The organism is Candidatus Poriferisodalis sp. (assembly GCF_965198245.1).
Lineage (GTDB): Bacteria > Actinomycetota > Acidimicrobiia > Acidimicrobiales > Poriferisodalaceae > Poriferisodalis.
The window spans coordinates 2,986,997-3,035,000 of record NZ_OZ240249.1 but is presented as its reverse complement, the minus strand read 5'-3'; the positions used below and the strand labels follow the sequence as shown (position 1 = coordinate 3,035,000).

36 protein-coding genes, 1 tRNA gene, 2 rRNA genes and 1 pseudogene (2 of these 40 cut by a window edge) are annotated in these 48,004 nt (G+C 66.5%); 33 read left to right on the top strand and 7 right to left on the bottom strand.

Annotation, left to right across the window (positions count from 1 at the left end; all coding sequences use genetic code 11):
* From ACOCMM_RS13665 to ACOCMM_RS13605, 13 genes are all read left to right on the top strand, one after another.
* Positions 1 to 1,518: ribosomal RNA gene (locus tag ACOCMM_RS13665) — 23S ribosomal RNA — on the top strand (it extends 1,565 nt beyond the left edge of the window).
* A 128-nt stretch (positions 1,519 to 1,646) separates the two neighbouring features.
* Positions 1,647 to 1,763, top strand: a 5S ribosomal RNA gene (gene rrf, locus ACOCMM_RS13660).
* 490 nt (positions 1,764 to 2,253) lie between these two features.
* Entirely contained in the window at positions 2,254 to 2,886 is a 633-nt protein-coding gene (locus ACOCMM_RS13655) for a tetratricopeptide repeat protein (protein ID WP_419553686.1), read from the top strand.
* 148 nt (positions 2,887 to 3,034) lie between these two features.
* Positions 3,035 to 4,105, top strand: coding sequence for a class I fructose-bisphosphate aldolase (locus ACOCMM_RS13650; protein WP_419553685.1), 1,071 nt, complete (start codon positions 3,035 to 3,037; stop codon positions 4,103 to 4,105).
* A gap of 115 nt (positions 4,106 to 4,220) precedes the next feature.
* Positions 4,221 to 6,101 (top strand): 2-oxoacid:acceptor oxidoreductase subunit alpha, encoded by a 1,881-nt coding sequence (locus ACOCMM_RS13645; protein ID WP_419553684.1) that lies wholly within the window; start codon positions 4,221 to 4,223, stop codon positions 6,099 to 6,101.
* A 113-nt stretch (positions 6,102 to 6,214) separates the two neighbouring features.
* Positions 6,215 to 7,234, top strand: coding sequence for a 2-oxoacid:ferredoxin oxidoreductase subunit beta (locus tag ACOCMM_RS13640; protein ID WP_419553683.1), 1,020 nt, complete (start codon positions 6,215 to 6,217; stop codon positions 7,232 to 7,234).
* Between the two features lie 100 nt (positions 7,235 to 7,334).
* Positions 7,335 to 8,201 (top strand): TlyA family RNA methyltransferase, encoded by an 867-nt coding sequence (locus ACOCMM_RS13635; protein ID WP_419553682.1) that lies wholly within the window; start codon positions 7,335 to 7,337, stop codon positions 8,199 to 8,201.
* Positions 8,198 to 9,076, top strand: coding sequence for an NAD(+)/NADH kinase (locus tag ACOCMM_RS13630; RefSeq protein WP_419553681.1), 879 nt, complete (start codon positions 8,198 to 8,200; stop codon positions 9,074 to 9,076). The genes ACOCMM_RS13635 and ACOCMM_RS13630 overlap by 4 nt, the downstream gene beginning before the upstream one ends.
* A gap of 87 nt (positions 9,077 to 9,163) precedes the next feature.
* Positions 9,164 to 10,858 (top strand): DNA repair protein RecN, encoded by a 1,695-nt coding sequence (gene recN / locus ACOCMM_RS13625; RefSeq protein ID WP_419553680.1) that lies wholly within the window; start codon positions 9,164 to 9,166, stop codon positions 10,856 to 10,858.
* A complete protein-coding gene (gene steA / locus ACOCMM_RS13620) occupies positions 10,855 to 12,039 on the top strand; it encodes a putative cytokinetic ring protein SteA (protein ID WP_419553679.1) in 1,185 nt (394 codons plus the stop codon). The genes recN and steA overlap by 4 nt, the downstream gene beginning before the upstream one ends.
* Complete coding sequence (locus tag ACOCMM_RS13615) at positions 12,040 to 13,101, top strand: copper transporter (protein ID WP_419553678.1); 1,062 nt, start codon at positions 12,040 to 12,042, stop codon at positions 13,099 to 13,101. It begins immediately after the preceding gene.
* On the top strand, positions 13,098 to 14,048 hold the full coding sequence (locus ACOCMM_RS13610; RefSeq protein WP_419553677.1) for a glycosyltransferase: 951 nt from the start codon (positions 13,098 to 13,100) through the stop codon (positions 14,046 to 14,048). The genes ACOCMM_RS13615 and ACOCMM_RS13610 overlap by 4 nt, the downstream gene beginning before the upstream one ends.
* 37 nt (positions 14,049 to 14,085) lie before the next feature.
* Complete coding sequence (locus ACOCMM_RS13605) at positions 14,086 to 15,240, top strand: hypothetical protein (protein WP_419553676.1); 1,155 nt, start codon at positions 14,086 to 14,088, stop codon at positions 15,238 to 15,240.
* A gap of 196 nt (positions 15,241 to 15,436) precedes the next feature.
* On the opposite strand, the gene ACOCMM_RS13600 is transcribed toward ACOCMM_RS13605, so the two are convergent.
* Positions 15,437 to 16,927, bottom strand: a complete 1,491-nt coding sequence (locus tag ACOCMM_RS13600) for an amidohydrolase family protein (protein ID WP_419553675.1) — start codon at positions 16,925 to 16,927, stop codon at positions 15,437 to 15,439.
* Positions 16,928 to 17,168: 241 nt separating this feature from the next.
* On the opposite strand from ACOCMM_RS13600, the gene ACOCMM_RS13595 reads away from it, so the two are divergent.
* From ACOCMM_RS13595 to ACOCMM_RS13585, 3 genes are all read left to right on the top strand, one after another.
* On the top strand, positions 17,169 to 18,833 hold the full coding sequence (locus ACOCMM_RS13595) for a CTP synthase (RefSeq protein ID WP_419553674.1): 1,665 nt from the start codon (positions 17,169 to 17,171) through the stop codon (positions 18,831 to 18,833).
* 2 nt (positions 18,834 to 18,835) lie between these two features.
* Positions 18,836 to 19,762 (top strand): site-specific tyrosine recombinase, encoded by a 927-nt coding sequence (locus tag ACOCMM_RS13590; protein WP_419553673.1) that lies wholly within the window; start codon positions 18,836 to 18,838, stop codon positions 19,760 to 19,762.
* 157 nt (positions 19,763 to 19,919) lie between these two features.
* Complete coding sequence (locus ACOCMM_RS13585) at positions 19,920 to 20,378, top strand: DUF4143 domain-containing protein (protein ID WP_419553672.1); 459 nt, start codon at positions 19,920 to 19,922, stop codon at positions 20,376 to 20,378.
* Between the two features lie 10 nt (positions 20,379 to 20,388).
* Here the strand turns inward: ACOCMM_RS13585 and trpS are convergent, their stop codons facing one another.
* Positions 20,389 to 21,390: a tryptophan--tRNA ligase gene (gene trpS, locus ACOCMM_RS13580; protein WP_419553671.1), complete on the bottom strand. Its 1,002-nt coding sequence runs from the start codon at positions 21,388 to 21,390 to the stop codon at positions 20,389 to 20,391.
* A gap of 138 nt (positions 21,391 to 21,528) precedes the next feature.
* Here trpS and ACOCMM_RS13575 point away from each other — a divergent pair, with 138 nt between their 5' ends.
* The 7 genes from ACOCMM_RS13575 to ACOCMM_RS13545 all read left to right on the top strand — a co-directional run bounded on the left by ACOCMM_RS13575 (position 21,529) and on the right by ACOCMM_RS13545 (position 31,668).
* Positions 21,529 to 22,365 carry a segregation and condensation protein A gene (locus tag ACOCMM_RS13575; protein WP_419553670.1) on the top strand — a complete coding sequence of 279 codons (837 nt, stop codon included), beginning with the start codon at positions 21,529 to 21,531 and terminating at the stop codon, positions 22,363 to 22,365.
* Positions 22,362 to 23,183 carry an SMC-Scp complex subunit ScpB gene (gene scpB, locus ACOCMM_RS13570; RefSeq protein ID WP_419553669.1) on the top strand — a complete coding sequence of 274 codons (822 nt, stop codon included), beginning with the start codon at positions 22,362 to 22,364 and terminating at the stop codon, positions 23,181 to 23,183. Before ACOCMM_RS13575 ends, scpB begins: the two co-directional genes overlap by 4 nt.
* Before the next feature lie 5 nt (positions 23,184 to 23,188).
* Positions 23,189 to 23,923: a pseudouridine synthase gene (locus ACOCMM_RS13565; RefSeq protein ID WP_419553668.1), complete on the top strand. Its 735-nt coding sequence runs from the start codon at positions 23,189 to 23,191 to the stop codon at positions 23,921 to 23,923.
* Positions 23,924 to 24,104: 181 nt separating this feature from the next.
* A complete protein-coding gene (locus ACOCMM_RS13560) occupies positions 24,105 to 27,716 on the top strand; it encodes an indolepyruvate ferredoxin oxidoreductase family protein (RefSeq protein WP_419553667.1) in 3,612 nt (1,203 codons plus the stop codon).
* A gap of 73 nt (positions 27,717 to 27,789) precedes the next feature.
* Complete coding sequence (locus tag ACOCMM_RS13555; RefSeq protein ID WP_419553666.1) at positions 27,790 to 28,908, top strand: prephenate dehydrogenase/arogenate dehydrogenase family protein; 1,119 nt, start codon at positions 27,790 to 27,792, stop codon at positions 28,906 to 28,908.
* On the top strand, positions 28,905 to 30,980 hold the full coding sequence (gene aroA / locus ACOCMM_RS13550; RefSeq protein ID WP_419553665.1) for a 3-phosphoshikimate 1-carboxyvinyltransferase: 2,076 nt from the start codon (positions 28,905 to 28,907) through the stop codon (positions 30,978 to 30,980). The genes ACOCMM_RS13555 and aroA overlap by 4 nt, the downstream gene beginning before the upstream one ends.
* Entirely contained in the window at positions 30,973 to 31,668 is a 696-nt protein-coding gene (locus ACOCMM_RS13545) for a lysophospholipid acyltransferase family protein (protein ID WP_419553664.1), read from the top strand. The genes aroA and ACOCMM_RS13545 overlap by 8 nt, the downstream gene beginning before the upstream one ends.
* Before the next feature lie 15 nt (positions 31,669 to 31,683).
* Here the strand turns inward: ACOCMM_RS13545 and ispH are convergent, their stop codons facing one another.
* Entirely contained in the window at positions 31,684 to 32,727 is a 1,044-nt protein-coding gene (gene ispH / locus ACOCMM_RS13540; protein WP_419553663.1) for a 4-hydroxy-3-methylbut-2-enyl diphosphate reductase, read from the bottom strand.
* 105 nt (positions 32,728 to 32,832) lie between these two features.
* Between ispH and ACOCMM_RS13535 the strand changes: the two genes are divergently transcribed.
* The 7 genes and pseudogenes from ACOCMM_RS13535 (at position 32,833) to ACOCMM_RS13505 (ending at position 38,009) form a co-directional block, all read left to right on the top strand.
* Positions 32,833 to 34,407 carry a DUF512 domain-containing protein gene (locus ACOCMM_RS13535; protein WP_419553662.1) on the top strand — a complete coding sequence of 525 codons (1,575 nt, stop codon included), beginning with the start codon at positions 32,833 to 32,835 and terminating at the stop codon, positions 34,405 to 34,407.
* Entirely contained in the window at positions 34,404 to 35,795 is a 1,392-nt protein-coding gene (der, locus tag ACOCMM_RS13530; protein WP_419553661.1) for a ribosome biogenesis GTPase Der, read from the top strand. Before ACOCMM_RS13535 ends, der begins: the two co-directional genes overlap by 4 nt.
* Entirely contained in the window at positions 35,792 to 36,025 is a 234-nt protein-coding gene (locus tag ACOCMM_RS13525) for a hypothetical protein (RefSeq protein ID WP_419553660.1), read from the top strand. The genes der and ACOCMM_RS13525 overlap by 4 nt, the downstream gene beginning before the upstream one ends.
* A 75-nt stretch (positions 36,026 to 36,100) precedes the next feature.
* A tRNA-Pro gene (locus ACOCMM_RS13520) sits at positions 36,101 to 36,178 on the top strand.
* Between the two features lie 24 nt (positions 36,179 to 36,202).
* Complete coding sequence (locus ACOCMM_RS13515; protein ID WP_419553659.1) at positions 36,203 to 36,817, top strand: DUF6642 family protein; 615 nt, start codon at positions 36,203 to 36,205, stop codon at positions 36,815 to 36,817.
* 65 nt (positions 36,818 to 36,882) lie between these two features.
* The gene (locus ACOCMM_RS13510) at positions 36,883 to 37,500 is read left to right on the top strand and encodes a hypothetical protein (RefSeq protein ID WP_419553658.1); all 618 of its coding nucleotides are present in this window, start codon (positions 36,883 to 36,885) and stop codon (positions 37,498 to 37,500) included.
* Positions 37,452 to 38,009: pseudogene (locus ACOCMM_RS13505) on the top strand (DUF427 domain-containing protein). The gene ACOCMM_RS13510 and the pseudogene ACOCMM_RS13505 overlap by 49 nt, the downstream one beginning before the upstream one ends.
* 19 nt (positions 38,010 to 38,028) lie before the next feature.
* Here the strand turns inward: ACOCMM_RS13505 and ACOCMM_RS13500 are convergent.
* Positions 38,029 to 39,297, bottom strand: coding sequence for an NAD(P)/FAD-dependent oxidoreductase (locus tag ACOCMM_RS13500; RefSeq protein WP_419553657.1), 1,269 nt, complete (start codon positions 39,295 to 39,297; stop codon positions 38,029 to 38,031).
* 265 nt (positions 39,298 to 39,562) lie between these two features.
* On the opposite strand from ACOCMM_RS13500, the gene ACOCMM_RS13495 reads away from it, so the two are divergent.
* Together ACOCMM_RS13495 and ACOCMM_RS13490 are read left to right on the top strand one after the other, a co-directional pair.
* Positions 39,563 to 41,977 carry a ribonucleoside-diphosphate reductase subunit alpha gene (locus ACOCMM_RS13495; RefSeq protein ID WP_419553656.1) on the top strand — a complete coding sequence of 805 codons (2,415 nt, stop codon included), beginning with the start codon at positions 39,563 to 39,565 and terminating at the stop codon, positions 41,975 to 41,977.
* A 48-nt stretch (positions 41,978 to 42,025) separates the two neighbouring features.
* Entirely contained in the window at positions 42,026 to 43,117 is a 1,092-nt protein-coding gene (locus ACOCMM_RS13490) for a ribonucleotide-diphosphate reductase subunit beta (protein WP_419553655.1), read from the top strand.
* Between the two features lie 31 nt (positions 43,118 to 43,148).
* Here ACOCMM_RS13490 and meaB read toward each other — a convergent pair whose 3' ends face one another.
* Positions 43,149 to 44,138 (bottom strand): methylmalonyl Co-A mutase-associated GTPase MeaB, encoded by a 990-nt coding sequence (gene meaB / locus ACOCMM_RS13485; protein ID WP_419553654.1) that lies wholly within the window; start codon positions 44,136 to 44,138, stop codon positions 43,149 to 43,151.
* Between the two features lie 114 nt (positions 44,139 to 44,252).
* On the opposite strand from meaB, the gene ACOCMM_RS13480 reads away from it, so the two are divergent.
* Positions 44,253 to 44,807 carry a hypothetical protein gene (locus tag ACOCMM_RS13480; RefSeq protein ID WP_419553653.1) on the top strand — a complete coding sequence of 185 codons (555 nt, stop codon included), beginning with the start codon at positions 44,253 to 44,255 and terminating at the stop codon, positions 44,805 to 44,807.
* A gap of 49 nt (positions 44,808 to 44,856) precedes the next feature.
* Here ACOCMM_RS13480 and scpA read toward each other — a convergent pair whose 3' ends face one another.
* Together scpA and ACOCMM_RS13470 are read right to left on the bottom strand one after the other, a co-directional pair.
* A complete protein-coding gene (scpA, locus tag ACOCMM_RS13475) occupies positions 44,857 to 47,109 on the bottom strand; it encodes a methylmalonyl-CoA mutase (protein ID WP_419553652.1) in 2,253 nt (750 codons plus the stop codon).
* Positions 47,106 to 48,004, bottom strand: the 3' portion of a protein-coding gene (locus tag ACOCMM_RS13470) for a methylmalonyl-CoA mutase family protein (protein ID WP_419553651.1). Its footprint extends 619 nt past the window's final position; the window shows 899 of its 1,518 coding nt (coding positions 620-1,518); its start codon lies beyond the right edge, outside the window; its stop codon occupies positions 47,106 to 47,108. The genes scpA and ACOCMM_RS13470 overlap by 4 nt, the downstream gene beginning before the upstream one ends.

The following is a 48,004-nucleotide window of genomic DNA, read 5'->3' as shown; positions in this document are numbered from 1 at the left end:
GGAAAGACGAACCGACCCACCGCACCGAGGACAGCAATGAGGGGACGCAGGAGGATAGGTGAACCCAGGCGATGGTAGACCTGGGGTAAGCGTGTAGGACGGGGACTAGGTAAATCCGGGCCCCATGAAGTCTGAGACGCGATGCCGAGCCGCTACAGGCGAAGTCACTGATTCCATGCTGTCTAGAAAAGCCTCTAGCGAGTTCACGCGGTGCCCGTACCTAAACCGACACAGGTAGGCAGGTAGAGCATACTCAGGCGAACGGGAGAACTGTGGTTAAGGAACTCGGCAAATTACATCCGTAACTTCGGGAGAAGGATGACCCCATGATGGTGACGGCACTAGCTGCCTGAGCCGGAAGGGGTGTCACAAAATAGGGGAAAGCGACTGTTTACTAAAAACACAGCAGCGTGCGAAGTCGTAAGACCATGTATACGCTGTGACGCCTGCCCGGTGCCGGAAGGTTACGGGGAACGGTTAGCTCTTCGGAGCGAAGCTGTGAACCTAAGCCCCGGTAAACGGCGGCCGTAACTATAACGGTCCTAAGGTAGCGAAATTCCTTGTCGGGTAAGTTCCGACCTGCACGAATGGCGTAACGACTTTCCCACTGTCTCAACCACAGACCCGGCGAAATTGAAGTACGAGTAAAGATGCTCGTTAGCTACAGAAGGACGGAAAGACCCCGTGGACCTTTACTATAACCTGGTATTGGGTTGTGGCACGTGTTGTGTAGGATAGGTCGGAGACGAGGAAGCGTACGCGCCAGCGTGCGTGGAGTCAACCTTGAAATACGACCCTGCTCATGTCGGAACTCTAACCTAGGACCCTCAACGGGTTCGGGAACAGTGCCAGGCGGGTAGTTTGACTGGGGCGGTCGCCTCCCAAATGGTAACGGAGGCGCCCAAAGGTTCCCTCAGACTGGTTGGCAATCAGTCGTCGAGTGCAATGGCACAAGGGAGCTTGACTGTGAGACATACAGGTCGAGCAGGTGCGAAAGCAGGGCATAGTGATCCAGCGATTGCGTGTGGAAGCGTCGTTGCTCAACGGATAAAAGGTACCCCGGGGATAACAGGCTCATCTTCCCCAAGAGTCCATATCGACGGGAAGGTTTGGCACCTCGATGTCGGCTCATCGCATCCTGGGGCTGAAGCAGGTCCCAAGGGTTGGGCTGTTCGCCCATTAAAGCGGTACGCGAGCTGGGTTTAGAACGTCGTGAGACAGTTCGGTCCCTATCCTCTGTGGCCGTAGGAGATTTGAGGAAAGCTGTCCGTAGTACGAGAGGACCCGGATGGACGCAGCTCTCGTGTGCCAGTTGTTCCGCCAGGAGCACGGCTGGTTGGCGACCTGCGGAAGGGATAAGCGCTGAAAGCATCTAAGCGCGAAGCCTGTTCCAAGATGAGATCTCCCACTGGTACAACCAGGTAAGGCCCGTGGAAGATAACCACGTTGATAGGCCGGATGTGTAAGCACAGCAATGTGTTCAGCAGACCGGTACTAATCGGCCGAGGGCTTGGTATCGATACTCAGCCTCGAGGAAGCGCACCACGCAGTGTGCTGAGCGTGCATCGCTTTGCAGGAGTCGCCGTGCGAGTTATCTCGCACGCGAACTGGAACTGTGCATACGGCACGACCGTACGCACTGGATCTCCGGTGGTTATGGCGGCAGGGCCACACCCGTTCCCATTCCGAACACGGAAGTTAAGCCTGCCAGCGCCGATGGTACTTGGGGGCAATTCCCCTGGGAGAGTAGGTCGCTGCCGGAACCCTGAACCCCCGTCGTGTTAGCGGCGGGGGTTCTTCGCGTTCGGGGCCTAGTCTCGAGGAGTGACGCAGAACCGGCGCCCGCCTCGCAGAGGCCCGCAGCGACGCCCTGATCGCGACCGCGATCGACGGCAGGGTCCCGGTCGTCGAGGCGAGTCCGGTCGCGGTCGAAATGACCGATCTGGGAGAGATCGCCGCCCTGTCGGCCAACGCGAGCAGCGTCGGTCTGGACCTCCTCGTCGAGGTGACAAGCCTGTCGACGAGGTGGCAGAGCGAGCGGCTCGGCGGACCGATTGGGGCGGGGTTGCACGCAAGGGTGCTTCTGTGCTGCGGCCGATCCCGGGGGCCGACCGGGGGGACGCGTATGCCGCTGGGGTGCCGGTCCGCCAAGATCCGCGACCTTCGGTGCCTCAGGACCCGGAGCCCGTCCAGCGTGCAGCGACGAAGACGACGAAGACACAGACACGGCGTCGGCCCAGAGTACGGCTGGATGTGCCCCAGCTGGACCCAGCATCGGTGCGAGATGTGCCGGCATCCGAACGAGAGCGACTCGCTCATCGCCTGCGCGATGCAGGAGAGGACTTTCTGGCGGAACGGTTCGGCGACGCGGTCAGCACGCTGCGACCGCTGGCGTCGAGATATGCGGCCGTCGCGGAGGTGCAGGAGCTCTACGGCCTCACGCTCTACCGCCTCGGTCGCTGGACTGCGGCGTCACACCGGCTCGAGCAATATGAGGCGCTTACCAGGGCCATCGACCAGCTGCCAGTGCTCGCTGACTGTTACCGGGCACTGGGCCGGCTCAACGACGTGCATGACGTCTGGGACCGCCTGAGACACGCCGATCCTGACGCTGAGACGATCACCGAGGGGCGCATCGTGGCTGCGGGTGCGCTGACGGACGAAGGCCGCCCGCGCGACGCCATTCGTTTGCTTGAGGCGGGTCCGCTGCGCCCTAGGCGCCCTCAGGAGCACCACCTCAGGCTGTGGTACGCGCTCGCAGATCTGTACGACCGGGTCGGGGACTTGCAGCGGGCCCGGCGCGGCTTTGCCCGGATTGCCGATGTCGAGCCCGAATTCGTTGATGTGCAGGACCGGCTGGCAGCGCTCGGCACGCACGACGCCTAGCGACAGCGCACAACTTCAAGAAATCCCTGCAGGATCAGCCTTCCGCCGCGAGCGCGCGGATAGAATGATCCCGTCATTCGGCGAGCGCCGCCCCCAGTACCGGCCCTCAGTACCGGCGCCGCCTGATCGCGCGAGGCAAGCGACCAACATGACTACCGACATCGAGCGCCTGCTGGGCGAGCAGGCCTCCTACTTGCTGGACCACAAGTGTGAAGGCATCGGGCGGGATCTGCTCACCCTGCCCGGGCCGGACTTCGTGACCGACATCGTAGCCGACACCGACCGTTCACCGCAGGTCATGCGGAGCCTCCAGTCGCTGTTCGACCACGGCCGCCTCGCCGACACCGGCTATGTCTCGATCTTGCCGGTGGACCAGGGAATCGAGCACTCCGGGGCTGCTTCGTTCGCCCCCAACCCGATCTACTTCGATCCAGCTTCCATTGTGGAGTTGGCGGTCGAGGGCGGCTGCAATGCCGTGGCGACCACATTCGGCGTGCTGGGAGCGGTATCCCGCCGCTACGCGCATCGCATCCCATTCATCGTCAAGCTCAACCACAACGAGCTGCTGACCTACCCCGCGAAGTACGACCAGATCATGTTCGGTTCGGTCGCCCGGGCGCATGAGCTCGGCGCCGCCGGCGTCGGAGCCACCATCTATTTTGGCTCGGCTGAGAGCGGACGGCAGATCACTGAGGTGGCCGCTGCGTTCGAGGAAGCACACCGGCTCGGCATGTTCACCGTGCTGTGGTGCTACCTCCGCAACCCGGCCATCAACCTGTCCAACGAAGCAGGCGGCGCTGACCACCATGTGTCTGCCGACGCCACCGGGCAGGCCAACCACATCGGCGTGACGATCGAGGCCGACATCATCAAGCAGAAGCTGCCCGAGAACAACGGTGCCTTCGTCTCGGTCTCGGGTTTTGGCAAGACCCACGCTGCCGTCTACGACCGGCTGACATCGGATCATCCAGTGGACCTGTGCCGCTGGCAGGTGGCCAATTGCTACATGGGACGGGTGGGGCTGATCAACTCGGGAGGAGCCAGTTCGGGCGCCACCGACTTGGCCGAGGCCGTCACCACTGCGGTCGTCAACAAGCGAGCGGGTGGCATCGGGCTGATCTCGGGACGCAAGGCCTTCCAAAGGCCAATGGTCGAGGGCGTCGAGCTGCTCGGCGCCATACAGGACGTGTATTTGGACCCAGCGGTGACCATCGCCTGACAGGTGACCCCAACCCGGCTGCATCGGTGCGGCCGCGGCTAGCGTGGTCGCCTGGAGCGGCTGAAATCCCCCAGGAGCCGTCTTCCCCCAGGAGCCATCCCCCCCAGGAGGTACTGTGACCGACACCGCAGCGCGCGAACTGCCGCTGCAGGAGATCGACGAGGTCATCATCCGATTCGCCGGCGACTCCGGCGACGGCATGCAGCTGACCGGAGACCAGTTCACGAGCATCTCCGCAGCACTCGGAAACGACCTGTCGACCCTGCCGGACTTCCCCGCCGAGATCCGTGCCCCGCAGGGGACACTGGCGGGCGTCTCGGCCTTCCAGGTACGCATTTCGGACTTCGACATCACCACGCCGGGCGACGCTCCGACGGTGCTGGTAGCCATGAACCCCGCTGCGCTGAAGGCTCAGCTGCACCATCTCACCCAGGGCGGCGCGCTGATCGTCAACACCGATGCCTTCACCGACCGCAACCTCGAGAAGGCCGGCTACTCCTCCAACCCGCTCGAAGACGGCACGCTTGACGACTACCGGGCATACCCGGTGCCGATGAGCCAGATCACCCGTGACGCGGTGGTCGAGCACGGCGTCAAGCAGCGCGATGCGGAACGGTCCAAGAATTTCTTCGCGCTCGGGTTGATCTCATGGATGTACACCCGGCCGACCGAGCCGACCATCGAATTCATCAACACCAAGTTCCGGGGTCGCACTCAGGTCATTGACGCCAACACCTCCGCCTTCAAGGCCGGCTACAACTTCGGCGAAACCGCTGAGATCTTCGAGGCGCACTACGAGGTCAAGCCGGCCCCGCTGGCACCTGGCGAGTACACCAACGTCAACGGCAACACGGCGCTGGCGTGGGGCTGCGTCGTGGCGGGTCAGCTGGCGCGCCTGCCGGTGTTCCTGGGCTCATATCCGATCACCCCGGCTTCGGACATCCTGCACGAGATGTCGCTGAAGAAGAACTTCGGTGTGCGGACCTTCCAGGCCGAAGACGAGATCGCCGCTGCAGCGTCCGCTGTGGGGGCGGCCTTCGGCGGAGCGCTGGCGTTCACCGCCACGTCGGGGCCAGGCCTGGCCCTCAAGGGCGAGACGCTCAGCCTCGCGGTGAGCCTGGAGCTCCCGTTGGTGGTGCTCGACATCCAGCGCGGCGGTCCGTCCACGGGACTGCCGACCAAGCCCGAGCAGGCCGACTTGATGATGGCCATGTACGGGCGCCACTCTGAGTCGCCGCTGCCCGTGGTGGCGCCGCGCAGCCCGGCCGATTGTTTCGACATCGCGATCGAGGCGTCGCGCATCGCCTTGAAGTACCGGACGCCGGTGATCGTGCTGTCCGATGGCTTCCTGGCCAACAGCTCCGAGCCGTGGCTGCTCCCAGATGTCGGCACGCTGCCGGACATCGGGGTCGACTTCGCCACCGAGTTCAACGGCACCAACGAGGACGGTGACGGCATCTTCCTGCCGTACCTGCGAGATCCGCAGACCCTGGCCCGACCGTGGGCCATCCCCGGCACGCCCGGCTTGATGCATCGCATCGGTGGCATCGAAAAGGAGGACGGCACCGGCAACATCTCCTACGAGCCCGAGAATCACCAGCTGATGGTGGACCTGCGGCAGGCCAAGATCGACGGTGTCGACGTGCCCGATGTCGAAATCGCCGGCGACGTCGATGCTGATCTCGTCGTGCTGGGCTGGGGGTCCACGTGGGGGGCCATCGACGCCACCGCCGGACGGCTGCGAGAGGCTGGCTTCAGGGTCGCACACGTTCATCTGCGACACCTCAATCCGCTGCCGGCGAATCTCGGCGACGTGCTGCGGCGCTACCGGGCCGTGGTGTGCCCCGAGATGAACAAAGGCCAGCTCTGCGATCTCGTGCGAGCGAAGTACCTGATCGATGTCGAACACATCGGCAAGATCGACGGCGTGCCCTTCACCACGGGAGAAGTGACCGCCGGGGTACGCAAGCGCCTCGAGGAGTTGGCAGCCGTATAGAAGCCGACGACGCAAGTCCACACACACGACATACCACGCACGAATCGCAACTGGCACAAGCCGGAACAATCTCCCAACGAGCACTCAGAGCACCCACAGAGGTAAACCGCACGATGACCGACACCTCTTTCACGCCGACTACACAGCCCGCAGACTGGGCCACCGACCAGGAGGTCCGCTGGTGCCCGGGCTGCGGCGACTACTCCATCCTCACGGCGATGCGGATGCTGATGCCGAGCCTGCGCACCGACCCGCACAACACGGTGTTCGTCTCGGGCATCGGGTGTGCCGCCCGCTTCCCGTACTACATGAATTCCTACGGCGTGCACGGCATCCACGGCCGAGCACCTGCGATCGCCACCGGTCTGGCAATGGCGCGGCCCGATCTCGACGTGTGGGTCATCGGCGGTGACGGCGACATGCTGTCGATCGGCGGCAATCACCTGATTCATGCGTTGCGTCGTAACGTCAAGATCAAGGTGCTGCTGTTCAACAACCAGATCTATGGCCTCACCAAGGGCCAGTTCAGCCCCACCAGCGAGATCGGAAAGGTCACCAAGAGCTCGCCGATGGGTTCGCTGGACGCCCCGTTCAACCCGCTGGCCGTGGCGCTCGGAGCTGAGGCCTCGTTTGTGGCCCGGACCCACGACATGGACCGCCAGCACATGATGGAAACCTTCCGGCGGGCGCACGAACACGACGGCGCTGCGTTCGTAGAGGTGTTCCAGAACTGCAACGTCTTCAACGACGGCGCCTTCGAAGGCGTCACGAAGAAGCAGAATCGCGACGCCAACCTGATCCCGCTGACGCATGGCGAACCCATCCGGTTCGGGGCCGATGGCGAGTTCGGCGTCATTGACGAGTCTGGCTGCGCCCGGGTCATCCACTCAGCCGATGTGAGTCCTGACGAGCTGCTCACCCACGACGAGACCAAGCACGATCCGTCGACGGCGTTCATGCTGGCCCGTCTTGCACGCGGACCCTTTGAGCCGACTCCGATCGGCGTATTCCGTGCCGTGCGGCGTAGTGAGTACGCAATGGCTTCCACGCGACAGCTGGCCGCAGCCCAGGAAAAGCAGGGCCCCGCGGACATCGGACAGTTGCTGCGTTCACGCGGTACTTGGTACGTCTGAGATCCACCTCGCGTCCCGAGGCTCGCGGCGGCACGACCGCCGTGGCCGTGTCTGAGAATTCGCTGCTGCGCCCGATGGGCACGCTGGTACTTTCGGCTGCATGAATACCGTGCGACGACGCCTCGACAACGAGTTGGTGCGCCGAGCCATGGCGCCGTCGCGGGCGGCCGCGCAGGCACTCATCTCCGGTGGTCGGGTGCTCGTCAGCGGCGCCGTCGCGCAGAAGCCCTCACGGATGGTGGCGGCCGCGGAGCCGGTCCAGCTCAGCGGTGAACCTGCGCGGTTCGTGTCACGCGGCGGCGACAAACTCGATGCAGCGCTGGACGCCTTTCGGGTCGAGGTCGAAGGGCGGCGCGCATTCGACGCCGGCTCTTCGACAGGCGGGTTTGTGGACTGCCTGCTGCAGCGAGGCGCAGTTCAGGTGGTGGCGGCCGACGTCGGCTGGGGCCAGCTCGATGCACGTCTGCGCACCGATACCCGGGTCACGGTGCGAGAGCGCTGCAACGTGCGTCATGTGGAGGCTGCTGACATCGGCGGTGCGGCAGACATCGTGACCGCTGACCTGTCGTTCATCTCGCTGCGAACGGTGATGGCGAACCTGGCGGCGTGTACCGCACCCGGTGGGGATGCGGTGCTGCTGGCCAAACCGCAGTTCGAAGCCGGCCGGCGGGAGGCCTCACGGGGCAAGGGCGTGATCCGCGACCCCGACGTGTGGCGGCGGGTGCTCCGCGAGGTGGCAGCGAGCGCGTCCAAATGCGGCCTGGTGCCGGCAGGCGTCGACGTGTCGCTGCTGCGAGGTGCGGCGGGCAATGTCGAGTTCTTCCTGTACTGCCGTCGCGCTGCGGACCAACCGAGCCACGTCGCCGGCGCCTCCCGAACCGCCGCCGTGTTCGACCTCGATGCCGCGATCGACGGGGCAGTCCAGCGTGTCGACCGCACCCGCGACGACGGGGGAGCAGCTCGATGAGCGCGGTGCTGATCGTCGCTCATGCCGAGCGCGCCGAGGCAGTGTCGGCATCGAAGCGGCTGGTGGACTGGCTCGAGAGCGAGGGTCACACCGTCGAGCTGGGACGTGTGGAGGCATCGGCCATCGGTCGCAGCGAACTCGCAGCCGACGAGCCGATCGGCACCATGCCGGATCTCGCCGTGAGCGTCGGCGGCGATGGCACCATGCTGCGCTCGTTCGATCTGGTGGCGGCCGCAGGAGTGCCGGTTCTCGGTGTCAACGTCGGCCACCTCGGCTACTTGACCGAATTCGAGCCTGCACAGCTCACCGAGACGGTTGCCGCGGCGCTCGAGGGGGCGTTGGGCATATCGGTACGGATGATGGTCAGCGCCACCGTGCGCCGGCGACCTGGCGAAGATCCCGACGACCCCGACCCCCACGACGCAGATACGTGGACCGGTTTGAACGAAGTCGTCCTCGAAAAGCGCGATCCGGGCCACACGGTCAGGCTGGAGGTCTGGCTCGACGGCGACATGTTCGCGACCTATGCGGCAGACGGTCTCATCGTGTCCACACCAACCGGTTCCACCGCGTACAGCCTCTCTGCGGGAGGGGCCGTCGTTGCGCCGACGCATTCGTCCCTGCAGGTCACGCCGGTCGCGCCGCACATGCTGTTCGATCGATCGCTGCTGCTGCCACCCGACACCGAGATCGGCATCCGGGTGGTCAGCGAACGGCCGGCGCTGGCCGCAGTGGATGGGCGTTCGGCCACAATGCTGCAGACAGGTGATGAGCTCGTGGTGACGCGCGCCCCATACGAGGCACAGTTCGTCACCGCCGGCGGCGACAGCTTCCATCGCGTGCTGAAGCACAAGTTCGGCCTCAAGGATCGCTGAGCTTGCGTCGATGAGCGAGCGACGAATGCCCTGCCAGCGGCAGCCACCGGGCCCCTGCGGTCGGCCGGAAGGCGGCAGGAGCTGCTGATGCTTGCAGAGCTGGCGGTGCGCAATCTCGGGGTGATCGAGAGAGCCAGCCTGGTGCTCGGCGCGGGAATGACGGCATTGACCGGCGAGACGGGAGCCGGCAAGACGCTCGTCGTGCAGGCGGTCCAATTGCTCGTGGGCGGGCGAGCTGATCCTGCGATGGTGCGGGCAGGCGCCACCGAAGCAGTGGTCGAAGGCAGGTTCGTGAACCCCGATGGCAGCGAACTCGTACTGCGTCGCGTGATTCCAGCCGCAGGCCGCAGCCGTGCCTACATGGACGGCACCATGGCTTCGGCACCGGAGCTCGCCGAGCTGGGAGCCGGGCTCATCGACCTGCACGGGCAGCACCAGCACCAGTCGTTGCTGCGGCCGCGCACCCAGCGTGAGGCGCTGGACCGCTGGGGCGGCGTGGACCTGCATCCATTGGCGGCAGCACGCGCGGAGCTGCGGGCGCTGGCTGAGAATCTGGCAGCGCTCGGCGGCGATGCACGTGCCAGGGCACAGGAAATCGATCTCCTGCGGTACCAGGTGGACGAGATTACCGCCGCGCAGCTGGAGGACCTCGACGAGCTGGAACGGATCGCGGAGCGCGAAGACCTGCTGGCAGATGCGGCGTCTCATCTCGCGGAGGGTCACGCGGCCCGCCACGCGCTCGCCGGTGACGACGGCGTCATCGACAAGCTGGGCAGCGCTTTGGCCGCGCTGGGTGGCCGGAAGGCGTTTGCCCCCCTGAGCGAGCGACTCGGAGCCGTGGCCGCGGAGCTGGACGACATCGTGGCGCAACTTCGGAGCGTGCTCGAGACGATCGAAGACGATCCCGGTGCGTTGGCCGATGTCCGCGCACGGCACCAACTGCTGCGCGAGTTGACGCGCAAGTACGGCGACACACTCACTGAGGTGATGTCGTTCGGCGCCCGTGCTGCCGAGCGCCTCTCACAGCTGGAGCGCCACGAAGAGCTGGCGATCGAACTGGAGTCGGGCATCATCGCAGCGCAGCGCCACGTGGACAGCGAGGCACAGGCCGTCGCTGCAGCTCGCCGAGCGGCTGCTCCGGGGCTGGCTGCCGCCGTAACCGAGCACCTAGCGTCGCTGGCGCTGCCGGGCGGCACGCTGGAAGTCGGCGTATCGGGCGACCCGCCGAGCGACGGCGTCGAGCTGCGCTTTTGCGCGAACCGGGGTACTCCGCCCGGCCCGCTGTCCAAGGTGGCCTCCGGCGGCGAGCTGGCACGGGTGATGCTGGCCTTGCGGCTGGTCCTGACTGCTGGTCCGCCGACACTGGTGTTCGACGAGGTCGACGCCGGCATCGGCGGTGAGACGGCTCTGGCCGTCGGTCAGGCGCTGGCCTCGCTGACCAAGAACCACCAGGTGCTGGTCGTGACCCATCTCCCGCAGGTCGCGGCATTTGCGCATAAGCACGTGGCCGTGCGCAAGACTGACGACGGCGCAACGGTGGCGTCGGACCTGGTCGCGGTCACCGGCATCGAACGTGTGAGCGAGTTGGCGCGGATGCTTGCGGGTCAGCCCCACTGGGCAAGCGGCCGCCAGCACGCAAGCGAACTGCTCGACAATGCCGCTGCGAAGCGACCGGTGCTCGATGGAACGCAGCCGGACATCGACGCAGCGACGGCTGAGCTCGCCGACGAGGGGGACGCAGCGGTGGTTGCTGAGCCAGCGCGCAGCGGCGCAGTCCCGTGAGCTTGTCCCGTGACGCAGAGACGGCTCGCCGCTGGCGTGTGCGGCGCCGCCGAAACGGGGCCAACGCTGAATTGGCGGGCCGGTGCCGCGTGGACCGCCGCACCAAGAACCTGCTCCGGCGCTTGGAACGAGGCGAGATAGCAGTCATCCACCACGCAGATCTCGATCGGGTCGCCGCCGATGGGCTCATCGCAGCCGGGGCGGCGGCCGTGGTCAACGCTGTGCCGACGATGAGCGGCCGGTACCCGGCGCTGGGCGGCCTCACGCTCGCTCAGGCCGGCGTGCCCGTGCTCGAGGACATCGGCGAGGCTGCATTCAAGGCGTTGGGAGAGGGCGACGAGATCGCAGTTGCCGGCGCCGAGATAGTGCGCGACGGCGAGGTGATCGGGACCGGTTACCGCCGCGACGCCGAGTACTTCGAGCATGTGCTCGAATCGGCGCGCATTGCGGTGCGTAGCGAATTGGGGAGCTTCGCCCGCAACACGCTCGAGTACCTCGAAAAGGAGCCGCAGATCCTCACCGAGGAATTGGACATCCCTCCGCTGCGACACGAGCTGCGCCGCCGTCATGTGCTGGTGGTCGTGCGCGGCATCGACTACCGCGAAGATCTCGCGGCACTTCGACGCTCGGGCTATATGTCGGACATGCGGCCGGTGCTCATCGGTGTGGACGGCGGGGCGGATGCGCTCCTCGAAGCCGGTCTCGTGCCGCACATCATCATCGGCGACTTCGACTCAGTCTCGCCGCGGGCGCTGGACTGCGGTGCGCAGCTCATCGTGCAGGGCTATCCCGAAGGGGGCGCGCCGGGTGCTAGACGCCTCGACGATGCAGGCCTGAGCTATGACGTCATTGCTGCGCCCGGTACCAGCGAGGACCTCGCATTGCGACTGGCATTCGAGCAGCGAGCCGAGCAGATTGTGGAGGTCGGGTCCCACACCTCGATGGTCGATTTCTTCGACAAGGGCCGCCGCGGCATGGCATCCACCTTCCTCACCCGGATGCAGGTGTCCTCGGCACTCGTGGATGCAAAGGGTGTGAGCCGTCTGTACCGCACCCAGGTGCGCAAGCGCGACATGGCAATGCTGATCGTCTCGGCGCTGATCACTATCGGCGTCATTGCCGCAGTGACCGAGCCAGGCCGGCTTCTGCTGCGCACGCTGTGGATCAACATGGGCCTCTGAATGGTCAACCTCCGCTACCACATCGTGTCCATCGCGGCCGTCTTCCTGGCCCTGGCAATCGGCCTGGCGCTGGGCTCGACGTTTGTGGACTCGGTGTTGGTGAGCAATCTGGAATCCCGGGTGGACCAGCTTCAAGCCGACACTGAGGAAGCGATCGACAGGCGTGCCGACGCCGAGGCAGCGCGTGACGAGGCTGAGGCGGCGCGTGACGAGGCGCTCGCGAGCGTCGACGCCGCGCGGTCCGAACGGTTCGAGGTCGAGGATCTCGTCCGCCCATACCTTCCGCAAGGGCGCCTGAGCGACACGACGACGCTGATCGTTGCACCCGAGAGCATCGACACCGGCGCGGTCGTGGCCATCAGAGCCCGCTTGGCAGCAACCGATACACAACTCGGCGGTGTGCTGTGGCTCAGCGACGATCTGCGCCTCTATGACCCCGAAGTGCGCCAGCGAATTGCTGAAGCGTTCTCGCTCGCGGGCGACAGCCGCAATGCGGTGCGCAGGGCGTTGCGCTTCTTGGTGCCCCAGGCGCTCCTGCGGCCATCGGAGGCCGGTTCGAGCCGAGCACTCGATGCCGACGTCAACGCGATCAGCGACGCCGGTGCGCTCGACGGCTTCTCGCGCGGCTTCTTGTTGGCCCCTCGGACGCGCACGGCGCTCACACTGCTTCGCGACTTGGGCTTGGTCACCCACGACGGCACCGGCGCGGTCGCGTTGCACCTGCTCGGTGGGGAGGGACTGCGCCTTGTGGTGGTGACCGATGCAGCTGCAGCAGGGCTGAACGAGGACTTTGTGTTTGACCTGTTGACGGTCATCGCTGACGACGGATACCCGGGCAGCGGCGTCATTGTCGAGGTGCCCGCCCTCGACGCCGCAGGCATCGGATACGGCGCTGTGCTCGAACGGGTTCGGTTAGACCCACTGCTCGCCGCCTCGTTCTCGAGCGTCGACGGCGTGGACACCTTCTCGGGCGATCTGGCGCTGCTCGTGGCGCTCGAGGATCTGCCCGAGATCCGCCACTTCTCCTTGGCCGATCCCGAGCACGGATTGGGCCCGTCATGACACACGCCGTGGCGATCGTGCCTGCATACGACCGGGCCGACACGGTGGGAGCCACGGTGACGGCGCTGCGGACCGTGTCTGATGTGCTCGATGTCATCGTGGTCGACGACGGGTCGTCCGATCGCACGGCCGCGGTTGCGGCCGCCGCAGGAGCGCGCGTTATCGAGCTCGCACGCAATCGCGGCAAGGGGGCCGCCATGGCTGTGGGCGTTGCGGCGTCAGGTGCCCCTGACGCGTACCTGCTCATCGATGCCGACCTGGGCCGCACCGCCGCCCTGGCAGGCGAACTGCTGCGGCCGGTTGCGCTGGGAACGGCTGACATGACGATTGCCGCGTTCGATTCCCCCCCTGGCGGGGGCGGGTTCGGATTCGTCAAGGGCTTTGCGGCGCGCGTCCTGCGTGCCGAGACTGGGCTGTCGCTGGCAGAGCCGTTGTCGGGCCAGCGCGCCCTGCGGGGTCCGCTGCTGCGCTCGCTGGAGCTCGCCGATGGATTCGGTCTCGAGATCGGCCTGACGCTCGATGCGGCCTTACGCGGGGCTTCCATCAGCGAGATCGAGGTCGGTTTCTCCCATCGGCCGTCCGGGCGTGGCCTCAGCGGCTTTGCTCACCGGGCAAGAATCGGCCGGCACGTGTACCGCGCCGCGGCCTCCCGCATCGGGGGTCCGAAGACGATCTATCTCCTGATCGCATCGCTCGTTAGCCGGGCGCTGTCGCCGCTTCGGCCAGCGTTTCCACAGCGACACCGTCCTGCAGCCAAGGCGCTGCGGGGAAAGCTGTGGTGGCAGCGCCCGTGGTCGAGATTGGGTGTGCCGTCGTTGCAGAGGGTGCGGTCAGCCGTGGATTTGGGATCGCTGCAGCGCACGTGGTCCCGGTGGCGCCCGCGGTTGTCTCAGCGACTGCGGTCCTGGCGTTCGCCACGGCGACGCCAGACCTCGAGCGAGTCGTGAGTTCTCAGCGTCGCGCCCGAGGCCCTCACTGACGGATATGACCCTCGCACTCGTCGGCTCCGGCTTTGATGTTCGGCTGCGAACTGCAGTGCTGCTCCTTGCGGCCTTCGCCTGCTCGTTAACTATTGCGGCGCTGCTGTGGCGCTGGCTGGGTACCCGCATGAATCGTGACCGATGGGTGCGTCCCAACTACCGCGGCGAACGGATCGTGGCGGTCTCGGGCTCGCTCGTCGTCGCCGTGGGGGCGGTTGGCGCGGCTGCAGTCGCATTCCTGGCGTACCGCAGCTCGGGATGGTTTGCCTACTCGTCGTCGTTGGTTGATCAAGAACGGTTCGCAGCACTCGAGGAGGCTGGTTCCCTGGACCTGCTGCCGGTGGACGCGATCCGAAGTCCCTCGATGGCCACTGCCACAGGTGCAGTGGCGGCGGTGCTTGCCCTGCTGGCATTTGGAGTGCTGGGATTCCGCGACGACACTCGCGGCGACGTCGGCGCTGGCGGCTTCGTTGCGCATTTTGGCCGCAGCTGGCGGCAGCGTCGGCTCACCACAGGAGTTCAGAAAGCGCTCGGCGGAGGAGTAGCCGCGCTCGTGTGTACCCAAATCGCCCTCTTCGGAAACGTCAGCAGCCTCTGGAGCGGCCACGGTTGGGCCGACGGCTTTGCTGTCATCGGATCGCTGGAAGACATCTTCATCGGGTCTCATGACCGCTGGGAGCTGGTGCCGTTGCTGCGCGGGGCGCTGATCGTGGCGCTCGGCGCCAACGTGCTGAATCTGTTCGATCGAGCACCGGGTCGGGCCACGAAGGTTGCGCTGGTGTGGTGGCTATGTGGACTGGTGCCGGTCGCCCTGGCTGATCCGGCCTGGCCGCAAGGGTTCAGTTTCCCGATTGCCGATTCGGCCTGGTTGGTGTGGCGTACCCCGGCCTTGTGGGCCGCTGGCGCGGTCGGAGCATCGGTGGGATTGCTGCGTAGCGAGTTGCACGAGCGACACATGCAAGGCGATGTCGGCGTGAATGCGACGGGTGCGGTGCTGGGACTCGCCACTGTAGCGATGGCGTCCGCGACAGTCGAGTGGGTGCTGCTTGCGGCACTCGTGGCGCTCAACCTGGCGAGCGAGCGCTGGTCGTTCAGCCGGATGATCGACGCGGCGCCGCCGTTGCGATGGCTGGACCGGCTCGGCTCGCCGTACCGCTGACCACAAGGGCCCGGTGTACGAGAGCAGCCAGACCCTGCTCGCCAGACTCTGCGCAGAAATGCCGCTGTAGACGGCAAAACTGCACACAGAACGCTGCCAGCCCAGACTCTGCGCAGAAATGCCGCTGTAGACGGCAAAATTGCACACAGAAGCGCTGACGGGTTCAATCCGCGTCGTATGGCAGCGGCGCTGTGTCCTATGCCCGCTGCATGGCAGCGGCGCACAGCCGATGTTCCGCCAGGCGGGCGTCGAGGCTGGGGTGGACGATCTGACCGTCGGCGACGACGGGGCGACCGGCCACGATGGTGTCCCGGGCGGACAGCGGCCCGCAGCGCAGCCACGCCTCGATCGGATCTGACAGTGCTCCGGCGAACGCCGGACCGTCGAGCTGCCAAACGACGAGGTCGCCGCACGCCCCTCGAGACAGCTCGCCGATCTCGCCCACCCGGCCGAGACAGCCCGCACTGCCACGAGTTGCAAGGTCGAGAACGTTTCGGGCGGAGAAATACACCAGATCGGCGATTCCGGCGTCGTCGGCCCTGTCGCCGGTCGCGCCGTCGCCCGTCCTGCCGCTGTCCAGGCCCTGCTCAGCGCTCAGGTGTCGCTGCCCGTCTCGCAGCCGTGCTACCAGCAGGGCATTGCGCGCCTCTGTCCACATGGATGCCGAATCGGTACTGGCCGAACCGTCGACGCCAAGGCCCACGGGCACACCGGCGGCCCGCAGTTCGCGCACCGGGGCCAGTCCGACACCGAGCAACAGGTTCGAGCTCGGACAATGCGCCACTCCGGTACCCCAGGAGCCGAGCCGTTCAATCTCGGCGGCATTGGGCTGGACCCCATGTGCGATCCACGAACGATCCGAACCCCAGCCGCAGTGCTCGAAGTACTCCACCGGCCGCATTCCGAACATCTCCATGCAGAAGCCGTCTTCGCCGGGGTCTTCAGCGAGATGCGTGTGCAGGCGCACGTCAAGCTGGGAGGCCAACTCAGCGGTGGCGGTCATCAGATCGGTCGAGACCGAGAACGGCGAGCAGGGTGCGAGCGCTATGCACACCATCGAGTTCGGTGCGCGGTCATGGTGCACGGCGACAAGCCGCTCCGATTCCGCCAAGATCTCGTCGGGTGATTGGCATACCTCGTCGGGCGGCAGTCCACCCGCCGAACGCCCGAGCGACATCGAACCGCGCGTGGGATGAAAGCGCATGCCCAGCTCGGCAGCAGCAGTGATCTCGGCGGTGATCAGGTCGCCGGCACCCCGGGGGTGCACATACAGGTGATCGGTGCTCGTGGTACAGCCGCCCAGTGCCAGCTCCGCAAGGCCTACCCATGCGGACAGGTACGCGCCTTGTTCGTCGAGCCGTGCCCACAACGGGTACAGCGTGGTCAACCAGTCAAATAGTCCGCCGCGAAGCGCCGGTGCATACGACCGAGTGAGGTTTTGGTACATGTGGTGGTGGGTGTTGATGAGCCCCGGCGTCACCAGGCAGCCGCCCGCGTCGATGTGCCGCAGCGCCGGCGGAGGCGTCTCGCTGGCACCGCCGACCGCGCTGATGAGACCGTCCGTGATGGCAACCCACCCACCGGGGATCTCACGGCGCTGCGGGTCACACGTCGCCACGAGCTCCGCACCGTGCACGAGCAGGTCTGCAGGCGCATCGTCGTGTGCGTGACCGGTGATGTCGTTCATGGTTTCCCCCTTCAGCGGGTGGGCATCGCGAACAGAAACATCGGGCGGCGGCCGCCCGACGGATTCAAGAGGCAGCGGCGGGGTCAGCCATCGCGGACCGAAGCGACGGTAGCTTGAGAACACATGCAAGGGAGCCCACGAGGAGTGAAGGCGCCGAGGGTGAGCCCTCTCGCTGACGGACCCCGTGGCCTCCGCTCTTGTTCTCTTCACTCACGGGCCGTTAGGCCACGGGGGGAGCCGCGTGGCTAAGCACATTTTCGTCACCGGTGGAGTGGCCAGCTCCCTCGGCAAGGGACTCACTGCGGCGTCGCTCGGGCGCCTTCTGGCGGCCCGAGGTCTGCGGGTCACCATGCAGAAGCTGGACCCCTACATCAACGTCGACCCCGGCACACTCAACCCATACGAGCACGGCGAGGTGTTCGTCACCGACGACGGCGGCGAGACCGACCTCGATCTTGGCCACTACGAGCGGTTCATCGACGTGTCGCTGACCCGCGACTCGAACGCGACGACGGGCTCGATCTACCAGAAGGTGCTGGCCGACGAACGCCGGGGCGAATACCTCGGGCGGACGGTGCAGGTCATCCCGCACATCACCGACGAGATCAAGGAACGCATTCGCAAGCTGGCCACCAGCGACGTGGACGTGGTCATCACCGAGGTGGGCGGCACGGTCGGCGACATCGAGATATTGCCCTTCCTCGAAGCTATCCGTCAGATGCGCCTCGAAGTCGGCCGGCAGAACATCTGCTACGTGCACGTCACGCTGGTGCCGTTCATCGGCCCCTCAGGCGAGCAGAAGACCAAGCCCACGCAGCACTCGGTGACCGAGCTGCGCAGCCGCGGCGTACAGCCTGACGCCATCGTGCTGCGCAGCCAGGGTCCCATCGAAGACGGCCTGCGCAACAAGATTTCCAACCTCAGCGACGTCGAACTCGCCGGCGTCGTGAACGCCCCCGATTCGTCGGTCCTCTACGAGATCCCGATGGTGTTGCGGGCAGAAGGCCTCGACAGCTTCCTGTGCGGGATCCTGGGGTTCGATGACGTCGAACCCGACCTCGCCGAGTGGGAAGCGATGTTGGCTCGCATCAAGGCCCCGCAGGCGACAGTGCGCGTCGGCATCATCGGCAAGTACGTGACCCTTCCCGATGCCTATCTGTCGGTCGTGGAGTCGCTCCGCCACGCAGCCTCCTACCACGGTGTCGACGTCGAAATCGAGTGGATCCACTCTGAGGAGATCGAGGGCCTGCTCGCCGCAGGGCGATTGCGGCATCTCGACGGCATGGTGATACCGGGAGGGTTCGGCTCGCGCGGCATCGAGGGCAAGATTGCCGCAGCCGCGTACTCCCGCGAGCACGACATCCCGTGCTTGGGCCTGTGCTTGGGACTACAGGTCATGGTGGTCGAGTTCTGCCGCAACGAGCTGGGCTTGCTGGGCGCCAACTCGACCGAGTTCGACCCCAATACGTTGCACCCGGTCATCGACCTCATGCATGCGCAGCGCAACGTCCAGGACAAGGGCGGCACGATGAGGCTCGGCGCATATGTGGCCAGGCTGGCTCCTGGCAGCCGTGTCGCAGCGATGTATGGCGACACGCTGGTCAACGAGCGTCACCGGCATCGCTACGAGGTGAACAGCGCCTACCGCCAGCGAATGGAAGAGGGCGGCCTGCAGTGCAGCGGGCTTTCACCCGACGGCCGGTTGGCGGAATTCATCGAGCTGGACGGCCACGCGTTCTGGGTGGGTACCCAGGCGCACCCGGAATTCAAGAGCCGGCCCAACCGGCCCGCACCGCTGTTCTGCGGCCTGGTGGGTGCTGCGCTCGCCCGAGCCGAGGGACGCAACCCGCAGCTGCTGCCAGCATCTTCTGGAATCGGACCGCCGGGCTCAGAGCCGCTGAGCTGACGGTGTCCGCTGCCCTGGCAGTCGAGGCCGAGGACTACCTGGGCTGGCTGTCAAACGAGCGGGGTCGAGCGCCGCGCACCGTGGCGTCATACCGGGCAGACCTCGACGCCTTCGCTGCTTGGCTGGAATCCCGAGGCGGCGGACTGCTCGACGCCAGCACCTCCGATATCGCCGCCTACCTGGCGTACCTGCGCGACGACCTCGGGCGGGCCCCCTCGACGGTGGCCCGGGCCGCTGTCAGCCTTCGTGGTCTCTACCGGTTCCTGGTGGCCGAGGACCTGGCGTCGAACGATCCGGCAGGGGCGTTGGACGTGCCCCGCACGCCGGCCGGCTTGCCCCGAGCGCTGCGGCGTGACCAGATCGAACAGCTGCTGGCCTCCCCGTTCTCCGACAGCCCGCTGGCCCGGCGCGACCGGGCAATGCTCGAAGTGCTCTACGGCATGGGCCTGCGGGCCAGCGAGCTGGTCGCGCTGTCTCTGGGTGACGTCGACCTCGACGAGCGGCTCATGCGGGTCTGGGGCAAAGGAGGCAAGGAGCGGATCGTGCCGGTGGGGCGCCATGCCGCCGATGCGGTCGGGGACTGGCTGAGCGGCGCGGGTCGCGCAGCCTTGGAGCCCGACCAATGGAGGTCCCGCGACGATGCCGCGGCGCTGTTCCTCAACGCCCGGGGTCGGCGGATCACCCGCCAAGGGGTGTGGCTGATCGTGCGCCGCCATGGTGAACGCGTCGGTCTCGGTCCTGACCAGTTGACCACTCACGTGCTGCGCCACTCGTGCGCCACCCACATGCTCGATGGCGGCGCAGACATCCGCAGCGTGCAGGAGCTGTTGGGCCACGCCTCCATATCGAGCACGCAGCGCTACACCGCAGTCTCCCAGGAACGATTGACCGAGGTGTACCGCCAAGCGCACCCCCGCGCCCGCTACTAGCGGTTGTGGGCCGTGCTGCCCAAAGTTGCAACATGTTGGGCCAGAAAATTAGAGCACTGCGTGCCAAGAAGTTGATACACAAATTGCCTGAAAATTGCTACGCCGCTGCGCCGCCGGTGACCGTCCCTGAGCTGGCAGAGATCCTGTGTCGAGGCGGATGGCCCCGCAACTTGGGCCGGCCGGCGCCGGTGGCACAGGAACTGTTGGAGAGCTATCTGGACGATCTAGCCCGCGTGGATCTGCCAGCGGCCTCGGGCACCCGGCACGGCTCCGTTCGCGAGCGACCCTGCAGCAGTCGCCCAAGCGCCATTTCGCCGATCCCTCGCTGGCCGCGGCTGTGCTGGCCGCGACGCCGAACCGGTTGCTCGATGACCTCGAGACCTTGGGCCTGCTGTTCGAATCTCTGGTGATCCGCGACCTTCGCGTCTACGCAGCGGCTAACCAGGCGGAGGTGTTTCACTGGCGAACCAGCTACGGCGATGAACTCGATGCGGTGATCGAGCGCCGAGACGGTAGCTGGCTTCCAGTAGAAGTCAAGCTGGGTGCGACACGCGTGGACGATGCCGCCCGCTCGCTGACCAAGAACTGCGCAACCATCGATGCCGAACGAGAGTAGGTGTGGGCCGCTACTTGGGCAGGAAGCCCATTGACGTCTTGGCGCGAGCCAGGGTGCCTGATGCCACCGCTTCGGCCTTGTCGGCACCGGCAGCGATGATTCGAGTGAGCTCGGCGGGGTCCGCATCGAGTTCGGCCTTCTTGGCAGCGATGGGCTCGAGCATCGCGATGACCGCATCGGCGGTGTCGGACTTGAGCGCCCCGTACTGGCTGTAGCCCGCCGCGGAATCGGCTGGACTGCGACCGGTGGCGGCGCCCAGGATCGACAGCAGGTTCGAGACGCCTGGCTTGGCGTCGGGGTCGTACCGCACCTCGGACTCGGAGTCGGTCACCGCCCGGGCGAATTTGCGGGAAATGTCGGCAGGATCGTCGAAGATGCCGATCGACCCCTGCGGGCTCTCGGCCGACTTGGACATCTTCGCAGTGGGACTCTGCAGGTCCATGACGCGGGCGCCCACCGCGGGAATAGCAGCGTCGGGGATCACGAACGTGTCGCCGTAGCGGCTGTTGAACCGCTGCGCCACATCGCGGGTCAGCTCGAGGTGCTGACGCTGGTCGTCGCCGACGGGTACCCGGTCGGCGTCGTAAATCAAGATGTCGGCGGCCATCAGCGCCGGGTACGTGAACAGGCCGGCAGAGACATGGTCGCTGCTCTGCCCGCCCCCCTCTGAGCGAGCCGACTTGTCCTTGAACTGGGTCATCCGTCGCAGCTCGCCGAGCGACACCGTGCACTCGAGCAGCCACGAGAGCTCCGTGTGCTGGGGAACATGGCTCTGGACGAAAAGCGTGCAGACCTCAGGGTCCAGGCCGACCGAGATGAGCGTGGCCATCGTGCCCAGCGTCGCGGAGCGCAACTGTTCCGGATCCTGCTGGATGGTGACGGCATGCAGGTCGACGGCGCAATAAAAGGCGTCGGCATTGTGCTGATCGATTGCCCACTGATGCAGCGCCCCGAGATAGTTGCCGAGGTGAACATCGCCGGTGGGCTGGATGCCCGAGAGCACTCGTGTCATGGCGCCTGACGGTACCGGGCCGGTGTGCGCGGGCCGCAGCGAAAGCCGCATTGGGCTGCAGGCCACCCGGCGCGGCCATTTTCGATACTCACCAAATATCCCGAGCCATGCCCATAGGCCGCGGTACCTTCGGGCCGCGTGACCCACGAGGTTCGCACCGAGGCCTACGCGGGCCCGCTGGATGTGCTGGTGAAGCTGGTCGTCGCCCAGGAGGTCGACATCTGGGAGGTGTCGTTGACGCGCCTCGTTGACGACTTCGTCGCCGTGATGGTGGCTGCGGACCTCACGCTTGGCACCGACGGCGAAACCGACGTTGACAGCAATGGCGCGGCCAGGATCGACCTCGATGTTGCGAGTGAGTTCACGCTGCTGGCTGCAACGCTGATCGAGCTGAAGTCGCGTCGCCTGCTGCCCGCCCCGCCTGTCGAGCTGGATCTGGAAGAAGAGCTGGCGGCATACGGGTTGCGGGACGCGGCATTTGCACGACTGGTCGAGGGCCGAACGTTCGGCGTCGCGGCCCGGCTGCTGCGAGAGCGGTGGCTGGCCGCATCGTTGCAATGGCCCAGAAACGCCGGTCCCGAGGAGCGGTTCGTTGCCTTTGCGCCTGACTTGCTCGAAGGCGCGTCCCGTGACGACTTGACCGCAGCGCTCGAGCGCGTGCTGGCCCCAAGGCCCGTGCCACATGTCGACATCGGTCACCTGCGCGCTGCGGGGATCACGGTGGACGAGGCGCTGAACCAGATTGCCGAACGGCTGATGGTGGACGGTGCGGCCTCTTTCCGCGAGCTCACCGAGCATCTCACCGAGCGCATCGTCGTCGTCGTGTACTTCCTGGCCGTGCTCGAGCTGTTCGGATCGGGGCTCGTGGAATTGGCCCAAGCCGAGCACTTCGGCGATATCGGCGTGGAGTGGATCGGGGGCGACGACGCATCGCTGCCGGCGGCGGCGCTCGGTTACGGGGAGGACGCTGCGTGAGCAGCAAGCGTCTGCCGCACAGCTCGACCAACGGCTTGCGCCTCGTCAGCGATGAGGGTCGCACGGTCGCTGAACCGCCCACGCCGCCGATCTCACCGGCAGAGTCGCCGCCACAGCCCCCACCTCACCCGTCGATGCCGGACCAGAATGGGCACGCCGAAAATGGCGTGGCGGATACCGGTGCCGGGGCCGACGGCATCGCTGCGGAGATCCTCGCCGGCGAGATGACGCTCGACGGGCTACGAGCGCTCGACGACAACGAGCCGTACGCAGCCATCGAGGCCGTGCTGATGGTTGCAACCGAGCCTGTGCCGGCCGAGGTGCTGGCGTCGGTGACGGCGGCGCCCATCGCGTCCGTTCACGTGGTCTGCGACGAACTCGCTCGCGAATACGCGACGGCCGAGCGCGGTTTCACGCTCGTGCGGATTGCTGGCGGCTACCAGCTGCAATCCGCCCCGGCCGTATCGGAGTATGTCGAACGGTTTGTCGGCGGTCGCCGATCCGGGAAGCTCTCTGCCGCGGCGATGGAAACCCTGTCCGTGGTGGCGTACAAGCAACCCATTTCGCGTGCGCAGATCAGTGCCATCCGGGGCGTGAATGCCGACGGTGTGGTGCGCACGCTCGCAGATCAGGGCTACATCGCTGAGGTCGCGCGCGATCCGGGCCCGGGCAGCGCTTCCCTGCTGGGGACGACAGCGCTCTTTCTCGAACGACTGGGCCTGGACTGCCTCGAGGACCTGCCGTCGCTGGCGGAGCTGAGCGTGGACCCCGACGCGGTGGAGGCCATGGACCGCCTTGCAGCCAGCCGTACCGGCTAGGCGACGTGGCACCCGCTGACGGGCCAGAAAGCGGTATCGAGCGACTGCACAAAGTCATGGCGCGTGCCGGCGTAGCCAGCCGGCGCGCATGCGAGGAGCTGATCATTGCGGGACGCGTCACGGTCAACGGCGCAACAGCCCGGATCGGCGATCGGGCGGGACCGGCAGATCGGATCGAAGTCGATGGAGCGGTCGTCACCTGGGACCCGGAGCTGGTCCACTACTTGGTGAACAAGCCGCGTGGGGTGCTCAGCGCAGCATCGGATGACCGGGGAAGACGCTGTGTGACCGACCTGGTGCCTGCGGCAGTGCGTGTCTTCCCAGTCGGTCGGCTGGACGCCGACAGCGAAGGGCTCATCATCGTGACCAACGACGGCGAGCTGACTCACCGGCTGACACATCCGTCGTGGGGTGTCGACAAGGAGTACCTGGCGCATGTGGAGGGGGTGCCGTCTCGGGGATCGTTGACCCGGCTGCGCGGTGGCATCGAGCTGGAAGATGGGAAGACTGCGCCAGCGTTGGTGTCCATGCCGCAGCCGTCAATGCTGCGCATCACGATTGGGGAGGGTCGAAACCGCCAGATCCGCCGAATGTGCGTGGCCGTGGGCCATCCGGTGCTGCGGTTGGTGCGCACACGCATCGGCCCGCTTACCGATCCAGCACTGCGCCCTGGCGAGCACCGATCGCTCAGTGCCGACGAGATCCGAAGGCTGCACCGGGCCGCAAGGCGCGGGGATTGACACAGACCGCACGGCGCGGAGATTGACACGGGCCGCGGTGCGAACTGCTGCCCGGCAGCCGCAGACGCGTGCAGTTAGGCGGCCCGTCAATGTCACAGCGAGCGACCACAATGGATGTAGCGCAGGCAGAATACCCTGATGAATTGCCCGAGAGCCTGCGCATGCACACCGGAGCAAGCAGATGAGTCTCGCTGAGACATACCGGCTGTCGGGGCGCTACACGGACGACCGCGGCACCACGTTCATGACTGGGCTGCAAGCGTTGGCGCGCCTGCCGATCGAGCAGCTGCGGGCCGATCGGCGGGCTGGACTGCGCACGGCGGCCTTCATCTCGGGGTACCCCGGCTCGCCGCTCGGCGGCTATGACGCCGCCGTCGAGGCCGCCCGTGCCACAACCGACTTGCCAGTCGTGCATTCGCCCGCTGTCAATGAGGACCAGGCAGCGACCGCCATCATGGGCAGTCAACTGGCCACCACCCGGCCCGACGCCGTCTATGACGGCGTGGTCGGCCTGTGGTACGGGAAGGCGCCCGGCGTCGACCGCGCAACTGATGCCCTTCGACACGCGGTGTTCGCCGGCACCGATCCTCGCGGTGGCGCGGTCGCCATCGCCGGCGACGACCCGGCTGCCAAGAGTTCCACGATCCCGTCGAGTTCCGCTGGGACCATGGCCGACCTGCACATCCCGGTGCTGTATCCGGGCACGCCCGCCGAGGCGCTCGATCTGGGCCGCCACGCCATCGCGATGTCCCGCACGACGGGCCTGTGGACGGGCCTGAAGATCGTGGCCGACGTGGCAGACGGCGCCGCAACGGTCCTGCTGGATCCAGACCGGTTCGACCCGGTCATCCCGCTCGTCGACGGCGAGCCCTACCGCCACAGGCCCGACGGCTACCTGCTGACGCCGCACACGGTCGACATCGAGCGCGAGATCGTCGAAATCCGCTACGAGCTGGCCATCGCGTACGCGGCAGCCAACCACCTGAACGACGCCACGGTCGACCCTCCCGACGCCTGGATTGCCGTCGTGGCCTCGGGCATCACATACCGCGAGGTGCGCGAGGCATTGCGGCGGCTGGGCCTTGACAGCGACGAGTCGGTGCGAGGCGCCGGCATCCGGCTCGTGCGGATGGGAATGCCGATCCCGTTCAGCGCCGAGCGAGCCCGGCAATTCGCCCGCGGGGTCACGGAGATCTTCGTGATCGAGGAGAAGAGCCCCAACATCGAGTCGCTGCTGAAAGACGCCCTCTACAACCAGTCGCACCATCCCCGCATCGTCGGCAAGACCGACGAGAACGACGCGATGCTGCTGAACTCATACGGTGCGCTGACCGCCGATGACCTCATCAAGCCACTACGCAGTCGCCTCGAGGCTCGCATCGGCGACCGGCTCGTGGGGGCCCGCCCCGAGCGTGTGCGCATCGAGCTGCCGCTGGCACTGCCGCCCGAACAGAGCCGTTCGCCGTACTTCTGCTCGGGCTGCCCGCACAATCGATCCACCGAGGTGCCCGACGGCGCGCTGGTGGGCGCCGGCATTGGTTGCCACACGATGGCGCTGTTCATGAATCCCGAACGCGTCGGCGACATCGTGAGCGTGACGTGCATGGGCCAGGAGGGCACTCAGTGGATTGGCATGTCGCCCTTCGTGGAGACAGCCCACATCTTCCAGAATCTGGGCGACGGAACGTACTTCCACAGTGGACAGCTGGCGATCGCCGGCGCGGTGGCGTCCGGCACGAATATCACCTACAAGCTCCTGTGGAACCGGGCCGTTGCCATGACCGGCGGGCAGGATCCCGCCGGCCAGTTGGAGGTGCCCAAGGTGGCCGCGGGTCTGCTGGCAGACGGGGTAGCCAAGGTGCTGATCACCACTCACGAACCCGCCGCCTACCGCAGCCGCTCGTTGCCTGCGGGCGTGGAGGTCTGGCATCGCGACCGCCTCACTGAAGCTCAGAAACTCCTCGCGGGCATCGAGGGCGTCACCGTGCTGATTCACGATCAGCAGTGCGCGGCAGAGGCACGCCGGGCCCGAAAGCGGGGAACGCAGCCGACGCCGACCCAGCGGGTGCTGATCAACGAGCGGATCTGCGAAGGCTGCGGCGACTGCGGGCGCAAGAGCAACTGCCTGTCGGTGCAACCGATCGACACGTTCTTCGGCCGCAAGACCCACATCGACCAGACTTCCTGCAACCTCGACTATTCGTGCCTCGACGGTGATTGCCCGTCGTTCATGACCGTGAGCCAGCGCGGACCGTTTCGCACCGCAGTGCTGCAAATGCTTGCGCCGCTGCGGCGTGCGCCCCGGACCGGAGAAGGAATGGGCGTCGGGCCCGCGCCGCCGACCGAACTGCCCGAACCTGTTCGGTTCACCGGTCCCGATGAGGTGTCGGTGCGCATGTGCGGGATCGGCGGCACCGGCGTGGTGACGGTCAACCAGGTGCTCGGCACTGCGGCGATGTTCGACGGCTTCGAGGTTCGAGGGCTCGATCAGATCGGTCTCTCGCAGAAAGCGGGCACCGTCGTGGGCGATCTGCGGCTGCGGCGCCTCGGGCGACCGGCTACGGCGCGCCTTGGCAGCGGCCAGGCCGACGTGATCCTGGCTTTCGACCTGCTCGTGGCTGCGTCTGGCGCGGGACTCGATGTGGCCGACCCGCAACGGACCATGGTCGTCGGCTCCACGTCGGTGACGCCGACCGGCGCGATGGTCGCCGATCCGAACATCGAGATGCCCGCGACCGACGAGCTGCTCGAGCGGGTGGCGGCCGTCACTGTTGACGGGCAGCGGCACTGGGCGGACGTCGGCGAGCTGGTGACCGCATTGTGCGGCTCGGCGGTCACGGCGAACGTGTTTGTGGTGGGAATGGCCATCCAGTCTGGGGCACTGCCCATAGCACCCTCGAGTGTGGAGGCGGCGATTGAGTTGAACGGCGTTGCCGTGGCCCAGAACATCGCGGCCTTCGGCTGGGGCCGTGCGATGGTTGCTGACCCAGACGGCACCAGGGCAGCCGCAATGGCAGCGGCAGCGTCGACGCCCGCTGCGGATCGAGACTCCAGCGATGTCGGCGCACGCGAATTCTCGTTGCCGGGACGCCTGGCGGCTCGCATCGACGAGATGGTGGACGGCCTGGGTGGAGTGGAAGCGGCGCACGATTCAGCGGAGCTGCGATCCAGCCTCGGTACCTACGTGTCAGAGCTCTGCGCCTACCAGTCCGAACGCTTGGCGGCCGATTTCCTGACGGCCGTCGAACGAGTGGCGCGTGCGGATCGGACTGCGGGGGACGGCTCGGCCAGATTGACCGATTCGGCAGCGGCCGGGCTGTTCAAGCTCATGGCATACAAGGACGAGTACGAGGTTGCCCGCCTCATGGGAGACACCGCTGCGAACGCGGCGGCACGCGCCTTGGCGGCTTCGGATGGGGGCACCGTGTCGTGGAACTTGCATCCGCCGGTACTGCGGGCGCTTGGGCGCACGGGCAAGGTCCGGTTCTCGCTGGCGTGGCGACCGGTGTTCGCGCTGCTGGCGCGGGGCAAGTGCTTGCGAGGCCGCTGGTTCGATCCTTTCGGCCACACCGAGGTCCGCCGGACCGAGCGGGCGCTGGTACACGAGTACCTCGCCGCCCTCGATGCCGCTGTCGAAGCACTCGAGCGAGACGCCGGCGCCGCTCGATACGAGCAGGCAGTTGCCATCGCCAGGTTGCCGGAGCTGGTCCGCGGCTACGAGGACATCAAGATGGCCACGGTCGAGACGTTCCGGGCTGAACTCGACGAACGTGTCAGCGAGCTCACTCACTGAGGGTCGATCAGGCAGATCGGCAACCAGAGCCTGCACACGGGGAGGGTCGGGAGGCATCGGTACCCTTCGGTACGTGGCGACTGATCCCTCCGAGCCCACCCAAGTGCCGTCGTTTGGCACCGGGGAGGTGTGGCGCGCCCAAGTCGTCGGCACGGGCCTGATCGGCGGGTCGGTCGCTTCTGCGTTGCGCAAGTCGGGTTGGCATGTGACCGGGCGGGACGCTGTCGGCGGTCACGCTCAGCGAGCGCTCGAGCTTGGCTGCCTGGATGCCATCGGCACCGATCCCGAGGCGATGTTCTGCGTGGTGGCCGTGCCTGCTGCATTCCTTGCCGGTGAAGTCACGAGAGCACTCGCAGACACCGCAGCGGGGGGTGCCGTGGTTACCGACACGGGCAGCGTCAAGACACCGGTTGCTCGGACCATCACAGATCCTCGCTACGTGCCGGGCCATCCGATGGCCGGTTCGGAACAGGAGGGCGTCGAGGGAGCAAACCCGGACATGTTCGTCGGCGCCGTGTGGACGCTGACGCCAACCGAGACCACCGACGACAACGCCTTGCGTTCGTGCCAGACGGTGCTGACCGACTTCGGGTCCGATGTCGTGACGATGACGCCCGAACGACACGACGCACTTGTGGCCGTGGTGAGCCATGTACCGCACCTCGCTGCAGCATCGCTGATGTGCCTCGCAGACGAACGAGCCCTCGACGATGCGCCGCTGCTGCGCCTCGCGGCGGGCGGTTTTCGGGACATGACTCGAATCGCCGCGGGACATCCGGGAATCTGGCTCGACATCTGCGGCGAGAACCGAGACGCCATCGTCGACGTGCTCGATGAGCTGTCCGAGCGCTTGACACAGATGCGCGAAGTGGTAGCGGGAGCAGATCGCGAGGGCTTACGCGCCGTACTCACCCAAGCACGTCGAGCGCGCACCAACCTGCCGTCTCGCTACGTGCGGCCCCAGGAACTCCTCGAGGTGCGGGTGCCCATCCCGGACCGCAAGGGCCAGATTGCCGCCATCACCATGCTGGCTGCGGACTGCGACGTGAACGTGGCCGACATCGAGGTGGCGCACTCGCCCGAGGGAACCGAGGGCGTGCTCGTGCTCGTGGTGGCGCGCAACGAGGCCCAGCGCTTCCTTGCCGCCCTGGCCGGCCAGGGCTACCACCCCACGACGCGCGATCTGGCATGAGCGAAGGGCGGGTCATCGCCCCCTTCACGAACGGGGTCTCAGGCACAGCCTCGGTGCCAGGCTCCAAGAGCATCACCAACCGGGCGATGCTGTGCGCGGCACTGGCCGGCGGGCTCAGCACGCTCGACGGAACGCTGCTCGCCGATGACACCGAGGCGATGATCGACGCCGCTGCGGCGATGGGGGCGTCGGTGCGCATCGATCGCACGAACTCCCAGCTGGTCGTTGACGGCATCGGTGCCGGCAGCGCCACCGAGCAAGCTGCGGGAGTCGGTGTTGCGCGGGTGCATGCGAGATCGTCGGGCACGACGGCACGCTTCTGTTTGCCTGTGCTCGCAGCGATCGGCGGTCGGTGGCTGCTTGACGGTGATCCGCAGCTGCGTACACGTCCCTTCGGGGACCTCATTGCAGCTGTGCGTTCACTCGGTGCGGAGGTACGCGAGCTGGGCGAGCCCGGCCACCTGCCGCTTGAGGTGGTCTCGGCAAACGGTGTCGACTCGCTCGCTGAACCGCGCCAGGTTCGGATCCGGGGAGACGTGAGCAGCCAGTTCGCCAGCGGTCTGCTGTTGGCGGGTCCGCTGCTCGGTGGCATCGACCTGCAGATCCACTCGGCGCTAGACGCCGTGAGCCGGCCGTACATCGACATGACGGTTGCAGTGATGACAGCGTTCGGCGCAACCATCGACACGCCAAGCCCAGACCGCTATGTCGTGGCGCCAGGCGGCTACCGAGCTGGAGGATATGCGATCGAACCGGATGCCTCTGCCGCAAGCTATTTCTGGGCAGCGGCGGCGCTCTGCGGCGGCAGTGTGCGTGTCGAGGGCCTGGGGAACAGCAGCATTCAGGGCGACGTCCGCTTCGCTCAGATCCTCGGTGAGATGGGAGCTGAGGTCGCGATCAGCCACAATGCCGTCGTTGTCGGTGCGCCGGCGGACGGAGCGCTGCAGGGGGGCACATTCGACCTGCGCGACTGCTCCGACACGGCCCAGACGCTGGCGGCAGTGGCCGCGTTCGCCGAGGGCACGACACGCATCAGCGGCATTGGTTTCATCCGCCGCAAGGAGACCGATCGCATCGGCGACACCGTGTCCGAGCTCGCGAAGCGTGGCGTCCCCGCCGTTGCTGAGCCCGACGGCATCAGGATTCGTGCGAATCCGTTCGGGCTGCGAGCGGGCCGGGTCGACTGCCACGGCGATCACCGCATGGCGATGGCGATGTCGTTGATCGGCCTGCGTGTTGCGGGCATCGAAATCGACGACCCGGACTGCGTAGCCAAGACATTCCCGGAGTTCTTCAAGTCGCTCCAGTCGCTGCGATCCCCGCCGGAGGGGGCTCGGGAGCCGATTTCGCCGGTGATCGCGATTGACGGCCCTGCCGCTTCAGGCAAGTCCAGCGTGGCCCGCGCCGTGGCAGCCGAACTCGAGATGGACTACCTAGACACCGGCGCGATGTACCGGGCGGTGGCATGGGCGGCAGTGCAGTCACGTGTCGACCCGCACGACGTCGAAGGTGTCGCAGAGATTGCCCGCACCGCCAAGATCGAGATCTCCAGCGTGTGCGACGCGCAGCGCGTTACGGTGGACGGCGCCAATGCCACGGCGGCGATCCGCAGCGGCGAAGTGGACCGCAGTGTCAGCATCGTCGCGGCCAACCCCGCAGTGCGGCGAGTGCTCACCGAGCGCCAACGCCAGTGGGCCAATCAGCTGGGCGGGGGAGTCATGGAAGGCCGTGATATCGGCAGTGTCGTGTTCCCCGACGCCGTGCTGAAGGTGTTCCTGACAGCCACCCCAACCGAACGGGCCCGTCGCCGCCTAGCACAGCAGGCTGCATCAAGCGGTAACTCCGATCAGGCGAGTCCTGATGATGGGGCGATCGCAGCGTTGGCTGCTGAGCTGAGCGAGCGGGATCAGCTTGACTCTGGACGGGCCGACTCGCCACTGCGAGTGGCATTCGGAGCGGTCATCGTGGACACCAGCGAGATGACTCAGGATGAGGCCGTGGCGCAGATCGCTGAGCTCTACGCGTCAGCAACCGACTTTCGACTGCCGGCCGGGACGGCGAACAATGTCTGAACCCGACGGCCCCGAGGTCGACCTGCGCGACAGACGGTTCAACATAGCGGTTTACAAGACGGCGAAGTACCTGCTGTGGGGCATCTTCCGGACCTGGAACCGAATGTCGGTCGAGGGGCTGGACAACATGCCTGATGGCCCGTGCGTGTGGGTGCCCAACCATCGCAGCTACATCGACACGCCGATCCACGCCGCGATTCCGGCGCAGATGCGGGTGATGGGCAAGGAATCGATGTGGAAATACCGCCCGGCTGCCTGGCTGTTCACTACGTTCGGTTGTTTCCCCGTCAACCGCGACGGTCCTGACCGGGCGGCGCTGCGGATTGCGCTTGATGCGCTGCGCTACGGCAATTGCCCAGTGGTGATGTTCGGCGAAGGCGAGCGTAAGGACGGCCCGCGGGTGCTGCCGCTCATGAACGGGCCGGCGTACCTGGCCGCCCGGGCGCAGGTGCCGATCGTGCCGGTCGGGATCGGCGGAACTGCCGCTGCCATGCCTCGCGGTGCCAAGTTCATGCATCCCCGCCGGATCAAGATGATCATCGGCGAGCCCATGGATCCTCCGCCGCTGAGCACCAGCGGGCGGGTTTCACGCCGTTCGGTGCGAGAGGTCACCCAAGAGCTGCGCGAGCGCATACAGGAGCTCTTCGACCGGGCTCAAGCCGACGTCGGCACGCCCAACGTGTACTGAGGTCTCCGGATCGCTTCAGCCCGTCGTTGCGGCGAGTGCGGCAAGCACGTCGCTCGCCGCTGTCGTCCTATCGGCTGCACTCACTCGTGCCGCGGGCGTGACGGCGAGGCTGGCATGCACGGCGGTTTCCATGGCGCCCAGCAGGTCTCGCAACTCTCTTGGCGGGGGGAAGTACTCGTCCTCATCGGTGATGGTCACCTCTATGGTTCCCGCTGTTGGTGCGAGTCGGCAGATCACTGCATCCACAAGCTCCTCCGGTGCGGACGCCCCCGCAGTGACTCCCACCGTGCCGAACAGGTCGTCGGGCAGCTCGGCGGCGGCGTTCACCCGCAGCACACGTTCGCAGCCCGACTCGGCGGCCACCTTGGCGAGCGCCATGGTGTTGGACGAGTTAGCCGAGCCGATGACGACAACGGCATCGCAGTCGGGGGCGATCTTCGCCAAGGCGCCCTGCCGGTTGGTGGTGGCGAAGCAGAGGTCCGAGCGTCCCGGCATCCACACTTCACCGAATCGCGCCTGTGCCGCTTCGGCCACGTCTGACCAATCACGGTGGCTGAGCGTCGTCTGCGCCAGCACGGCCACAGGTCCGTCGAAGTCGTCAAGAGCGTCCACGTCGGCCGGCTCGGACACCAGTGATATCGAGGCGGGCGCCACCGCCATGGTCCCCACTGCCTCGTCGTGACCCTCGTGACCCACGTACACGACTCGGTAGCCCTTCCCAGCACGCACGCGCACCTCGTGGTGCACCTTGGTGACCAGCGGGCAGATGGCATCGACCACGTAGCCGCCCCGCTGGCGAGCCTCGTCGACGACCTCCGGCGCCGAGCCGTGAGCCGACAGCATCAGCGGCCGGCCAGCCGGCACTTCGGCCATGTCATCGACGAACACCACCCCGAGCCGTTCGAAGCGATCGACCACTAAGCGGTTGTGCACTATCTCGTGGTAGCAGTACACGGGCGGTGCGAACGTTCGCACCATCCAGGCGAGCGCCTTGATGGCCATCTCCACGCCGGCGCAGAAGCCGCGTGGCGCGGCCAGAAGCACCCGGTCGACTGCCACGGCGACGACGCTACCGACCCAGCGCAGAAATCCAGTGCAGCTACACAGTGTGGCAACTGGGCCGAACCAGCAGGGCGAACGGCGACAGCTTCCTATCCTGAACCCATGTCCCGGCCGGTTGTTGTGGCGGTGGAGCCCGGCTCGGCGGCCGAGGTTGCCGGATTGGCTGTGGGCGACGAGGTGGTGTCGATCGACGGCGTCGTGCCGACCGATGTGATCGCCTGGCAGCTGTTGCTTGACGAAGCCGATCCCTGCCTCGAAGTCGTGCGAGCCGGCAGCGCGGTCCGACTCGACGTCAGCAAGGACGCCGGGGCTCGGTTGGGCGCCGAGGTGAACGCCGCGATCTTCGACCGGGTCCAGACGTGCGACAACCATTGCGAGTTCTGCTTCATCTATCAGTTGCCGCCGGGGCTGCGCCGAAGCCTCTATCTCAAGGACGACGACTACCGGCTGTCGTTTCTGTACGGGAACTTCACGACGCTGACTCGCTTCACCGAGCTGGATCTCGAGCGGGTGACCGACGAGCGACTGTCGCCGCTGTACGTGTCCATCCACGCCACCGACCGCGACGTGCGGTCTCGGATGCTGCGAAACCCGCGCGGAGCTACGAGCCTGCGATGGCTGGGCGCCTTGCTGGACGGCGGCATCGAAGTGCACGGCCAGGTGGTGGTGTGCCCGGGTGTGAACGACGGGGCAGTGCTGGCGGACACGCTGCTGGGCGTTCTGGACCGATTCTCATCGCTCGCAACACTGGCGGTAGTTCCGTTGGGTGTGAGCTCCCACCAGCGGGAGCCAGCGATGCGGCCGCACACCGATGCCGAGGCCGCGGCAGTGATCGATCTGTGCGAAGGGTGGCAGCGGCGATTCGGAGACGTGCTGGGGCGTCGCTTGGTGTTCGCCGCCGATGAGTACTACCTGCTCGCCGGCCGGCCCTTCCCGGACGCATCGACCTATGGCGAATTCCCGATGCACGAGGACGGGATCGGTATGGCGCGAGCCTTCGAGCAGGAGTTCTGGGCCGCAGCACCGGGTGCACCCGACCCTGGCAACGGGGCGCCCCAGCCCCGAGCGCCAGCTGCTGGCTTCTTCTCATGGGTCGACGGAGCGCCGGCGGAGGGCTACCGGGCGGTCCGGGTGCCCGGGCACGGCGCCAACCGCAGCGGCGAGGTGGACGCCGAAGGTTTGCCGCTCAGCCTCGGCTCGGTGCCGGTGAGTGTGCCGGTGTCACGGCGGCCGCGGCGAGCCCGGCCCGACGTCGACCGGCCGATCGGCGTCCTGACCGGCACCTACGGTGCTGCTGTGCTCGAACCGCTGGTGGCAGCGTGGCGCACGGATGCGGCTGCCCGCGAGGGGTCCGTCGTGCCAGACGTGCGCGTCATCGAAGTCTCCAACCGGTTCTTCGGCGGCAACATCGGCGTGACAGGCCTCCTCGCTGGTGTCGACGTCGCGACCACGCTGGCCGGCGAACCGCAGGGACATCGTTACGTCTTGGCAGACGTGTGCTTGTCGGGCGGCAAGTTCCTCGATGGCAGCACGCCGGCAGAGCTGCCCCAACCCGTCGAGATCGTCCCGACGAGCGGCACCGCCCTGCGGCAGCTGCTCGATGCTGCGGTGCGGTCCGAGCCTGCACGGGCGTCGGGCAACGAGGCTGCGCCTCACCCAGCGGGAGCTGCCCGATGAACACGGGCCTGCCCGTCGTGGGGATCGTGGGGCGGCCCAACGTGGGCAAGTCCACCCTGTTCAACCGGCTGGTCGGGCGACGCGAGGCCGTGGTGGCGCCCGAGCCGGGCGTGACCCGCGATCGCAAGATGGCTCCCGCCGCCTGGCGCGGGCACAAGTTCCTGGTGGTGGACACCGGTGGTTGGTCCGCTGCCGGCAACACACTCGACGACAAGGTGTCGGCGCAGAGCGAGCGAGCGATGGCCGACGCCGACGTGCTGCTGCTGTTGGTCGACGTGACCGTCGGCATCACCGAACCCGATGCCCGCATCGCAGCCATGCTGCGCCGCAGCGGTCGGCCGACCCTGGTCGTGGCCAACAAGGCCGACAGCGGCACCCGTGACGACGGGCGATGGGAATTCAACCGCTTGGGTCTCGGCGAGGCGTGGGCGACGTCCGCGTTGCACGGCCGCAACGTCGGCGACCTGCTCGATCGGCTGCTGGAACTGCTCGACGTGGATGAAGCCGATGCAAGCCTCGACCACGACGACGGCCAGTTGCTCAACCGCAGCAATGAGGCATCGCATGACGAAGACCCGTCCGCCCAAGATGAGTCCGCCCAAGATGACCAAAACGCCCAAGACAAGGTGCCAGCGGTGGCGATCGTGGGCCGCCCCAATGTGGGCAAGTCGACCTTGTTCAACCGGCTCATCGGCGACGAACGGTCTGTGGTGCACGACCGGCCCGGCACGACCCGCGACACCGTCGACACCCTCGTGGAAACCGAGGCAGGGCCCGTGCGGTTCGTGGACACAGCGGGCATGAGGCGCAAGGCCCGGGTCGACGCGGACACCGAGTACTACGCCAACCTGCGGGCGTTGCGGGCCATCGACGGCTGCGACGTGACATTGCTGGTCATTGACGCCACTGAAGGCGTGACGGCGCAGGACCAGCGGCTGGCTGAGCGCATCGACGGCGCCGGTTGCCCGATCGTTGTGCTGCTCAACAAGTGGGAGACGCTGGACGCCGAGCACCGTGAAGGCGTGCTGGGGGAATTGGCGCGTCGCCTGCACTTCGTGGGTGAAGCGCCAGTGCTGCGCATCAGCGCGCTGTCGGGCCGGGGCGTGCACCGGCTGGTGCCGGCAATCGAGGCTGCCATGGAGGCGTATGAATCGAGAGCGCCGACGGCCAAGGTGAACGAGATCATCCAGCTGGCGCAATCCGCTCAGCCAGCCCCCGGCGGGGCACGGGTGCTGTATGCCACACAGGTCGCCACGCAGCCACCGACGTTCACACTCTTCGCCAACCGGGAACTGCCAGCGACTTACCTGCGCTATCTCGAGCGTCGCTTGAGGGAGGCGCTGGGCCTGGCCAAGACACCTCTGCGGCTGCGGGTGCGACGGCGGTGAAGCGCCGTGCGCCACCCAGCGCGCCACGGCTGAACCGTCGCCCGCAGGCGGCCGATGTGGCCCACCCGGAGCGACGGCCTCACGGCAGCGACGACCGTCGAGCGCAGCGGCGCAGCGGCGCTCCGTGGCATTTCTGGCTCGTCGTCGTCATGGCAACGGTGTATCTGGGCTGGCGGGCCATCGAGGGCATCGTGTGGCTCATCGGGTGGATCAGTGGCGCGATCGGCTGAGCGTTCGAGCCCGACGAATCGGAGAATCCGTCAGCGGCTCGCAGCGCGAACGAGGCGGTATCGTGCTCGCCTACACGGGCTGTGGCGCAGTCTGGTTAGCGCACTGGTCTGGGGGACCAGGGGTCGGAGGTTCAAATCCTCTCAGCCCGACCACACTGAGACTGACCTGGGTCGTTCATGGCGAAGGATGCTGCAGCAACGGCGGTCACTCCCACTGCGGGGGCGACGCGGCGATTGGCCACCGGCGTGTTCGCGTTCGAGGGCGACGACTCCGACGTCGATCTCCGTCAGCAGTTCGGCGTGGCTTCGCTGCTGTATACCGTGCGCGAGCTCAGCGGGCTTAAGTTCATCCGCCGCGACATCGGAACAGCAGGCGAGCTCTACTACTACGTGCGCAAGTGGACCCAGCAGCGCTACCGGGACTATCAGGTCGGGCATTTCGGGTTCCACGGCAAGCCCGGCGAGCTGTGGCTGAGCGGTTCGACCAAGGTGACCCTGAACGAGCTGGCCGAGGTCATTGACGGCCGGGCCGGCGGCCGGATCATCTACTTCAGCTCGTGCGAGATCATGGGCACCGACGACAAGGCGTTGCGACACTTCCGTGAACGCACCGGTGCGAGCGCAGTGATCGGGTTTCTCAAGCGGGTAGGAGGCAGTCTGGAGCTTCCGGCTTTCGAGCTCCTGCTGCTCCAAGCGCTCAACGACGACGTGAAGATCGGCGCTACCGAGGACCGCCTGCGCAGTCAGCATCCCTATCTATGCGACCTGCTCGGCCTCAAGATCATCAGCTGACCGTCAACGCTGTGATGCCGCATAGAGCCTGCGGTGTGCAGTTGAAGCTGGCGAGACTGGCAGTGATGTGCCTTCGACCGGCGCGGATTGTCGTTGCCGCATTGGTTGTTGGGGTCGTCGCGAGCTGCAGCGGAGGTGCAGTCGAGAATGCGGAGATCGAGGACCAGCTCTCGCACCCCGATGTCGAGTGCCGAGAAGCCATCAACGTGCTCGAAGAGCCTGGAGCGGGCTACACCGCACACGGCTCTGACGGCGGGTTCATTGCGCTGCCCGCGTCGGCGGTGCATCTCGGGCGATGGGCGCCGGAAGGCTCCGGCCATGAGGACTATCGGTTCGCAAAGTTCGGGCTGATCGTGCGCCGCTTCCGGCAAGTATCGCTCGAGGTCGTGAGCGCCCCCGACGATGCAGTCCTTCAATTCGGGTGGAGCGCATCATTCGCACCCGAACGTGCTGTGACTGTTGGTCCTTGTGACACCGATGGTCCCGAATGTGTGGTCGAGCCCACCGAGCACCTGAGTGTTGGGCCTTGTGGCTCCGGTCGTGGTGAATGGGTCGTGTGGGCGGGTGGAATCTGGGTCAACGAACCCGGCTGCGTCAAGGTGATCGCCTCGTCGCACGACGAGGAGATCTCAGCATGGCTAGCTGTCGGCGCTTCCTGCGATGGGATAGGTGCGACGTCATAAGCGTGGGGAAGTGCCTCGGTGGTAGAGGGACGCCTCACCGGTTCGCCGGCGCCAACGGAGCAAACGGGTCCGTTGAGTGGATGCGTGGCCGGGGCGGTGCAATGATGAGCGACAGGAAAGCTCAGGGAGGAACGCAGATGAGCGATGTAGCGACAGAGCATCGGAAGCCCGAGATAGCGGTCGAGCCCGAGCCGGGCCGAGTCACCGTTCGGGTGGACGGCGTGGTCGTGGCGGAATCGACCTCGGCTGTGGTGCTCACCGAGGGACGGCTGCCGCCGCGCCACTACCTGCCCGCTTCGGACGTGCAGATGGACCTGTTCCGCTCGACCGTCACATCGACTCATTGACCGTGGAAGGGCGATGCCAGCTACTGGTCAGTAGCAGTCAACGGTCAGAGTTATGGCGATGTCGTGTGGTCCTATCCCGATCCGATCCCTGAGATGGCCGGGATCGCCGGCCTGATGAGCTTCTACGCCGAGCGCGACGAAGTGTCCCAGGACATTTCCTGAGTCCCGATCCCCGCGCCGCTCACCTCAGCGTGGCGGCCAACTCCAGCGCCTCATCCCAAGTGGGGTGGCCGGCGAGCAGGCGGCGGAATCGCACGAACGGCCTGATCGAATCGAGCGCCATCACGGCGCTCAAACGCCCGTCGCGCCGGTAGCCAGCCAGGAACGAGCGGTCCGACGCTGACCCGACGAGCACCTCGACGTCATCGTCGGCGTCGGGATGTCCTGCGACCTGGATACGGGCGTCGTATTGGTCGGACCACACAAAGGGCACCGAGTCGTAAGGCTGTGCCTCATCGGGTGCCATCAGGTTGCGCCCGACTGCCATGCCGTGCTCGACCGCCGCTGTCCAGTGCTCGACCCGGATGGGCGCCTCGCCATGCCACGGGCTGAGCCACCGATTGGGGGCCCGGGCCACGTCACCCACGGCGTAGACACCCGGGGGGCCGCAGCACAGCGTGGCGTCGCACACGACGCCATTGTCGATCCGCAGTCCTGAGCTCTCCAGCCATGCCGTGTTCGGGACGACCCCGATGCCGACGACCACGAGATCGGCTTCGATGCGGCTGTCGTCGGCCATAGCGACCGCCTCGACCCGGTCGGTGCCCAGCACGCCCTCGACTCCGACGCCGAGTCGGAGTTCCACACCGTTCTGGTCGTGCAGCGCACCCACCCGCGTGCCCATCTCGGCACCCAGCCCGCGCACAAGCGGTGCGGAGGCTGCTTCGATGACCGTCACTTCGCATCCGCGAGCCTTCGCCGAAGCGGCAACCTCCGATCCGATGAAGCCGCCTCCCACCACGGCGACGCGTGCGCCGGCGACGAGACCCTCCCGGATGGCTGTCGAGTCGTCGAGAGTGCGCAGCGTGTGAACCCCTTCGATGCCCTCGGTTCCGGGCAACGGACGGGCTGCTGCGCCCGTGGCGATCACGAGTGCATCGAAAGGCACCGTGTCGCGGCTGTCGCCGCCCGCCGATCCGTTGACAGCCGGCGCGACCGCAACGGTCCGATTCTCGAGGTCGAGCCCCACTGCTGCGGTGCCAACCATCACCTCCACGCCGAGCTCGTCGTAGGCGCCGTCGGCGTCCAGCATGAGCTCGAGAGCCTCCCGCTCGCCGGTCAGGAACTCCTTCGACAGGGGAGGCCGGTCGTAGGGCAGATGCGATTCGGCGCCGATGAGCGTCAGCGCACCGTCATGTCCGGCGGCCCGAATGCTGTGCGCAGCCCGAGCACCTGCGAGGGACGCGCCCACGACCACGATGCGTTCCGGCCGGTTCGAACCAGGTGACACACGGGAAGTGTGGCATCTCGCGCGATCGCGTCAGCGCTGTGCCCGCATTTGCGGCCCTGGAACTAGGAGTTCGACGACGAAGGAGACGCCGCTTGGCTCGTGCGCTATAAATATCACTTACATCTCTGTAACTACAGCCATGTGATTCAACCGAGCGACACTCCGTTGGAACACGCCGAGCTGCGGTTGCGGGAAGTGAGGAGATCGAGGTCTAGGCGGTCCGCTCGGCATATCCGAGTGACGGCCTGCGAAGGGGCTGGGCAACATGAGCGTCACCGAGGCATCGGCGACTGAGACACAGCAGCAGGCCGCAGATTCGCCCGGAATGCGCGTGCAGAAGCGCGACGGTTCGATGCAGGCCGTCGATGTCAACAAGATCGTCCGCGCGGTACAACGTTGTGCCACCGAGCTGCCCGGTGTCGATCCGATGCGCGTCGCCACCCGGACGATCTCGGGTCTCCATGACGGTGCTACCACGACCGAGCTAGACGAGCTGTCGATTCGGACTGCTTCGGCGCTGATTTCCGAAGAGCCGAACTACTCGAAGCTCGCAGCCCGACTGCTGGCGACCTTCATCGACAAGGAAGTCCAGAACCAGAACATCTACTCGTTCAGCCAGTCGATCGATCTCGGCGGCGAGTGCGGGCTCATACACCCCGACGTCGTGGCGTTCGTGGGCACGAACGCTCGCAAGCTCAACGACGCCATCCTGGCCGAGCGCAGCAACGGCTTCGAATTCTTCGGCTTGCGCACCGTCTATGACCGCTACCTGCTCCGCCATCCGCAGCGGCGGTCCGTCATCGAGACGCCGCAGTACTTCCTGCTGCGGGTCGCCTGCGGCCTGTCCCGGACCGCGGAGGAGGCTATCTCGTTCTACGAGCTGATCTCCAGCCTGCGTTACCTGCCGTCCTCGCCCACGCTGTTCAACTCCGGTACTGCCCACCCGCAGATGTCGTCGTGCTACCTGCTCGACAGCCCCGAGGACTCCCTCGAGGGCATCTACGGTCGCTACACCGACATCGCCAAGCTGTCCAAGTTCGCTGGCGGGATCGGGGTCGGCTGGCACCGGGTGCGTTCGCGCGGCTCGCTGATCAGCGGGACCAACGGCCTGTCCAACGGCATCGTGCCGTGGCTCAAGACGCTCGACTCGTCAGTGGCGGCGGTGAATCAGGGCGGCCGGCGCAAGGGCGCCGCATGCGTCTATCTGGAGTCGTGGCATGCCGACATCGAGGAGTTCCTGGAACTGAAGGACTCCACCGGGGACCACGCCCGGCGCGCCCACAACCTCAATCTTGCGAACTGGGTGCCCGACGAGTTCATGCGCCGGGTCGAGAACGACTGGCAGTGGTCACTGTTCGACCCCAAGCGCGTCCCGCACCTCACCGACCTCTACGGCGACGAGTTCACCGAGGCGTACCGGGAAGCCGAAGCCGAGGGTCTCTACGAGGAGCAGGTGTCTGCCAGGCAGCTCTACAGCCGCATGATGCGCACGCTGGCCCAGACCGGCAATGGCTGGATGACCTTCAAGGACGCCTCGAACGCCAAGTCCAACCAGACCGGCCAGGCGGGCAACGTCATCCACCTGTCGAATCTGTGTACGGAGATTCTCGAGGTCACCAGCAGCGCCGAGACGGCAGTCTGCAACCTGGGCTCGGTCAACCTCGCCAAGTTCGTACGCGACGGAGCCGTCGACTACCCCGCACTGGGCGAGGTCGTGCGCACTGCGGTGCCGTTCCTGGACCGTGTCATCGACATCAACTACTACCCGACGCCTGAAGCAGCCCGTTCCAACGAGCGTTGGCGCCCGGTCGGGCTCGGCGTCATGGGCCTCCAGGATGTGTTCTTCCAGCTCAACCTCGCCTTCGACTCGCCGGAGGCCTCCGAGGTGTCGGCCCGTATTGCCGAGGAGATCTACTACTGGGCGGTCTGGTCAAGTTGCGAGCTGGCCCGTCAGCACGGTCCGCATGCGGCCTTCAGCGAGACCCGGGCCGCTGCAGGGGAGCTGCAGTTCGACCTGTGGGGCGTCGAACCAGCAGACCCGCCGCGCTGGGCCGAGCTGCGCGAGCGCATCGGCCAGCACGGCCTGCGCAACTCGCTGCTCATGGCCATTGCACCGACGGCCACCATTGCCGCCATCTCCGGCAGTTACGAGTGCATCGAGCCGCAGGTGTCGAACCTGTTCAAACGCGAGACGCTCTCGGGCGAGTTCATGCAGATCAACCGCTACCTCGTGCGCGAACTGCAGGCACTCGGCCTGTGGAACGAGGCCATGGCGAACCGGATCAAGATGGCCGAGGGCTCGGTGGCCGACATCGCGGAGATCCCCGCCGAGGTGCGTTCGGTGTACCGGACCGCATGGGAGCTGCCCCAACGATCGCTCGTCGACATGGCTGCAGCACGCGGCGCCTTCGTCGACCAGAGCCAGTCGTTGAACCTGTTCATGGAGAGCCCGAACATCGGCAAGCTCTCGTCGATGTACATGCATGCGTGGAAGTCGGGCCTCAAGACCACCTACTACCTGCGCTCGCGGCCGGCCACCCGCATCAATCAGACCACTACCGACACCGCGTCGCAGCCTGAGACATCGGCCTCGATTTCCGCCATGCCCGACGCGGCAGCCGCGGCCGAGGCCATGGCGTGCTCGCTGGAAGACCCCGAGACCTGCGAAGCCTGCGACTGAGCCGTCGCGACCACCAAGAGGCCCACGTAAGAAAGACGGAGGACCCTGATGGCACTCGTCCAGCCAGAGCCCGAATTCACCCCCCAGCCGAGCCCCGAAGCCGAACCGCAGCCTGCCGCTGAGCCTGTACCGCGGCAGGGCAACATCTTGGACCCCGGTTTCGAGTTGACGCTGCGTCCGATGCGGTACCCGCAGTTCTTCGACATGTACCGCGATGCGATCCGCAACACCTGGACGGTTGAGGAGATCGACTTCTCCGACGACATCGTCGATCTCAACCGGAAGCTGGCTCCGGCCGAGCGGCATCTCATCAACCGGCTCGTGGCGTTCTTCGCAACCGGCGACTCGATCGTCGCGAACAATCTGGTGCTGAACCTGTACCAGCACATCAACAGCCCTGAGGCTCGGATGTACCTGAGCCGCCAGCTGTACGAGGAAGCGCTGCACGTGCAGTTCTACCTGACGCTGCTGGACCACTACATCCCTGACATCTCCGAGCGGGCGGCGGCATTTGCGGCCATCGAGAACATTCCCTCGATCGCCGCGAAGGCCGAGTTCTGCTTTCGCTGGATGAACAGCGTCTGGTCGGTCGATCGACTCACGACGGTCGAGCACCGCAAGGCGTTCGTGCTCAACCTCATCTGCTTCGCAGCCTGCATCGAAGGGTTGTTCTTCTTCGCCGCCTTTGCGTATGTCTATTTCCTTCGGTCGAAGGGACTGCTGAATGGATTGGCGGCCGGCACCAACTGGGTGTTCCGGGACGAGTCGGCGCACATGAACTTCGCTTTCGAGGTCGTGCGCACGATCCGCGCCGAAGAACCCGAATTGTTCGACGTGGACTTAGCTGAGCGAATCCAGCAGATGGTCACGGAGGCAGTCGACGTCGAAACGCAATTCGCGCACGACGTGCTGTCCGGCGGCGTGGCAGGCATGTCTGTGACCGACACCCGCGCGTACCTGGAATTCGTCGCCGACCAGCGCCTCGCCCAGCTCGGCCTTGCCAAGCAGTACGGCTCGAAGAACCCCTTCTCGTTCATGGAGCTGCAGGACGTACAAGAGCTGACGAACTTCTTCGAGCGCACCGTCGCCAGCTACCAAATCGGCGTCGAAGGCGAAGTCGCCTTCGACGAGGACTTCTGAGTAGAGCTCGCCTTCGACGAGAATTTCTGAGCTACGCCCCTTTCGAGGCGTTGAAGGCCGCCATCAGCTGATCCACCGCGGCGGCGGGCGCCAGCCGATCGGAGCGCACCTGTGCTTCGAGGTCGGCCAGCAGGTCGTGCACGCTGGCTGCGAGTTGAGCGCGCATGCGCTCGGTCAGCATCGCCCGCATCCAGCGCACTCGCTGGTCGGCGCGGCGCGCTGCCAGCTCGCCGGAATCCGACATCAGCCGGCGATGTTCGAGCACGTGTTCCCACAGGGTGTCCAGGCCGTCGCCAGCCAATCCTGAGCACGTGATCACCGGGGGAGTCCATGTGGGCGAGGCCGGCTGGGTCATGTGCAGCGCCAACTCGTAGTCACGCGCTGCCGCGCTGGCGCGCTCGACGTTGTCCCCGTCGGCTTTGTTGACCGCAATGAGATCGGCGATCTCGAGAATGCCCTTCTTGATCCCCTGGAGGTCGTCGCCGGCACCCGCCAGCATGAGCACGACAAAGAAGTCGACCATGTCGGCCACGGCAGTCTCTGATTGGCCGACGCCCACCGTCTCGACAAGCACGACGTCGAAACCTGCGGCCTCCAGCACGAGGACGGTCTCGCGGGTGACGCGTGTCACGCCGCCCAGTTGGCCCGCAGTCGGCGACGGTCGAACGAAGGCTGCCGGATCGTTCGCAAGCGCAGTCATTCGGGTCTTGTCACCGAGGATGGAACCGCCGTGGAGCGCTGAGGTCGGGTCGACGGCGAGGACGGCCACACGGTGGCCCTGTCGGGTAAGCGAGGTGCCGAGCCTCTCGATGAGCGTGCTCTTGCCAACTCCGGGCACACCGGTAATGCCCACGCGGTGCGCACCGCCGCTGTGGGGTAGCAATTCCTGGAGCAGATCCTGCGCCGGCTGAGCGTCACCGGGCAGCTGGGACTCGACGAGCGTGATCGCCTGGCCGATGGCGGCGCGGTCGCAGGCGCGCACTCCGGAGGCAAGTTCCCCAAGAGCTGCGGTGGCGGCCACTGCGTGCAAGGTATCGGGGCGCAGGGTGCCGAGGTTGCTTCACTGTTGTAGCCGATGCATCGTTCGAACTGATCCGCCGCTCGGGCTAGGTTCCCATTCGGGCAGAATGTCGCTGTGGGTTTGTTCAATCGCATCCGCACCGGCGACCGTTCCCATCCTGCGGATCAGTTCCTGGATCAGGGCGATCACGTGCACGCGCTCGTGCCCGCGCAGGGAGGCTTGCACCCGTTCACGCTGCTCTTGATCGGCGTGGCGGCGTTGGCGGGCATCGTGCTGACGGTGAACTTGCCGTGGGTGCAAGTCAGCCTGATCTCGACGACAGTGTTCGCCACCGTTGCGGTGCTCAGCATGTCGCGCTACCGGCTCTTGGCCTTGACCGATGCGGACATCGTGGTCATGCGCACCCGGGCCCTGCGTCCGGCCAAGCCCGTGGAACTGCTCGAACGCATCGAACGCATCGAGCCATTCAATGTCCGCGGATCGGGGTGGGGTCAGATCGTCGTCGGCTCGGAGAAGCTGTGGGTACACCGCCGTTACCACAGCCACCTCGATGAGGCGGATACGCGGCTCGCAGCTGCACCGCGCGGCCTCCGCTCAGCATCCAGCACGGCCTACCGGGGTGCCCGGGCCAAGAAGAAGATCCGCAACGTCGGCGGCCGTCACCGCTGAGCTGCGCTGCGTGAGTTCGCGCCGATGAATCGGCGAAGGGTCGGACCAGCTAGTCGGCGGGCTCGAGCAGGTCGAGCACTTCCGCCGCAGCGTGGGCGATGACGGTGCCCGGCGGGTAGATCGCTGCGGCGCCGGCGGCTCGCAACGCATCGAAGTCTTGAGGCGGGATGACGCCGCCGACGACAACCAGGATGTCGGGCCGACCCAGTTCGGCGAGCGCGTCTTTGAGTTCGGGGACCAGCGTGAGATGCCCTGCCGCCAGCGAGGAGGCTCCAACCATGTGCACATCGTTCTCGACGGCTTGGCGCGCTGTCTCTGCCGGTGTGCTGAACAGCGGGCCGATGTCGACGTCGAAACCGAGGTCGGCGTACGCGGTGGCCACCACCTTTTGCCCCCGGTCGTGCCCGTCCTGGCCCATCTTGGCGATCAGGATGCGCGGCCGGCGTCCCGTCCGCTCGCCGAAGACGGCGACCCGGTTACGCACCGCGTCAACCGTGGCTGCCATCGGGTTCGTGCCGCCTTCGGGACCAGAATCGTCGCCAGCCATCTCGCTCCCGTACACGCCGCTGATCGTGCGGATCTGCGCAGTGTGCCTGCCGAACGCGTCTTCCATTGCCGCGCTGATCTCTCCCACGGTGGCATGGCAGCGCGCAGCGTCGACGGATGCCGCCAGCAGGTTCCCCTCGCCCGTATGTGCCACCTCGCGCAGCGCGTCCAGCGAGCGCCGCACAGCGTCCCGATCGCGCCCTGCGCGCAGACGGTCCAGCTTTGCCAGCTGAGCGGCGCGCACCTCGGCGTTGTCGACGCGCAGGATGTCAACCTCGGAGTCCAGGTTGGACCGGTAGCGGTTCACCCCGACGACCGTCCGCTGGCCCGCCTCGATGCGTGCCTGCGTCCGGGCGGCGGCCTCCTCAATGCGCATCTTGGGAATCCCGGCTTCGATGGCGCGGGCCATGCCGCCGAGCTGCTCCACCTCGGCAATGTGGGTTGCCGCCCGTCGCGCCAGCTCGGCGGTGAGACGCTCCACGTAGTAGCTGCCCCCCCATGGGTCGATCACCCGGGTCGCGCCGGCCTCGTGCTGCAGGAACAGTTGCGTGTTGCGGGCAATGCGGGCGCTGAAGTCGCTCGGCAGGGCCAGGGCTTCGTCGAAGGCATTCGTGTGCAGGCTCTGGGTGTGGCCGTCGACAGCGGCCATGGCCTCGATACACGTCCGCACCACGTTGTTGTACGGATCCTGCGCCGTGAGCGACCAGCCCGAGGTCTGGCAGTGGGTTCGCAGCGAGGTCGACCGCGGGTTCTCCGGCTCAAAGGCAGACACCAGCTTGGCCCACAGCAGCCGGGCGGCCCGCAGCTTGGCGACTTCCATGAAGAAGTCCATGCCGATGCCCCAGAAGAAGCTGAGGCGTGGCGCGAAGTCGTCGATGCCCATGCCTGCGCCGATGCCGCATCGCAGGTATTCGAGGCCGTCCGCCAGCGTGTAGCCGAGCTCGAGATCGGCCGTCGCCCCGGCTTCACCCATGTGGTAGCCGGAGATCGAGATCGAGTTGAAGCGCGGCATCTCGGCTGACGTGAACTCGAAGATGTCACTGATGATCCGCATGGATGGCTGGGGCGGGTAGATGTACGTGTTGCGGACCATGAACTCCTTGAGAATGTCGTTCTGAATGGTCCCGGTGAGCTGGGCGGGGGCAACGCCCTGTTCCTCGGCTGCCACGACGTACAGCGCCAGGATGGGCAGCACAGCGCCGTTCATCGTCATCGACACGCTCATGCGGTCAAGCGGGATGCCGTCGAACAGCGTGCGCATGTCGAGCATCGAGTCGATGGCCACGCCGGCCATGCCCACGTCTGAAGCCACTCTGGGGTGGTCAGAGTCGTACCCCCGGTGGGTTGCGAGGTCGAATGCCACCGATAGGCCACGTTGGCCGGCCGCAAGGTTCCGCCGGTAGAACGCGTTGGAGTCCTCGGCGGTGGAGAAGCCTGCGTACTGGCGGATCGTCCAAGGCTGGTTGGTGTACATCGTCGGGTACGGACCGCGCAGGTACGGGGCGAAGCCGGGGAACCCGTCGAGGTAGGTGCGCTGGTCGGGGTTTCCGCTGCCGGCGTAGAGGTCGGCGGTGTCCGCCGCGACGTACAACGGCGCCACATCGATGCCCTCGGGCGTGGCGCTTGCAGCGGGCAAGCGACCGGTCACCTCCGCGAACCGAGTCTCCCATGCCGAGAGGCTCGCGCCGTTCGATCCCGGCTCATCACCGGCACTGTCGACGAGATCGAGCTGCGAGAAATCTCCGATGGCGCTCATGACTCCAACGCTCCGGCCTCGTAAGGAGCAGCCCAGCGATGCACGCCCAGACCTGCGTCGAGCTTGCTGCGGTGGGACTCAGACGTCGCGCCGATCTCAGTGGGGTCGACGAACTCGGTGACTCCGACGAGCACTCGCTCGCCCGCTGCGATCTGTTCGTCGCGGTGTTTCCGTTCGACAGCCAGCGATGCTTCGAGTTCGCCGCTGGCCATGACTGCGCAGATGCCCCCGGCGGCTTCGATGTTGCCAAAACGATCCCAGGAAGCGCTCGCCATGGACTGCGTGAGGTCTTCGAGGAACCAGCTGCCCCCAGCGGGATCGATGACCGAGCCGATACGGCTCTCGTGGCGCAGGATCAGCTGCGTATTGGCCGCGACCCGCCATCCCAAAGCGCTAGGTGCTGCCGCGGCGCTGACCGTGTCGAACGGGCGGACCGTTATGGCGTCGACACCCCCGTTCGCAGCGCCGAAGGTGGCCGTTGTGGCCCGCAGCATGTTCACCCATGGATCGAGTTCGCTCAGCATTGCCGTCGAGGTCACGGCGTGCAGACGCATGGGCAGTCCTGTACCTCCGACGATGTCGACGCCGCATGCGCTCAGAACGCGAGCCCAGCACATGCGCAGCGCCCGGCACTTGGCTGTCACCACGAAGGGATCGGGTCCGGCTGAGATGGTGAAGCCAACCAGTCGGGCAGCGGCTGCGGGATCAAGGCCGGGGCCTGCGGGCCCATCGCAGGCCGCGCGCAGCCAGGCCACGCCGGTGGCCAGCGTCGCTGCAAGTTCTGAAGCGTCAGCCGCACCGGCATCGGCGAATACCGAGCCGTCGGCCTCCAGGGGCACCGCTTGCGGCCAGCGCTCGGCGAGGTCGGCAGCGCTGTGCGCGGCACGCTCCACAG

What these genes read in the sequence shown, in the direction of transcription:
- ACOCMM_RS13650 (WP_419553685.1), top strand. Translation starts at nt 3,035, where the DNA reads ATGACTACCGACATCGAGCGCCTGCTGGGCGAGCAGGCCTCCTACTTG.
- ACOCMM_RS13640 (WP_419553683.1), top strand. Translation starts at nt 6,215, where the DNA reads ATGACCGACACCTCTTTCACGCCGACTACACAGCCCGCAGACTGGGCC.
- ACOCMM_RS13635 (WP_419553682.1), top strand. Translation starts at nt 7,335, where the DNA reads ATGAATACCGTGCGACGACGCCTCGACAACGAGTTGGTGCGCCGAGCC.
- ACOCMM_RS13630 (WP_419553681.1), top strand. Translation starts at nt 8,198, where the DNA reads ATGAGCGCGGTGCTGATCGTCGCTCATGCCGAGCGCGCCGAGGCAGTG.
- recN (WP_419553680.1), top strand. Translation starts at nt 9,164, where the DNA reads ATGCTTGCAGAGCTGGCGGTGCGCAATCTCGGGGTGATCGAGAGAGCC.
- ACOCMM_RS13615 (WP_419553678.1), top strand. Translation starts at nt 12,040, where the DNA reads ATGGTCAACCTCCGCTACCACATCGTGTCCATCGCGGCCGTCTTCCTG.
- ACOCMM_RS13610 (WP_419553677.1), top strand. Translation starts at nt 13,098, where the DNA reads ATGACACACGCCGTGGCGATCGTGCCTGCATACGACCGGGCCGACACG.
- ACOCMM_RS13605 (WP_419553676.1), top strand. Translation starts at nt 14,086, where the DNA reads ATGACCCTCGCACTCGTCGGCTCCGGCTTTGATGTTCGGCTGCGAACT.
- ACOCMM_RS13600 (WP_419553675.1), bottom strand. Translation starts at nt 16,927, where the DNA reads ATGAACGACATCACCGGTCACGCACACGACGATGCGCCTGCAGACCTG.
- ACOCMM_RS13585 (WP_419553672.1), top strand. Translation starts at nt 19,920, where the DNA reads ATGGCCCCGCAACTTGGGCCGGCCGGCGCCGGTGGCACAGGAACTGTT.
- trpS (WP_419553671.1), bottom strand. Translation starts at nt 21,390, where the DNA reads ATGACACGAGTGCTCTCGGGCATCCAGCCCACCGGCGATGTTCACCTC.
- ACOCMM_RS13560 (WP_419553667.1), top strand. Translation starts at nt 24,105, where the DNA reads ATGAGTCTCGCTGAGACATACCGGCTGTCGGGGCGCTACACGGACGAC.
- aroA (WP_419553665.1), top strand. Translation starts at nt 28,905, where the DNA reads ATGAGCGAAGGGCGGGTCATCGCCCCCTTCACGAACGGGGTCTCAGGC.
- ACOCMM_RS13545 (WP_419553664.1), top strand. Translation starts at nt 30,973, where the DNA reads ATGTCTGAACCCGACGGCCCCGAGGTCGACCTGCGCGACAGACGGTTC.
- ACOCMM_RS13535 (WP_419553662.1), top strand. Translation starts at nt 32,833, where the DNA reads ATGTCCCGGCCGGTTGTTGTGGCGGTGGAGCCCGGCTCGGCGGCCGAG.
- der (WP_419553661.1), top strand. Translation starts at nt 34,404, where the DNA reads ATGAACACGGGCCTGCCCGTCGTGGGGATCGTGGGGCGGCCCAACGTG.
- ACOCMM_RS13515 (WP_419553659.1), top strand. Translation starts at nt 36,203, where the DNA reads ATGGCGAAGGATGCTGCAGCAACGGCGGTCACTCCCACTGCGGGGGCG.
- ACOCMM_RS13510 (WP_419553658.1), top strand. Translation starts at nt 36,883, where the DNA reads ATGTGCCTTCGACCGGCGCGGATTGTCGTTGCCGCATTGGTTGTTGGG.
- ACOCMM_RS13495 (WP_419553656.1), top strand. Translation starts at nt 39,563, where the DNA reads ATGAGCGTCACCGAGGCATCGGCGACTGAGACACAGCAGCAGGCCGCA.
- ACOCMM_RS13490 (WP_419553655.1), top strand. Translation starts at nt 42,026, where the DNA reads ATGGCACTCGTCCAGCCAGAGCCCGAATTCACCCCCCAGCCGAGCCCC.
- scpA (WP_419553652.1), bottom strand. Translation starts at nt 47,109, where the DNA reads ATGAGCGCCATCGGAGATTTCTCGCAGCTCGATCTCGTCGACAGTGCC.